This window comes from Photorhabdus viridis (assembly GCF_040256935.1).
In the GTDB taxonomy this organism is placed as follows: domain Bacteria; phylum Pseudomonadota; class Gammaproteobacteria; order Enterobacterales; family Enterobacteriaceae; genus Photorhabdus; species Photorhabdus viridis.
In genome coordinates this window covers 1-57,671 of the sequence record NZ_JBEJZY010000037.1, presented here as the reverse complement: position 1 = coordinate 57,671, position 57,671 = coordinate 1, and the positions used below count along the sequence as shown (strand labels likewise).

Genomic DNA, 57,671 nt, shown 5'->3' with positions numbered 1-57,671 from the left:
CGTCGTTTCTGCCCATGGAGGCCAGTGTAAATCCGTCACACAGACGGTTGCGGCCTAGGAAGTGGGAAGCCTCGCCCGACAGGGCGGGGAGCAGTCACGGTTAATCTTAGACGAAAGGCGCGGATCCGCGCCCTAAAAGGTAAAAACACCTGTTCAAATAAATATTAGTGCAACCGGCTCTTTTTTTCTGACCTGATTTCAGCGATATCACCAGCATCAAAAATATAGTGCGTACCGCAGTATTCACACTCCATATTGATGTTGCCATCTTTCTGCAAAATATGATTAACATCCTCATCGGAAAGTGTGACTAACGTGTCAGCACAACGTTGACGAGAGCAAGTACAGCGGAATTCAACGGGTTGCGGCTCATATAATACAACATCCTCTTCATGATAAAGACGATGCAAGATCTCTTTAACTTCCAGTGAAAATAGCTCTTCACCTTTAATGGTTGCAGTAAGCTGTACCAGATGATCAAATACGTCTGCACTACCTTGCTCCGCAGCGGGCAAAATCTGTAGCAACATACCGCCGGCAGCGATCTTTCCATCCTGAATACCGGTACGGATAAACAGACGGGTTGGTAACTGTTCAGACTGTCTGAAATAATCATCCAAACATTCCGCCAGCGTTTCACCTTCCAATGCAACGACACCCTGATAACGCTCACCATGAGTTGGTGTAATGGTAATGACCATATAGCCTGTGCCAATCATCTGCTTCAAGCTGCTATTTTCAGCAACTAATCCGTCAATACGGGCGACACCACGCATTTGTTGCTGATGATTACCGTTAATGACGGCCAGTTTTACCGGGCCATCTCCCTGAATTTGGACAGTAATATCACCATCAAACTTCAGTGTCGCCGTTAATAAACTGGTTGCTACCAATAGTTCTCCCAATAATTGCTGTACCGGCTGCGGGTAATCATGATTTTCCAGAATATGCTGGTAAGTTTCACTGGCTAAAACCAGCTCACCACGTACAGAATAATTCTCAAACAAAAAGCGGTGTAATTGGTCTTGTTTAAACATAAATATCTCTCACTGGAGCAGATTATTCCTACTCACTTAATTTGGTGTTTTTGAACTTAATCAGCGTGCGTCTTTCTTTTTTATCCGGCCGGCGATCAGGATGAGGCATAGTTAATGCGTTCATTTTACGGGCTATTGCTAGTTTTTCCCGGTTAACAATACTTTCTTCAGTCTCCCGGTAAAGTTGTTGAGCTTCCGGTGCACCGCGCCGATGGCTGCTTAACGAAAGAACGTTAACAGTACGTTCATCATTACCCTGACGCAGTTTAATTTTAGCTCCGAGTTCAACCACTTTACTCGGTTTACTTCGTTGACCATTATAATGAACTTTACCGCCATCTATCATTTCCCGTGCCATAGCCCGTGTTTTATAAAAGCGGGCAGCCCACAGCCATTTATCCAGACGGACAGCTTGATTGGAGTCTGAATTATCTTTCATTTTTTTCTCCCAATATCAGCTCCGGCGAAAAAGCCAAGCCTAACACACCATTGCTGATTATCGCCAATATGTAGGTGGGAAAGCCGTATCAAAACAGCTATCGTAATACTGCCTGATTTTGCTTAAACGTTGTTTGTTTTGCCGGTTTTTCTTAACAGCTAACACCAAATTAATGACCAAAATCGCCAAAAGCGCTAAGAGTAAAAGCGTTGTGCCAATGCAACGGATCAGCGTCATGGAATCCAGTGCACTATGTAATATAATCCGGCGGGTTCCATTAGTATCTACGGACAATTCTGTAATAATTCCTATTGTCTCAAATGGTGTTTGCAACACCGTATCCGATAACCGCTGTAACTCACGCCATTGTTCTAAAGCACTATGGTCATAAGAAACAATTGCCGGCGTGATATATTCAACCAGCTGTTTACCTTCCTCACTGATCAGCAGAACACCGCCCGGAGAAGGGCTATTAAGCAGGATTGCTATTTTATCTATTTCCCGGTAGATAAATGATGATGTAGTCGCATCAACCAGCTTTCCCAGCGCTTCAGCCCCCGCTGGACGCAATAAAACATGGATGTCATCAAACTTGCCATCTTCTGTATTCTTTAACAAAGTTGTCCAATCATTGGCGCTACCCAGGTTAACCAAAGCATTCTTCAATCGGAAACAGTCTACTTCTTTTCCACATAATTTATTAGTTTTCAAGATGATATCAGGGAAATCATCCAATAAAATCATACCAGATTTGGCAATCTCCTGAGCAAAACCTGAATTAATCACATCGCTATTTTCCTGTAGACGTAATTGCTTATTAACGGTTGCAATCAGTTTAGCCGCATTTTTTATAACTTCTGATTCTTGGATTGGCAGCGAATTAGTACTATTCCAATATATCCCTGAGCAATCGAATGGAGAAAAATAAGTGTTTCCTTTGCCGTTCATATTATTTGGCGGCATATAACACATACCAACCCCTTTTACTTTCAGGATATCCCCAACCCGCAACGCCATCTCTTTCATTGTATTAGCATCAGTGACAACTTTCGTGCTGCTACCACGCAACCAGGCCAAACTGAGTTTCATTGGTACACTAACCGGCTGATAAAAATAGAGCAGCAGCATAATAAGCAAGCTGCCGCCAATCATTATTAAATTTTTCCCATAACGGTGATAAGGGTAATTTTTCTCCTCATTGTGCAAAGAGAGATAATGCCCTTGCCTGACTACCTGGCCGTTAGTGTAAATATCGATATTGGTTTTCTGATCAAGATCACAGGTAACATAAGATTCCCAATGAGATGGGTAAATTAAATCAATTCCACCAAGAGAGATATTACTCATTTGCCCTTGTTCAAATTCTCCAAATAATCCCCACCGTTTTGGTATACCGGTAAAACAGTGAATATCTTGGCGCCTGCGTCTTGAAGACGGACAGAACAACGGCCAAACACTGACAGCCATTAAAGTACCAGCAATCAACATCAACCACGGCAAAAACAGTATCGGTGAGAGTAACGCAAGGAACCAAATAAAAAATCCGAGACACAAGAATCCTCCCTCCCAAATACCTGATGAGTGATTCAACCGGTATTCTTCCACTGTCTCTTTACGGATATTTTGTAATTTTATGCTGGTATCGCCATTTTTTTGGATCGATGCCTGCTGATGGGACATATCTGAAACTACTGGAGCAGAAGGAAAATCCCGTTGAAAATCTTTCAGGAAGTGACCATTAATCGAAATAACAAGTGGTATTCCCGCAGTGTGAACAACATCAATAATATTTTGTTGTTTAATAAAAGGCTCAAGGAAAAATGGCAAATGAACTTCTGCCATATCAATATAATAACGCCAGTTATGTGGTTCATCTGAGGCAACAGAAAACCGGGTAATGGAATTACAGATAGTATAAACCGTGTCATTTTTGTCCGTCAGAATTAACCCGCTTGTTTTATTGATACGGTCGGTTAAAACCAGTGGCAACACCTGCTTCAGATAACATTCAATAGCCTGATATTCATCAACATGAAGTTTACGATAGGTCGGGTCAGCAACAGAAGGCAGATAACGGGCGTTATCATGCGGCTTCCATCTGAAAATCAGAAAAGAAGCCATTATAATCAGGCTAATTATCAAGATAGCCAATATAACGGCTGTTGAGTTCATTTTTTCCCCATATCTATGACAATATTGCTATTGTTGCTTGCAAAATAGCAACCACTCGTTCAGTTCTGAATCAGGTTATTTCTATCTGTTTTTTTAATTTATTTTACAACAAGTTATATAGTCACCTGCTGAACTATCTATAACACAGATCTATTTCCAAAGAGGATAAAGATAACAGTAACAACGATGACAAGCGATAATCACTATCATTTATCAAAATAATCGGCCATATTTAGCCAATCTATGGAGTGTACCTAATTTCATCATAAAACCTAAGGTTAATGAAATAATTTATGACGTAATAATGCACAGACACTCAAATCAACCAAATATTAATGCCATCAGGGGCAACTATGAATGACCAGAAAAACCCTAAAATCCTGAACATAGAGAACATTGCCCATTCACGCTTATTTCATATTCAGTCAATCGATCTCGAATTCAGTAACGGTGTAAAACGCGTTTATGAACGGATGCGTCCAGCAACCCGGGAAGCGGTTTTAATCGTCCCGGTCATTGGAGATGAATTAATACTTATCCGTGAATACGCAGTAGGTATTGAGCAATACGAATTAGGCTTTCCCAAAGGCGCTATCGACTCTGGTGAAAGTATCCTTGAAGCGGCTAACCGTGAATTAAAGGAAGAAATCGGTTTTGGCGCCAGAAAAATAGAGCAATTAGCCAAACTCACTATGGCTCCGTCCTATTTTTCCAGCAAAATGAATATTGTTATTGCGGAAAATCTCTATCCGGAAAGCCTGGAAGGGGATGAGCCTGAACCATTATCACAAATACGTTGGCCAATAACCGATATGATGTCATTACTGGATCACGCTGACTTCAACGAAGCGCGAAATGTCTGCGCCCTGTTTTTAGCGCAAAAACACTTATACCGTCGTTGAAGTTAACAGGCACAACGGATTTCCCATTGTGCCTGATTTATTATCAGAATAGCTCCTGACTTTCACCATTCTCGATCAACGTTGTGCCAACTTCCTGCACCGCGCTCTCTGTAGGCTGAGTTCCGTCAATGAAGTATTCACTACGGGTATCACCACCACCGCCAGCAAGTTTACCTGTTTTACGATCTATCACGACGGAAACAACACCCGGAGGGGGGGCTACTTCTTTTTCAGGAACACCCTCCAGTGCAATTTTCATAAAGTCATCCCAAATTGGCTGCGCACTCTTAGCACCCGCCTCACCACCACTGGCTGCTGTACGACCAAGGCTTCTACGGTGATCGTCAAAACCAAGCCAGACAGTCGTCACAATATCCGGCCCATAACCTGAAAACCAAGCATCCTTTGAACTGTTGGTTGTCCCGGTTTTACCACCAATATCACGACGTTTCAGATCGCGCGAGGCGCGCCACCCCGTACCGCTCCAACCTGGCTCACCAAAAATATTGGTATTCAAAGCATCATGGATAAGAAATGCCAAAGGGGTACTGATAACGTGAGGAGCATATTTTTGCCCATCTTCACTACCATCAACTACCGGAACTTTCTCTAATTCAGGCAGCGGTAATATCTCCTGCTGCCCGACCTGAGATTGAGCCACATTTTCAATCGAGTTTTCAGAAAGTTCGATTGAACGCACAGTATCACCATAAATCACCGGAATATCACATTGCGGACACGCGATCTTAGGTTTCGCCTCAAACAGGATATTCCTATCTTCATTTTCAATTCTGGTAATGAAGTAAGGATCTATCAAATAGCCGCCATTGGACATGACCGAGTACCCACGCACTATTTGCATTGGTGTAAATGATGGGGATCCCAAAGCCAGAGATTCTGTACGAACAATATTTTGTGCCGGGAAGCCAAACCGTTGCAGGTAATCAGCGGCATAATCAACCCCCATCGCACGCATTGCCCGAACCATTACGGCGTTCTTCGATTGCCCTAATCCCTGACGCAAACGAATTGGCCCCGCATACGTTGGCGGGGAATTTTTCGGGCGCCAGTCAGTACCAGCGCCCGCATCCCAGCGGCTGATTGGCAGGTCATTAAGCAACGAAGCCAGCGTCAGCCCTTTATCCATCGCAGCGGTATAGAGAAACGGTTTAATATTGGAACCAATCTGACGTAATGACTGCGTAACACGGTTAAATTTACTTAAGCTGAAATCGAACCCACCCACCAGCGCTTTTACAGCGCCATCATTAGGATCAATAGAAACCAAAGCCGCATTAACTTCCGGCATTTGTGACAACCACCAGATATCTTTTACTTTCCGAACCCAAATCTGTTCACCAGCCTGAACCACTTCATTCACACTACGTGGAACCGCACCCTGCACACTATCAGATTTGAATTTTCTGGCCCAACGGACACCCGCCATCGGTAATTCTGCACTGCTGCCATCAACCAGCATCACCGTCGCTTGATCAGCGCCCGTGCTGGTCACAACCGCCGGCATTAACGGCCCATAATTTGGCTGAGCCTTAAGCTTCTTAACAATCTGTTCCCTATCCCAGACAGGTTCACCCACTTTCCACAACACTTCCTGCGCCCCGCGATAGCCATGACGCATATCGTAATCAATGATGTTATTACGCACCGAATCCGTAGCAGCCAACTGAAGATTGCGGGTAATCGTGGTGTAAACTTTATAGCCGTCGGTATAAGCATTCTCGCCATAACGCTCAATCATGTCCTGACGTACCATCTCAGCCAAATAGGGCGCAGAAAAAGCAATCTGAGGCGCATGATAATTAGCCGCCAGCTTTTCACTTCTGGCTTGATTATATTGCTGCTGAGTAATATAGCCCTGATCGAGCATACGGCTCAGAACCACATTCCGGCGGTTAATCGCCCGGCCATAAGAATAAAGCGGGTTAAAAGTAGAAGGGGCTTTTGGCAGACCGGCAATCATGGCCATTTCACTCAATGTCAATTCATTGACACTCTTACCAAAATAAACCTGAGCCGCAGCCCCAACACCATAAGCCCGGTAACCGAGATAAATTTTATTGAGATAGAGTTCAAGGATCTCATCTTTATTCAGTAACTGCTCAATCCTGATAGCCAGAAAAACTTCCTTGATTTTACGCATCAATGTCTTCTCAGGACTGAGAAAGAAATTTCTCGCCAATTGCTGAGTAATGGTACTGGCCCCTTGAGAAGCACGGCCTGAAGTCATCGCCACAGATGCCGCCCGGATAATTCCTATAGGATCAACGCCATGATGTTCATAAAAACGACTGTCCTCCGTTGCAATAAATGCCTTCACCATAACAGGTGGAATTTCGGACAGAGTAAGAGGCATACGACGCTTCTCACCATACTGAGCAATAAGCTCTCCATCCGCACTGAACACCTGCATTGGTGTCTGTAATCGAACATCTTTTAATGTCGCCACATCAGGTAACTGGGGCTCGATATATTTGTACATGCCAAAAATCGAGGCTGTTCCCAGAAAAATGCAACTCACGACAAAGATTAAAAAATACTTTACGAACTTCACCTGAAATTTCCCATGCCACGTTAGTTGGGTGGTTTATAAACAATCGGCGCGTAGTATAAAGGTTACACAGCACCTTGAATATGGTCTTTTATTAAAATTACTGATATGGAGATCGTCATATGTACTCACCAAAGTGGTATGTCGGACTGGACATCCAAAATGGAGCCATTCGTGCCGTCGCAGCCATAAAACGCCGTAGTGGCTGGCAGCTTCACCACTGCTGGCAATATCTTTTATCTGATGCGGTTATGCCAGAAGGTCGTTTACAGCGACCAGAGATATTATGCGATATATTAAATCAATGGCGCCAAAAATTACCCAAAAAAATCAGTTTCAGACTCGCCTTACCTGTACAACAAACATTGCAGCGGAATCTGACGTTACCTTCAGATATCACTCTTAAAGAACCGGAACAAGGCTGGTTTATCAACGCCAGCGCCGAAAAACAATTTCCCTTTAACACCCGAGAACTGGCTCTGGATTACCGTATTATCGAGCAAAACGCTTATATCAGCGCAGCCCGTCAGAAAGATCTGGATACCTGGCTACAATGCCTTGCACAAGCAGAAATTTTCCCGGACGCTATTGATATTGCCCCCTGTGCACTACGCTATATAGCGCAATATGCTGGCGTTCCGGCTGATAGCTGGCTGCTGCACCGGCAACAATCCAGTTGGTTATGGGTATCTCCTGCCAATGCACCCTTTGCTTATGATTTGGTATCAGCAAATACCGCAACTTCTCCACTACAGGTTATTAACCAATTACCGGCCTCATCCATAACTAAAAAGAATATTTATTACAGCAGCTACCAACAGGAAACTCTGCCTGAAGGAACTTACTCCTGGGATATGCTGGCAGCATTCCGTCACTATCAACCACCGCTGCCGGTTCAACTGATGGAATATGTGATAGCCGGCGGCTTGGCACTCAGACCGGATGATAAATGATGTATCAGGTTAATTTTCTACCCTGGCGACAAACCCGGCTGAAGTCCCGCTATCGTTGGTGGACGATTCTTCTCCTATTGCAATTTGCGTTGTGGCTGGCAGTGCTCGTCTGGATGTCGTTGAAACAACTGGAAACAATTAACAAGCATCAAAGACAATTGCAAAAACTCAACCAGCAACAATTACATTTACAACAACAGATAGTTCAGACAAAAGAGGCGTTCAATCTTCACAACAAACTGGCCTATAAATTAAAACAACAACAAACGCGGCTGAAACAGAATCAGCAACATTTGAGATTATTCAATGAATTACCTGAATTACTACCGGAAGGAAGTTGGCTAACCGCTTTCGATGATCATGCAGGTCAATTGAAATTGGTTGCTAACAGTCTGGATTATTCCAGTATGACATCGCTGCTGGATAATCTCGAAAATAACGGGCAACTATCTGAAATTCAATTGAAAAAAATGACCACCACTGAACAGCAAATCAGGCAGTTTATTATTGACGCGAACTGGCAGACGGAGATACCCGATGATAAAAAATGACTATTTATGGTGGTTTGCCAAACCCGCCTGGCTGCTCTTTATTTGGCAGCAAACTATCATCATCCTGGTCCTGATCTTGTTTTATCTTTTCTTCTGGCAAGAGAAAGCTGAACGGGAAATTAGACTGACACAGGAAATAATCGTCCAGCAAACTAATACAAAATCAGCCAATAACCAGCTAAATCAGTTACCTCCGTTGGAAGATATACGGCAACAGATAAACCAAATTGAAAATGAACTTAACCAGCCACCACAAAACACCGTAAAAATTACCGCAGTAAAACAACTACAACAACCGTTGATAAATTCTGGCGGGCAAGTTATTGAATGGCAACGTAAAAATGAAGGAGAAAAAACGCTCTGGCAAATAACGATTTATTTAAACTATGAACAAATGCTGGATTTTCTTGATGCATTACAGGCGTTATACCCGCCGCTGCTGATCAAACAGTTTTCTGTTTCTCCATCAGGTGAATCTCTAAATGTCAAAATGACCTTGTCAGAAACCTCATATGAGGAATTTTATGACTAAAATATTTATTCTGTTTATCATTTTCCTGCCTGCTATCTGCATTGCAGAAATAAGAAACCCTTTTGCTCCACCAATAACAGAGACAGAAGAGCAACCTATTGAGTTATTTGATCAATCAGTCAATGAAGCTGAGATTCAGCACCTCTCAACAGCATTACAATATGCAGACGCAGAAAAAATTGCCCTTAATCTCAGACAAAATATACCCGCACTGATGACCAAAGAGGGTAAGGCTGATTTTGATCCTGAAACTAACAGCCTGATTTTGCAGGATAGCCCCATTGCAATCGCTCAGATAAAAAGCTGGCTGAAAGAAATAGATACACCACAACAGCAGGTGCAGATTACCGCACATATCGTAACCAGCAGCAGGGAAGCATTGCATGAATTGGGAGTCTATTGGGGGATGCCGATAGGAGATCAACTTAATACATCAACAGGCATAAACCGCCTGAATATCAACCAAGCTGCCAACGACAACATGCACCGATTTGCGTTCAATATTGCCCGCATCCATACCCGTTTGTTGGAAATGGAACTCAGCGCCTTAGAACAGGAAAACCAACTGGATATTATCGCTAGCCCAAGACTAACCGCTTCACATCAACAGCTAGCCAGCATTAAACAAGGCTCTGATATCCCCTATGTCAGTCAGGAAAAAGAAAAAAGTACCGTGCAATTTAAAGAAGCTGTACTTGGAATGGAAGTCACACCTCATATACTGAGAAAAGATAAAATCAGACTCTCGCTGAAAATCAGTCAAAACATGCCGGGAATCTCAATCAGTCAAGGTGGAGGTGAGAATTTAACCATCGACAAACAAGAAATAGTGACTCAAGTTACTGTAAAAAATGGTGAAACACTTATTCTCGGTGGAATTTTTCAACAGAAAAAAAGTGAGAAAACCCAAAATGTGCCTTATCTATCAGACATCCCTTTGATCGGTTCATTATTTAGCCAAAAAGGTCATAAACACAGCCGACGTGAGTTGGTGATATTTATCACGCCTCAATTGATGGATATTTAATCGAATGAAAAAATATAACCACTATATCAGTGATGTCGGCAGTAAAAAATTCAGCAATTAGGTATGATTATGCGCAGATTTTTTCATCTAACCCTGTTTATAGATTTGACGCTGAGTCCGATTTAGCATACAAGAGTGAGCTAATTGAATAGTCGGCCTCCAGGAAACCTCGTTCTTCAGGACGGGAAGGAAAGGAAGTGGTTTTCCCACTAACGATTAATTTTTGCATTTTTACATTTTCCTATGTAGTGTGTGACCCTATGAAACACGCATATAAAGCGCGAAATATCAAAGCTGACAGTGTTAGCCTACGGAGAGAAGGTAAGCTTGGGCTCGCGTCACTGCGAGTCAGGTACGTCTCTGTGAAGTGGGAATCCTCTTCCTTTTAGGAAGAGGAGTAGTCAAGAGGGTTTCAGTTTAGGTCCCGCTGCTAATTTGATTGGCGGGGCGGGTTATCATTAACGAATAGTCTTAGTAATACCAAAAACATGGCAGAGAAACGTAATATCTTTCTGGTTGGGCCTATGGGTGCCGGCAAAAGCACTATTGGTCGTCAGTTAGCTCAGCAACTCAATATGGAGTTTTATGACTCCGATCAAGAAATTGAGCGACGTACCGGAGCTGACGTGGGCTGGGTATTCGATGTGGAAGGTGAAGAGGGCTTCCGCGAACGCGAAGAAAAAGTGATTAACGAACTCACTGAAAAACAAGGCATTGTACTGGCGACTGGCGGGGGCTCTGTTAAATCCAGAGAAACCCGTAATCGTCTGTCTGCCCGTGGTGTCGTGGTCTACTTGGAAACCACCATTGAAAAACAGTTAGCACGCACCCAGCGCGATAAAAAACGTCCTTTACTTCAAGTTGATGCACCAGCACGCGAAGTTTTAGAAAATTTAGCGAACGAACGTAATCCTCTGTATGAGGAAATAGCTGATGTCACTATCCGTACCGATGAACAAAGCGCTAAAGTTGTCGCTAACCAAATCATTGAGTTACTGGAAAAGAACTGATTCAAGCAAGTCTGTACAGCGATAAACAATAAAGGCGAAGGCTGCTATGGAAGAGATCACTGTCACTTTAGGGGAGCGTAGCTACCCAATTACTATCGCAAAAGGGTTATTTGATGATCCTTCTGCTTTTGCGCCCCTAAAAGCAGGTCAGCAGGTTATGCTGGTGACAAATCAAACCCTGGCTCCGTTGTATCTGGCAAAAGTAAAAGCCACTTTGCAGCTAGCCGGGATTCAAGTAGATGAAGTTATTCTACCCGATGGTGAACAGTACAAATCTCTTTCCGTATTAAATGACGTATTTTCTGCTTTACTGGAAAATAACCATAGCCGGGATACAACCCTTATCGCTCTCGGTGGCGGCGTAATCGGTGATTTAACTGGTTTTGCCGCTGCCTGTTATCAACGTGGCGTACGTTTTATTCAGGTTCCTACCACCCTTCTTGCTCAGGTTGATTCCTCTGTTGGAGGAAAAACCGCAGTAAACCATCCTTTTGGCAAAAATATGATAGGTGCATTCTATCAGCCGGCCTCTGTGATGGTCGATCTTAATTGCCTGCAAACACTTCCAGCCCGTGAGCTTTCTTCAGGTCTGGCTGAGGTAATTAAATACGGTATCATTCTCGACAGCGAATTCTTTAGCTGGCTTGAAAATAATATGGATAAACTACTCAATCTTGATGACCAGGCAATGGCTTACTGCATCCGTCGTTGCTGTGAATTGAAAGCAGAAGTTGTCGCAGCAGACGAAAAAGAATTGAGCGGCCTGCGTGCCTTGCTGAATCTTGGTCATACATTTGGTCACGCAATTGAAACAGAAATGGGATATGGCGTCTGGCTGCACGGAGAAGCTGTTGCCGCAGGAATGGTTATGGCAGCAAGAACCGCTCAACTGGCTGATAATTTCTCTGAGCAGGATACTCAACGTATTATCCGATTGCTGGAGCGGGCAAATCTGCCTATATACGGGCCAAAAAACATGCCGCCGGAAGCTTATCTCCCGCATATGATGCGGGATAAAAAAGTTATAGCAGGTAAATTACATCTGATTCTTCCAACAAAAATTGGCAAAGCTAATCTCCGTTCAGACATTCGACATGATTGTGTCCTTGAAGCTGTCCGCCAGTGTTTACCACCTGAAAATGTGTAATTATCAATAAATTAAATGTTTTTTTGCATACATCTGGTTGTTGTGTCATAAAATAGCTACTTTATCAGACAAATTTTCATTCATTGCTATTTAGGTCAGCCTATCGGACCGACTTTAATTGCAATTGGCAGTATTAGCTCTGTTTGGAGGGCATATGGACGAATTCAAATCAGAAAATGAACAAAGGGCAGATAACGAGTTTAGGCCAGATACCTCAGACCGCCGTCCTTCACGATCACGCCAACCATTAAACAAACCCAAGTTTGCGGTTTCACGCCAGCAACTGATGATCGGGATTGGAATTTTAGTACTGCTATTGCTGATTATGGCTATCAGTTCTGCTTTAAAAGCGCCAACTGAACATGAGAAACAGCAATCTCCAAATGTTGCAGAAAAAAATATTGATTTATCAGGTTCACCATCCAAAAACGATAACAACCAATCCGTCACATCGGAGAATACCACTGCAAATACAATTAACGGGCCACAGGAAATCAATATTCCGCCTGTCAGTGGTACCCCAACGCAACCTCAACAGCCCCAAGTTAACAATGGTGAAAGCCAGCGCATTGAATTACCTGGACATACTCCTGATGCGCTGACTCAACAACAAAGTAATATAAATCATGCAGTGCAGAATCTGAATCAGGCCCAGCAACCGCAGACAGTAACACCACCACCAGCGGTACAGCAGAAACCGGAAAATATCCATCCACTGAAACCCGAAACACCTGCTAAATCAAAACCATCTACAAATCATACCAGCAACAGCAAAAATAATGCGGCCGGCAGTAATCCGCTGAAAGCTCCGATAAATCACTACACTTTGCAATTAAGTAGCGCCAGCCGTTCAGATACACTGACTGCTTTTGCTAAAAAGAATAACCTCACTCATTACAAAGTTTATGAAACTAAACGTAATGGAAAAACCTGGTTTATTTTGATTCATGGTGATTACAGTTCTGTTTCTGAAGCCAAACGGGCCGTTTCATCTCTGCCAGCCGAAATTCAGGCGAAAAAACCTTGGGTTAGAACGATGCAGCAAGTGCAACAAGACCTGAGAAGTTAAAACAATATTTATTAGGCGCTGATATGCTGTCCTAAACAGAGTACAATCTGCGGCTCTGGAATGATTGAGTAATTAATTGACAGCATGAAAAAAAAACGCGCTTTCTTAAAATGGGCCGGTGGAAAATACCCGCTGGTAGATGATATCAAACGTCATCTACCAGCGGGTAATTGTCTGATAGAGCCATTTGTTGGCGCAGGTTCTGTTTTTCTGAACACAGACTATGATTCTTACATCCTCGCTGATATCAACAGTGACCTAATTAACTTGTACAACACAGTAAAATTCAGGGCTAATGAGTTTATTACTCATACACGCCCTCTGTTTACCCAGGAATACAACACCGCCGAACATTTTTATCAGCTACGGGAACAATTTAACCAAAGTACCAATCCGTTCCAGCGTAGCGTGTTATTCCTTTATCTCAATCGCCATTGTTACAACGGCCTCTGTCGTTATAATTCTCATGGTAAATTTAACGTACCGTTCGGCCGTTATAAAAAACCCTATTTTCCTGAAGACGAATTACACTGGTTTGCTGAAAAATCTCAAAATGCCACTTTTATCTGTGAGCACTATCAACACACTTTGAACAAAGCACGGGAAGGCTCGGTTATCTATTGCGACCCACCTTATGCCCCTCTGTCAGCAACAGCAAACTTTACGGCGTATCACACCAACAGTTTTAACATTGCAGATCAGGAAAATCTGGCACAGATTGCATTTAAGTTATCATCAGAACGTGCAATTCCTGTTTTGATATCCAATCACGATACGCCAATGACACGAAAATGGTACCATCAGGCTTCACTTCATATTGTCAAAGCACGTCGCACTATCAGCAGGAATATCCTTGCACGCAGTAAAGTAGACGAACTTTTGGCCTTATATCGCTAACTTATCCACCCCCTTTTGCCTCGCATTAAGGGAGATAGAAACGATTTGGAGAAGATAATGAAAGATTTTCTGATTGCCCCATCCATTTTATCTGCAAATTTTGCGCGGCTGGGTGAAGATACAGCAAAAGTACTGGCCGCAGGTGCAGACATTGTTCACTTTGATGTGATGGACAACCATTATGTTCCTAACCTGACTATCGGCCCTATGGTCTGTCAGGCTCTGCGGGATTATGGCATTACTGCGCCAATTGATGTTCATCTGATGGTAAAACCGGTTGACCGCATTATCCCAGATTTTGCCAAAGCAGGAGCGACTTACATTACCTTCCATCCAGAAACCAGTGAACATATTGACCGCAGCTTGCAGCTCATCAAAGAGCATGGTTGTAAAGCCGGCTTGGTATTCAATCCTGCAACTCCACTGAGTTATCTTGATTATGTTTTGGATAAACTGGATATCATTCTGTTGATGTCGGTCAATCCTGGGTTCGGCGGCCAATCTTTCATCCCTGGAACACTGGAGAAGCTGCGCCAGGTTCGTAAAATCATTGACGAAAGTGGTTATGATATTCGTCTTGAGGTAGATGGTGGTATTAAAGCCAGCAATATCGCAGAAGCGGCGGCCGCTGGTGCAGATATGTTCGTTGCTGGTTCTGCCATTTTCAGTCAGCCAGATTACAAAACCGTCATTGATAATATGCGTAGTGAATTGTTAAAGGTATCTCATGGCAAATAAGGTATTAAAAGGTATTCGTGCTATCGCCTTTGATCTGGACGGCACACTAGTAGACAGCGCAGGTGGTTTGGCTGATGCACTGGATCAGGCTCTGTTAGCTAAAGGTTTCCCTGCTCCGGGAAAAGAACGGGTTGCTGTCTGGGTGGGTAACGGCGCGGATATTATGGTCGAACGTGCGTTGACATGGGCCAGAGTCGAATTGACCACACAACTGCATCAAGAAACCCGTGAGCTGTTTGACCATTTCTATGAAACAACGGTAACAACAGGTAGCCAGTTGTTCCCGGAAGTCAAAGTCACATTGGCCGAACTGGCAAAACACAACCTGCCAATGGGTATCATCACCAATAAGCCAACACCTTTTATTGCTCCTTTGCTGGACTCTTTAGGTATCAGTGAATACTTTTCATTGGTGTTAGGCGGTGATGATGTTAAAAAGAAAAAGCCACACCCGGCACCTATTTATCTCACAATGGGCACATTCGGACTGCATAAGGAAGAATTGCTCTTTGTCGGTGATTCCCGTAATGATATTTTAGCGGCACAAGCGGCTGGTTGCCCTTGTGTTGGTTTGACCTATGGATATAACTACGGTGAATCTATTGAATTAAGCAATCCAGACTGCATATTAACGAATTTCTCGGATCTGCTATCCACAATTGGACTCCCATCTTTGAAACTTCAGGAAGCATAATAAAATGAATGAACCCACTGTATCTGAAAAACAAAACTCCCAAAAACCTATTGTATTCAGCGGCGCGCAGCCTTCCGGTGAATTAACCATCGGTAACTACATGGGGGCGTTACGTCAGTGGGTTAAAATGCAGGGTGATTATGACTGCATCTATTGCATCGTTGACCAACATGCAATCACTGTCCGTCAGGACCCAAAAGAATTGAGAAACCGCACTCTGGATACACTGGCGCTCTACCTGGCTTGTGGAATTGATCCAGAAAAAAGCACCATTTTCGTTCAATCCCATGTACCACAACACACTCAATTAAGCTGGGTCCTGAACTGCTATACCTATTTCGGTGAACTCAGCCGTATGACTCAGTTCAAAGACAAATCAGCACGCCATTCCGAAAACATCAACGCAGGTCTGTTTGACTACCCGGTACTAATGGCTGCGGATATTTTGGTATATCAAACAAACCAGGTCCCGGTAGGTATCGATCAGAAACAGCACCTTGAACTGAGCCGCGATATCGCTCAACGATTCAATGCTATCTACGGCGATATTTTCGCTGTGCCAGAACCGTTCATCCCAACTGGTGGCGCCCGTGTTATGGCCCTTCAAGACCCAGAAAAGAAAATGTCTAAGTCAGATGAGAACCGCAACAACGTTATCGCTCTGTTGGAAGACCCAAAATCAGCAGCTAAAAAGATTAAACGTGCAGTCACAGATTCAGAAGAGCCCCCCCGCGTTCGTTACGATCTCGAACAAAAACCAGGGGTTTCTAACTTATTGGATATCCTCGCTGGCGTTACCGGCAAAACTATTCCTGAACTGGAAACAGAATTTGCAGGCCAGATGTATGGCCATTTAAAAGGTGCTGTGGCTGATGCAGTTTCCAGTATGCTGACTGAGTTACAAGAGCGTTTCCATTATTTCCGTAATGATGAAGCCCTGCTGAACAAGATCATGGCAGAAGGTGCAGCGAAAGCAAAAGCCCGCGCTCAGATTACGCTGGATAAAGTGTACGAAGCTATTGGCTTTATTGCTCATCCTTAATAATTAACTCGAATTCTGTTTAAGCCGTCATTGGAAAATCTTCTTCTGAGTAGAAAACTTTCAGTGATGGTTTCTTCCATTTTAGGCAGTAAGCAATCACACCGCCTGAATTACGGCGAAATGTACCGATATGGTGAGCCGATTTCTTCTTCATTTGTTGAATCGACGATCAATGAAGTCATCGCTAAACGCATGGTGAAAAAGCAGCAGATGCAATGGAGCCAACAAGGTGTGCATTACTAACTCCAGACATGCGCAGCGGTACTCAATGATAATTTAAAAGCCCGATTCGAGCATTGGTATCCGGGCATAAAATTATGTGAAGAAACGGATCATAATTTGACAGAGGTGGTCGCTGCATAAGTGCCCCTGACTTTTTTATGCTCTCCTTAACAATAGCCAATTGCCATAATTTTTTGGTAGCGTTCCGCCAGTAATGTTTCAATATCGAGCTTTTTCAATGCTGACAAATCGGCGAGTAGCTGTTGTTTTAAATTTTCACCCGCGATCAAATAATCACGATGAGCACCACCAAGTGGCTCTGGGATAATAGTATCGATAATACCAAGCTCTTTGAGTCGTTTCGCCGTCATTCCCATCGCTTCAGCAGCAACCTGAGCTTTTTGTGCATCTTTCCAAAGGATAGATGCGCAACCTTCCGGTGAAATTGCCGCATAAGTACTGTATTCCAACATATTAATGCGATCACCAACCCCTATCGCTAACGCACCACCAGAGCAACCTTCTCCTGTGATCACACAGACGATTGGCGTTTTTAAGCAAGACATTTCCATAATGTTTCGCGCAATCGCTTCGGCTTGTCCCCGCTCCTCAGCACCAATACCTGGATAAGCGCCCGCAGAATCAATAAGAGTCACCACTGGTATATGGAAACGCTCGGCCATTTTCATTAAGCGTAATGCTTTGCGATAACCCTCAGGGGAAGGCATGCCAAAGTTGCGCATCACTTTTTCTTTCGTGGTACGGCCTTTTTGCTGCCCTATTACCATCACCGGTTGACCATCAAGACGAGCTAAACCGCCAACAAGGGCTTTATCATCTGCAAATGCTCGGTCACCCGCTAGCTCTTGAAACTCAGTAAAGATCAAAGAAACATAGTCGAGGGTGTAAGGTCTCATGGGGTGTCTGGCAAGTTGGACGATTTCCCAAGCGCCAAGTTGAGAAAAAATAGTTTTCGTTAATGAAAGACATTTCTTCTCAAGTAATTTGATTTCCTCGTCGATCTTAATATCCGACAGATGGCTATTTTCTTTAAAGGTCACTAAAGCGTCGATTTTTTCATTCAATTCGACGATTGGTTTTTCAAATGCGAGAAAATGAGTAGACATAGAATCCTTAACATGGTAACCATTCCATTTTTAATGGGGGTTATTAGCAGTAGAATTTTTGTTTTGTGACAGCGTCAATTTTTGAATAGGGGTTATTCCCCGCTAATCCCATGTTAGGGAGTTCGTGATTATAAGTCTATAACCATCGCGTTGTTTTATCTTGGTGACCATAGATTTTATGCTCTCGTATAGGTATACAGAGTGAAGTTTGTTATTTATTTCTGACCTTTTCATTCATCACATAAGCCCAGTCTTTCACCAACTCACTCCGATAGTAACTGACTCTGTCAAGGATAATATGAACCTTATGACTGACCGGATAGGTTTCACGGATGGCAATGAAGGATTCCGCGATGTAATTAACTATCGATACGGTCATACTCGCGTCCCCCGTTTTACTGATATCGGCCAGGTTCAGACGGGTACGGTTTCCCATTGTTTTCACTGCGGTTTTCTGGCCTTTGCACATCCAGCCATAAGCGAGTTTCGTCCCCTGCGTGGAATGGAGGCGTTCACGTTCGGCTTTTTGTTCATCGGCAATGAATATTTTCATGACTGATACCATGATCCTCATTTTGGGGAAAATCAAGCAGTTTCAATGAGCACGGGTATACTGCGATTTTGGATATTAACAGATAAAAAATAAAAAACACTAAAAAAATATAAAAACAAATGAAAACCATATTAAAAGATTGTAACTAAACGTAATGAATAATAAGTTAATTAACAAAATATAATAAAATTAACCACATATCATTTTATTAAAAATACAAATTAGATATTATATATGAAATATATTACATCAAATGAAATTATTTTTATAATAGGGATTTTGATGTAAATAATTTTACAGCCAGATTATATTCGCTTGAATTAATCACAGTGTGGAGTCTAATTTAATATTGTATATTATGGATACACATTAAGAAATAAAAGTATGGTATTTATCACAAAAAGGAATCTTAGATTCTCTTATAATAAGTTAAATTGCTAAGACAGCCGATCAGTTATTATGGTTGTCGCCTTTTTAGTCAAAGGAGAGTTCATTATTTACAATGATTAAAAAATTGTAGGCGCATTCTCAAAAGCAGCAACAAAATATTTATCTTTTCTAAAACTAAAAATTAGAACTATAACCATTGATAATGACCTAGGATTTACTGCTCATGATCGTACCTGTAAAAATTTAGGAAAAAATATTGTTCCCATCCTTATTATCTTTGAGATAAAGGGATAAAAGAGGATCTAATAGGTTATTTTCTAAAAACAAATTTTAATATCATTGATTGCTTGTAGGAGCCAAACCTAAGGGCGGTAGCGTACTCAAATAGGATAAAAGCTCACACCCAATCAGAGCGGTATTCTTTGCCGTTAATTTAATCAAATATAAGCTGGCTACGGAATTCACCTGCCCACGTTGCTATTTGACGTTTTAGCTTTATGGCTTCTTTAATACTGGTATCTTGATTAATCACATTTCGCCATTTGGGCGCTTACATCAACTATACCCTGAATCAATGGCCGAAGCTGCTGACCGATCTGGATAACGGGAATACCAGTATTGATAACAATGTCACTGAGCGGGATATTCACCCTTTACCACGGTGCGGAAAAACTGGTTATTTTCCACGTCAGCCAACTGTGCACTCACAAGTGCCAACTTGTACAGCCTGGTGATGACGTGTCGCGCGAATGACATCAATCCTTATTTTTACTTCCAGCACATATTTACCTAATTACCCAAACGCTATTCCGGTGAGTCTTTACTTGATCTTCTACCGTGGAATGTTAATCTCAGTGAGATTAAGTCTAATCGCACGGGTTAATTGGACGCTTACGAATCTCTTTGAAGCCGAATATATGTTTACGACTACTTTTGTCATAAAAATATATCATCCACTTGAATTGAGTCAGTGTCCATATAAGTTATATACTAAATTTAACATAAACTAAATAGGAAAATTATGGATAAGAAAGAAGTTATCGCTTATATAAAAGAAAAAATTATTTATGAAAATCTTGAACTCAGCGAATGGGGGCATGAACTATCAGATATTAAAGATGATACATCTTTAATATCTGACGATGGACTGGCTTTGGATTCTGTAGATTTACTTGATATTTTTGTGGGAGTTCAACAGAAATATGGTATTGAATTAGGTAACATAACTAAAGAAATGATGGAAGAACATTGTAGAACGCCATTAACCTTAACTGAGCTGGTTATTAATAATCTTGGTGGTAATTGAGATAAATAACATAAATGGTCATTAGATAGTACTTTATGGGTCATTTAAATTTATTTTTATATGGCCCGTCAATCCATTTGCGAATAGTTGTCAAACCTATAAGTATTTCTATAGAATATGAAAACACTAATTATAACCAACTATCAATCAAATCTCGTTGAACATATATTCAATAACCTTGACTCTGATGATATTCTTTTGCACTCAGTAGATATTAAATATAACACTAAAGAAAATTCAAAAGTTAAGTTGATTGAGAAAATTGAAAATCATAATGATATTTATGAAAATGTCATTGTTGATTTGAGATACAATGAGCAAGAAGACTTAGAAAAAATAGTTGACAGTCCTGATATCAACAATAGAGATAGTCTTTTTTCAAATACAGTAACTGACAATGTTCTATTTGTAATGCAAACGATAAAGGGTTTAATATTAGATAACATAAAATCAGGTAAGGGAAAATACTTCTTCCTGTTGCAAGATGATTCATTCGGTTATCTAGACAGCTGTTATAGCTCTCCAGTATACAATGAAACAATAACTGCAATGTCGAAATCCTTAGCAAAAGAGTACTCTCGTTACAATATATTTTTTAATACATTGGTAATTCAGCCCGAATTAAAGGAGCTGAAACTTGATCGAAATAGTAAAGAAGTTTTAAAAAACTATGCATTGAAATATAAAACAATCAACTATGAGGATGTAACTAAGTTTCTAATTTCAATGATTCAAAACGAGTTTCCCCTAAATGGGGCTACGATACGGCTAGGAAATGGAGTTGTAGACTATGTCTAAAAAAGTAGTACTCATTACCGGAGGCGGCAGAGGGATCGGTAAAGAAATTTGCATGAAACTATCATCCGAAAACACCCATGTAGCTCTAACATATACAAGAAATCCATATAAGGCACAAGAAGTTAAACATTACCTAGATGAAAGAAACATATCATCTTCTATCCATATGCTAGATATTAAAGACTTCCACATGTGCAAATCAATAGTTAAGGAAATTGAAAAAAAACAGGGTTCAATAAATATACTTGTAAACAATGCAGGTATAACTTTAAGTAAACAATTTGTCAGTTGTAATGATGCAGAAAATAAAGACGTTTTATATACTAACCTTCAAGGAGTTATAAACATGACTTTAGCTTCTGTGCCATCCTTGAAAAACTCCACATCTATCAACAATATGGGAAGAATTATAAACATATCCTCAAACACATCGCTTTGCGGCAATGCGGGTCAAGTAGCATATAGTAGCTCCAAAGGAGGCGTCAATGGATTCACAAGGCTCTGCGCAAGAGTTTTATCAAAATACAATATCATTGTGAATGCTATTGCCCCAGGATATATCGATACCGATATGACAAATGACATCCCAAAAAGTATCTATGAGCATGTATTACGTGCTTCAGCTATAAGTCGTGTAGGAAACGTAGAAGATGTCAGTTCAATAGTTAAATTACTATGTGATGAAAATTGTAATTACATGACTGGTCAAGTGCTCCATGTTGATGGTGGTAAGTTCTGTTAAGTATCTAATAAGGTCAGAGCGGGATTCTACTTTGCGTAAAAATTATCTATTTCGCAAATATTGATAATTTCTCACATTCAATATGTTTTATTAATAGGTTTTGACATCTCAGCTGAATATTTATTGATCTGCCAGAGAATTGTTTTCATACATAATAATCATATAAAAAATGTGAGATCCCGCCCTGCTAATAAGGTAAATTAATGAAAAATTCAATTATTATTGCTGGTATGGGATTGTATACCCCACCTGTTCCTAATTTAGACGAACTAAAATTATATATTGAAGACAAACACAAGCTAATAAATAACCATGAATACAACTCTATTGGAATAAAAAATGCGACTATATCTGTTCATGATATAGAATGTACAAATTCTTTTGGAAAAAATGGTTGGATTAATAATGCTTCTATTTTTGCTTTACGAGCAACTCAAGAAGCTATCAAAAATTCGGGATTAGATCTTGATGATTATGATAAGAGTAGGATTTCTGTTGTATTAGGCAGTTATAACTCTGGGACAGATAGTTACTCAAAGATGTTCTCTAATGTACTGAAAGGAAACGTAGAACAAGTAAAACTTAGTGAACTTATGTCATCAATGTTGTCTCATTGTAGTAACGCTATTGCATCCCGTTACAACATCGAAGGAAAAAACATTGTCGTTTCATCAGCATGCTCTTCTAGTTTAACCGCTGTGGGCATAGCTACTGATTTACTAAACTCTAATAAAGCTGACTTAGTAATTTGTGGAGGTTGTGACTGTGTTGATCTGCCGGTATTGGCTGGATTTAATAGTTTGAGTGCATTAAATGAAGGAAGATGTGCACCTTTTTCAGAACTTAAAGGGATAAATTTAGGTGAAGGTGCAGGTATTTTGATACTAGCAAGAAATAATGACGAAAATAGCAGTAAATGGTTAGTAACGGGATATGGCGCGTCAAGTGACGCTTATCATGAAACATCACCAGAGCCAAATGGGGCAGGAGCCATACAGGCCATTGATGCAGCTCTATTTGCCGCTGACCTTAGTAGAAAAGATATAGATTTAATTTCTGCCCATGCTACAGGCACAAGCGCAAACGATGTACCAGAATCGCAAGCTTACGAGAAGCTGTTTGGTAACGATATTCCAGTGAGCGTAATGAAACCTTTTTACGGTCATACATTAGGAGCTTCGGGAATCATAGAACTCATCAGTATATTATTTCTTCTAGACGCTGGTATTACACCAGAAAATAATCATGTATTAAAACTCAGAGAAGATTGTAGCCCTATAAATCTTAATTACAAAAACTACCCTAGCCAGAAAATTAAGACTATATTGGCAAACAGTTTTGGCTTTGGTGGAAGTAACAGTGCACTAATCGTAACCAAAAACAGTTGTAAGCGAGAGGTTAAATATGAAAAAACAGCTATACCTATAATAAAAGCGAGCTCTAATGATGGTGAATTTAAAAAAATAATAAAACCCGAAGGAAGTGTTTTTGGGGAAAAGTGTAGGATTAATCAACAAAATAAAAGATTTAAAAGGGATTCACCGGAGATAAAATTCTGCATAGAATCTGTAGGAGACGTGATTGATGGCTTCGAGGATGTAATACAAAGCAGTCCTAGAGCCGGATTAATTACTGGGAACTCACAAAGACCGCAAAAATGTTTAGAAACTTATCTAAAGTCTATCTATGAAGGTGATCCCAAGTTTGCGAGTGCTCGCCATTTTCCTGGGCATATCGTTAGCGCAATCTGTGGTCAGGTGTCTATCGCGCATAAAATTAGTGGCCATTGCACGGTATTATGCAGCCCAACAGCTGCTTTCGAATATAGTGTAGATCTTTTAAGGAGCAATACTCAAGATTATATGATTGCTTGTTCAAGTGATGAAGTAACGCCTGCACAAGAAAGTGTTATAAACCATTTGTTTAAAGATGCCGAATGTAACCTTTCTAATGGGAGTGCAGCTATTCTATTGTCCAATAGAGAAAATCTAAATAAAACTAATAGCAAGCCAATAGCGTGGGTGCGAAGTATACTTCATTCTTCTTATAACGGGCTAGTGTTAAGGAATGACATAAAGTTCCAGAGTATTTTAGAGCGTCTCATACTTAATTCTTGTGATGAAGCATGTATAAGCTATGAAGAAATTGACCATTGTATTTTATCTAGCTCATTGATTGATAATGATATATATGATGGCGCTCGAAGTGTGTTGACCAAATACAACTCAAATTTACTAGTTGAGATTAAAAATGAGAAAAGGCTTTCATCTGACTTTATGACCAATATTGTGGAAGCAACCGAGAAGATATCAAATAATTCTAAAAAAACCGTTTTAGTGATATCGATAGATTTATCTTCAAATATCGGTGCTTGTATTATCTCTAAAGAAGAAAAATTGTCTTTATTCTTTTAAAAATAATATATTATACTCCGGAGATAACTTATTTTGAATAAAAAAAACAGTCATGGAGCTATTGTTGAAACTATTTCGAGTGAATCTTTTTCCATACTATTTCCTCATAGTTGTTCATTTTTTAAGGGGCATTTCCCGAACAATCCTATTGTCCCTGGTGTGCTGCTATTGGATACAATATATGACAATCTTGTCAAAATAGGTGTGCTAAATATTAATGGCATAGATAACGCTCGTTTTTATAATACCGTTTCGCCAAATGAAAAAATAACAGTTAAGTTAAATAATTTATCGAATAAGGTTGTTTGCACAGCAAAAAATGAAAAAGGTAAAGTGTTAAAAGCTAGTTTTATGAAAAGGCTTTGATATGATAGATTATTCAACGCAATCATATAATACGACACTCGGTGATTCTTTCCTTAATATTAATACGATTAATAGTTCTCCTCTAAGTTTAGCGAGAAACTGTAGGAATATTATAGAGCATCAGAGTGGCGTCAACGCTCATAAGATACCCTTAGCTAGACATAAGGATTATGAGCTTCGTACAGCTTCAGAAGTTCTAAAAGAGGCATATAAACGAGGTCTTGACTTAAACTCTGAAAATCCTTTTGAAAAGAAAATAATTGGAAATTGTCAAACAATTTCACTGTTATGTATAGGAATTATGCGTGAATTGGGAATTCCTTCGAGATATCGATTTTGCTTGTGTACATATTTTGAACCAAGTTCATATGTTGAACACATCGTAATTGAGTATTGGTGTTTTTCAAGTAACACGTGGAAGGTTTTAGATCCAACAGTCACTCATGAGATTATTGAAAAAAACAAGACTTCTATTGATTTTGATTTTGATAATATACCTAAAGATAAATCTAATATATTTACAGATCTATGGAAGAATTACAGACGAGGCAATTTAGATATTGATGAGTTACATCATAAATCATACAAAAAAATTGTTGGATTCGAACGATTCGTGTGGAGAACATTACAGGATATCTTAGCTTTAAATAAAGTAGAGTTGTTTTATTGGGATTACTTCGACTTTAGAAAGTATATGAATGATCCCACGTTAATTGACGTGCTAATTGATAATATAGATGAAAACAAGAAAGAGATCTCTAATATTAATATTAACTTTGACGGCTTTACTAATTTACATCCTTACCAAAGAGATTATAAATAATGCAAGATTTTATTAAAGGCGCACATGCTGAGCCTTTTTCCTTTGTTCACTCAATTGAGTCTATCTCTAAAGATGAAGTAACTGCACGATCTAATTTTTCTACTGAGAGTACATATAGAGAGTGCTGTCAAAATTCTTGGCATTTAATTGTGGAATCCTTAGCTCAAGCAGCGGGGATACATATAAAAAACCAATTTGATATTAACTACAATGGATATTTAGTAGGCGTGGATGATTTAAATATTGAGAATGCCAATGTACTTATGGAAGATTATCTCTTGGTGGCTAGAATGATAAGTAATATTGATAATAAGTACTTATATCATTGTGAGGCTATTGGCGATATGCATCTCCCTATCTTAACCTGTAGGATTTTACTGTCCAACTCAGATTAAATTACAGAGTGAATCAAGTGTTCCTTATTTTTAATTGGTTTCTTTCTCCAGTGCCGTAAATTCAAAAAAGGAGAGGTTTTTTATGGAAAAGTCTATTTTGGCTCTAATCACCTCCCTCTCTGTCAGGGTTGTTTCTATCTGACGATTTACTCCTGCTTTTAACCATGTTCTGTTTTTAAACTGCCTTCGGTTATGAGCTATTTTATTATTCGATTAAGTTTCATGGGCATTATTTACTCTCAGTATAAATCATTAATGGATAAAAAAATGAAAACAAAAGATAGAGTTATTAACGAACCAGTAATTAATGATGAAGAAAACTTAGCTTCATTGAGCTTGAAAAGTTTCCATATAAAATTTAATAAAGAAACTTCCCTTGAAGATATTTCATACGCAGCTATAAATCATTTGCCAGTGACTTTAGATGATGAGGTGATCGCTAGAGTCGAAAAGTCACGTCACATTTTAGAAAGTATGGTAAAGGAAGACCGAGTTATTTATGGTGTCAATACAAGCATGGGGGGCTTTGTCAATTATATTGTTCCTATTGATAAAGCAAATGAGTTACAAAACAATTTAATTAACGCAGTTGCTACTAATGTAGGAGCATTTTTTGACGATACGACCGTCAGAGCAACAATGTTGGCGCGAATTGTGTCGTTGTCTCGTGGTAACTCCGCTATTTCTGTGACTAACCTCTGTAAGTTGATTGACGTTTATAACAAAGGGGTTGTCCCTTGCGTTCCTGAAAAGGGGTCTTTGGGTACCAGTGGTGATCTTGGGCCATTGGCAGCGATTGCTCTTGTTTGCACAGGCCAATGGAAAGCACGATATCAGGGGGAGCAAATGAGCGGTATCGAGGCGCTTGAAAAAGCAGGTATCTCCCCAATGGTACTGAGCTTTAAAGAAGGGCTAGCGCTGATCAATGGAACCTCAGCGATGGTAGGTTTGGGGTCGTTATTGTATGACGAAGTGAAGCAGGTGTTTGATACTTACCTTACCATCAGTGCGTTATCTATTGAAGGACTACATGGTAAAACCAAACCATTTGACCCAGCCGTACACAAACTTAAGCCACACAAAGGGCAACTCGAAGTCGCAACTGCCATATGGAATATATTAGCTGAGTCGTCTCTGGCGGTGAATGAACATGATATAGAAAAAATAATTTCTCAAGAAATGGATGGTTTGGTCAAACCAAGCTGCCATCAGATAGAGGATGCTTACTCTATTCGTTGTACGCCGCAAATTCTTGGACCTATTGCTGATAACCTCAAGAATATTAAACAAACTTTAAAGAATGAGCTGAATTCATCTAACGATAACCCGTTGATTGACCAAAACACTGAGGAAGTATTCCATAACGGTCACTTTCATGGTCAATATATCGCAATGGCGATGGATCATCTGAATATTGCACTTGTCACGATAATGAATTTATCAAACCGTCGGATTGATAGATTTATGAATAAATCCAACAGCAATGGTTTACCTGCATTTTTATGTGCAGAAAATGCTGGATTAAGATTAGGCTTAATGGGTGGACAATTTATGACTGCGTCAATAACAGCCGAATCCCGAGCATCGTGCATGCCTATGTCTATTCAGTCCCTTAGCAGCACCGGTGACTTTCAGGATATTGTTTCGTTAGGTTTGGTGTCGGCTAGACGAGTCAGAGAACAGTTGAAGAACTTAAAGTATGTTATGGCTTTTGAGTTATTATGTGCTTGTCAGGCAGTCGATATTCGTGGCAACGCTGGCTTAAGTAAAGCCACCCGAGCTCTCTATGAAAAAACGCGTAATCAAGTCCCCTACTTGGACGAAGATAAAACAATCACGGACTATATTGAATCTATTGTGAAAAACGTGCTAACAAAAAATTCTGACATTTAATTGATATATATAAAGTGTCAAACCCATAATTATCTATTAAATAGACCTATTCAGTTTTTATGAAATTCTCAAGCGAAGTAATGCTGAGTGATCTTGTAGAATTCTGGTTTAATAATAGGTTTATCTAATTTTGATATTTTCTATGTGTATTGTTTTACCACGCTAATTACCATATTATCTAATGGTATAAATCCGCATGATTATACAGTTATATCTATATAATAATATATTTTAAATCACTACAAATATATAGTTTGGAGATTGTAAAGTGGAAAAATCGACGATTGAAAAAGAGCTTAAAAATGAAATTGACAAAATATGCAATTATAATGTAAGCACTGAAATTTCAGGAGATACAAAACTAAAAAACCATCTAGATTCAGTTGATATTCTTCGATTTATACACAAAATTAACACGGATTACAATTTGAATTTTGGGAGTAAAATAGAAGATGAGAAATACTTAGATACATTTGATTCGATTGTTTCTTGGGTTCATAGTTCTATAAACAAATAAGATAAAAATGAAAAAAAACAATTTGATATTAATGATAAAACGCTTTGAAAATAATAATAACGTAGCTTATTACGATCATAGCAATGGAAAAACATTTTCAGAGATTTATTCGGAAATAAAATCCATATTAAATTACTTTGATTTTAAAGGAATTACCAAAGGAAAAAAAGTAATATCATTTATGGATAAGACGTTTTCAGAGTTTTCGCTTTTTTATGCATGTTTATTAAAAGGAGTAGCTTTTTGTCCTCTGGATAATAATATACCATCAAATAGGCTATCAATGATAATATCAGATGTTAATCCTGATTTGATTGTAGCTGATGATTTTTATATTGGTGATGAAAGTTCATTTCGAGAAGATCTGTTAATTCATAAAGATTGTATCGTATCTAATGGGGAATTTATTTCTCCACTAGAACATGATATATACTATGAAGATAGCTTAATCACGGATTACACTGATACTATCGCGTATATCATTTTTACATCTGGATCTACAGGTAAGCCAAAAGGCGTTCAAATTACTCATGACAACTTCAATTCATTCATAGACGCATTATATCCTCAATACGTAAGTGAAAAACCTGAGAAATATTTATCTATTGGTCCTTTGTATTTTGACATGACCATTTTGGATAGTGTTCTACCTCCACTATATGGGCATTCTGTATATTTATATAAACCACCATTTATACCCAGTATTTTCGCTAATATTATTGAAAGATATAATATAACTAGATTTAGTTGTGTCCCGTCTGTACTAAAAATTTTACTCCCACAACTCAGTGAGGGTGGGGTATTTAATCAATTCAAATCGTTAAATCTAATTTTACTTGGTGCTGAAAAACCCAATGAACAATCGATTAAAATTTTATTGGAAAACATTCCTCAGCTTAAAGTCATAAATGCATATGGTCCTACAGAGGGTACTATGTGCTGCTTCTCCTCCGAAATTACTAGCGATAATATGACTAGAGATATAAGTATTGGCAAGCCCTTTAGAGGGTTAGAGTATATTTTAGAAACAAGTTCTGGATATTCAAAATTTGGAGAAGGGAAGCTTTTAATCTCAGGGAATCAAATAATGAAGGGGTACATAAATCATTCGCAATGTGATGATCCATTTATTTTTCACAATGGTGTTAAATACTATGATACAAATGATATTGTTAAGGTCAGCGATGATGGCATCTTCTACTTTCTAGGTAGATCAGATGATGAAGTCAAACTAAATGGATTCAGGGTACACCTTCAAGACGTTGAAATGAACATAAAGCAATTACTTAATGTTGGTAATATATTTTTGCATAAATACAGCACCAATAGTAAAGATTACTTAGTTCTATCATACGAGGAAAATTCGATAGTAGACCCGAATGAATGTTTCATTAATTTAGAAAAATTGTTGCCAAAATATATGGTTCCTAATATTTTTTTAGTCTTCAAGTCATTGCCAAGGCTTCGAAATTCGAAATTGGATAGAAGTAAAATTCAATCAATAATAAATGAAAAAATTGAATCCTCAAATAAAACTTTACCCTCTAGTAGATTTATTACTCTAAAAATACAGTAGTTTTTATTATCTTAATGGTGTTGCTCTAATGCTTCGCCAATTATGTAGTGCCCGGCATAATTGGTGCTATCACATAGTAATCTAAAAATAATTTGGATCACTTTTACGTTTAAATATACCTTACAGAGTATTTAAAACTTAAGTCTGTTTGTGATTTTTCTGACTTATTATGCTTCGATATAATTTTTAATCAGGTGATTGATTTTAAATTTATTGTAAGTTAAATAAAGGGAAACTTAATGAAAGATGCTAACCTAAAGAATGCACTTCGCGCTGTAAGAGAGCGTTATGCAAGGAAAACTGCCATCGTATCGAATGGAGTTGCATATTCATATAGCGAATTGAATAAATTAATCAGAATTTGTAAGAAGGCTATAGCACGTAGTGATACGACAGTTTTGATAAATGTCGATAATAGGCTGAAAGCAATAATTCTTATTTTGTCAGCAATTGATTGTGACGTAACTTTTATTCCTATTGATAGTGATCGACCCGATTCATTTTTAAAAAATATCACGGGTAACTTTGCTAAGATTCGTATAATCAATGACGTATGTCTGGAAACTGGTGAACTCTTTTTGCAAACTATAGAGCACCATTATCACACGGATTCGCCTGGATGCTTAGGCGATGAGGGAGTGATGTCGATAATGTATACTTCAGGCTCCACTGGCAAACCAAAAGGTGTGTTGGTAAGGTCTAACTCCGTGTTTAATTTGTTTTATCGTCCTTCGTTCATCTCGCTCAGTGACGAAGATGTCGTTGCATCCTACTCCTCGTTATCATTCGATGCTTCAACGTTTGAAATCTTTAGCCCCTTATTAGCAGGTGGTACTCTAGTTTTGTTCGACAAGATGGCGGTGCTTGACGAAGAGATTCTTGTCCAATTCATTGAACGATATAAGATATCTTGCATGTGGATGACAGCTGGCTTGTTTAGGAATCACATGTTGTCAGGTTACTGCCGGGCGTTGACTAAGCTCAAACACCTGATTACTGGCGGGGATAGAGTCGACCACCAAGCCGCGGTTGCATTTCTTGAAAGTACATCTTTTACAAAGCTCTACCATGCTTATGGCCCCACCGAAAACACGGTGTTCACAACGATATCTCAGTTAGAACTCAGCAGTATAAGAGAAGAGAAACGCCTTCCAATTGGAAAACTTGTACAAGGTGTCGACTACTTACTGTACGACGAAGATACTGGGCATTATCTTAAAACTGGAGTGGGTCATCTGTATGTCTCTGGAAAGGGACTCTCTGCCGGCTATCATAATAATCCCACCGAAACAGATAAGGCGTTCTGTACCATCGACAACACCCGATATTACGATACGGGTGATGTCGTGGAATATACGGAGAATGGTGAATTTTACTTTTTAGGTCGGCAGGACCGCCAAGTTAAGTTAAATGGGCATCGAGTAGAACTCGATGATATTGAGAAAAATCTGGAGAATGATGAGCTGATAGTTAAAGCGTTATGCTTTATGTGGCAAGAGCACCTTGTTGCCTTGATAGAGAGCAAAAATAAAGAGTTTGAATTAGAGTCTCTGATATCACGAGCGCGTTCTCAACTGAGTGCCTATGCCATCCCCGACTTCTTTATCGAAAATAATGAATGGCCACTCAGTAAAAATAATAAAGTTGACACAAAGTATTTAATAAATAATACCATCAAAATGTTGGAAAATCGTCAAAATAAGTTTACCAGCAATTCGGTAAAAAGTATCGCCGAAGAGATACTAGGAAAATGTATTAATCATAGTAGCATCGGCTTATTTGATATTGGATTTGATTCTCTATCAATACTCACATTAAGTCATAACCTAAGTAAATCATTTGATATAAAAATTACCTTACTTGACCTTTACTCTTCAGGGACATTGGAAGAAGTAGAAAATTTGGTTATGTCTAAAAAATAAAAATTGACGCTACAAAAGATATTTCATCTATCAAACAAATAAATACCTATTTCTACACGTTCGAGACGAGTAAATAGCAAAAACCCGATAACGGGAAATCAACTGATAAAAGGAGCCACATTATGAACAACTATAGTGAAACTGAATTGAAAAACATTGAAATCGTGAAATCCCTGTACACGGATGTGTTTGATACTGGCAACTGTCCAGTGGTCAATAATTACTACCATGATGATGCAAAGTGTCATTTAAAAGGTAAAACACTGCTCGTTGAACAAATGAAAGGTGGGATGGCGGAGTTTGTCGAAAAACACACATCGATTTCAACCTCGATTGAGTCGCTCTTTGCCGTCGGGGACCGTACCTATGCGCGTTTGAATCGTCAGGCGAAATTGAAAGGTGAAGAACAGCTTCGTGACATTGAAATTATGGTGGAAAAACGATTTGTTGACGGAAAAGTTGCCGAATTGTGGTTTATGGTTGATGACGAAATATACAGCAATATTTGGCTAAATCAGCTCTCAGCATAACCCCCCAAAATCTGGGCATGGAGATCTCCCTTCATGCCTATTACATAGGTAAAAAGAAAATGGATATAGCAATTACTGGCTTCTCCTTTCGCCTTCCTGGTGCAGGTAACATTTTAGAATTAGAAGCGTTGTTGGAGTCAGGTCAAGATGCTCTTACCTTTCCTTCCTATACCCCTAACGACCGCGACGGTTGGGTCAGCCGGGCGGGCTATTTGACCGACGCTGATCAATTTGATTACGAGTTATTTGGCATTTCTCTTCGCGATAGCTACGTAATAGAGCCGCAGCAGCGGATGTTCATTCAATGTGCATGGCGGGCTTTAGAACAGGCAGGTTATAACCCGAAGCGCTGTGAGCAGACTGTTGGGGTCTATTCCTCATCTTCTGACAGTCATTACCCTTCCTATCTCGCTGGCAGCGAATTAGCGGTGGATAAATATGATCCCTTCGAGATAGAGATTGGCGCGAACAAAGAGCAGCAATCGTTGCGTTGTGCTTATTTATTTGATCTGAAAGGACCGGCAGTAGGCGTTCAATCAGCATGTTCGAGTGGTTTACTTTCTATCCATATGGCAATGCAAGGGATCGCAAGTGGTGACTGTGACATGGCTATCGCCGGTGGCGCCTGTCTCCCTTACCCACTCCATTCAGGTTATCAGTATCAGCCAGGTATGAACCTATCGCAAAGCGGCGTGCTGGCATCCTACTCTAGCAGTGCTGATGGCATGGTTCCGGGGTTTGGCTGCGTGGTGTTTGTCCTCAAGGCACTCGACAAAGCGCGCAATGATAAAGACACCATTTTCGGCGTGTTGTCGGCGAGTAGTATCAATAATGATGGGCGGGCTAAGTCTAGTTATATGGCGCCCTCCATTCAGGGTATAGCAAGAAACATTCAAAATGTGCTGGCGAAATCTGCATTGGATGTCCATGAAGTAGATTTTATCGAAGGGCATGGTTCGGGCACCAAAATCGGTGATGTGTTAGAAACCGCAGCGTTGAAAAAAGCCTTTGAAAATAGTGGACTAGAGATCAACAGAATTGCATTGTCTTCGGTTAAAGCCAATGTTGGGCATCTTGACGTCGCAGCAGGTCATGCGGGTCTGTTAAAGTCGGTGCTGCAAGTGTGGAACAGCAAGCTGTACCCTGCGGCCAATTTCTCAACGCTCAATCCGAACTTGAATTTGAAGCTATCCCCCTTCTATATTCCAACGAAAGTCCGTGAAAAAAATGGTTTAACGGGGATAGTTAACTCATTGGGTATCGGTGGGACGAATTGCGCCTTGGTGATTCGTAGTGAAAAGTTTCGTTTATCGGTGCTGCCGACAACATCGAAGCCAGTGGAAGTGTTGATTGGCGCAGAGAATGACAAGCGCCTGAGAACTTTGCTGCGCCAGTTGCAAGCGGAAATAAAAAGAGATCATCTGTCACTAGAAGATGTGGCCTACACCTTAGCGAGACGTTCGATGGGGAAAGCGTGTATGGTGAAGTTTTCTGTTGAATCTCTCTCCGAACTCCATGAGCAAATCGCAGCCTCAATTCGCTTAGGTATTGCCAGTCACCATTGGCCAATTTGTCTGAACGAGTACGTTGGAAAAGCTGTGTTAATTGAAGCAAGCGAAATCGATCCTGATTCTGTCGTGAGAGTCGAATCCCACGCAATGATGCAGGAGAACGCCAAACTTGAAAAAAGCGACAGCGCCCGATCTGAACCGGCTGTTCGTCATGAAATCTTACGCACCATTTGGCTTGATAACTTGATGTTGAACGATGTTGAAGAGGAAGACAGTTTTTCAGATCTTGGCGGTCATTCGATACTAGCACTTTCGTTGGTCACGGACATTAACGCTGCTTTTGACCTCACTTTGACTTTAGATTGGGTGGAAAAATTTGATGTCTTCTCTGCACAACTGCAAGAACTTCAAAGGCTAACAAACAGAACAAAGCAGTTTTCGTTAGTGAAACCTTTATTTTTTCCTAACTCCGCCAAGCGAGCCACGCTTATCTTGATCCACGCTTCTATTTCAGGAGTAGAAGTGTACAAAAATCTGTCGAAGAGTATTTCTGATGAAACCGAAGTAATAGGGATAGATTCATATAATTTATACAACAAAAACAAAGTGGTTTCGATAGATAAACTCGCTGCCATCTATGCGGACGACATTTTGGGGCACGTAACAGATAAGACGACTCCAATCTTTATTGGAGGCTGGTCATTGGGTGGGTTATTGGCCAGAAAAATCACCGCTCTCTTGACGGGAAAACTGCCAGTAAAGGGCAATATCTTATTAGACTCTGTCAAATATTCCCCTTGCAGCGCTCCACTGTTTTCAGATGAGAATCTGTCATATTTCATGGTCCTGGACTACTTTTCTAACACGCTTAGCTGTGACGACAGAGCGAGAGAAAATCTCAAAACAATATTTGAAATAGAAAGGCGTATGGTCAAGGACTTTCAAGATCCGGAGATCAATTTGCCAATACTCAATGTTGTCGCAACGCGTTCTCTAACAAAGATAGATAATGACAAGGTTTTGGCAACATTTGAGTCGTTGAAAAGGAACCACAATAACTGGCAAGTAAATGAATTGATGACGATTCGCAATATTCACACTGACCATGTCGAGCTGGTTGCAGATTCAAATATCAATGAAGTGTCAAACTGTATTCGAGGATTCTTATATCAATATGTATAAACATATCATTTTGTTCAAGTTTAGTGCGTCGCTGTCAACAACTGATGCACTGGACTTGCTTCGTCAGCTGGGTGAATTAAAAACCAAGATACCCGAGATCAAAAAGTACAGCTATGGTCTCAATGACTGTGACAACCTCAATAATCAGGGTTATCAGTACGCCTTTGTAATGGAATTTGACTCAAAACAAGATCGGGACGCTTATCAAATCAACACACATCATCAAGCGTTTATCAATGAGAAACTCAATTCAGTGATCTCAGAGGCAATTGTCTTCGATATGATTACAGCTTAGGGGGAATGATGGAACATAAAATTGCAGTTACAGGTATGTCAGGACTATTTCCAGAGGCCAGAGATTACAACGAATTTTGGGATAATCTTTGCAACGGTCGAGTGTCATACCATGCATATACCGATGAAGAAGGGCACGTGAGATCGAAAGGAAGATGTCCCGATCCGGAAACATTCGATGCTCATCGCTATCGGCTTTCAGAAAAGGAAGCGATGGTTATGGACCCCCAAATAAGAAAATTCATTGAGCTGATAGACTCGGCACTTATTGACGGTGATCACCTCGATCGTGACGCATTAGGTACTGTCGCGGTAATTGCTACGCAAGGCAGCAACCATACTTACCATGATCAATTGCAAATAAACGTAACCAAAGGGCTCACCGAGCCGCCCAATGACCTACTCCTGAATCTAAACAAAGGCACGGACTTCATGGCCACTCGCGCTGCCCATATATTTAACTTTCAGGGGCCGTGTTTCAATTTACAATCGGCGTGCTCGTCTTCACTGACAGCCATTGTTGAAGCCTGTTGGATGCTGCAAACAAAACGTTGTGATACCGTAATTTGTGGCGGAGTACATATCTCCTATCCTTTAGAAGTCGGATATAAGTATGAACCTGGATCGATCTATTCAAAAACGGGTGTGTGTCGACCATTTGATAACCATGCAGATGGTACTGTCTCTGCGGATGGGGGAGGTGTGGTTATCCTTAGGCGCCTTCAGGATGCCGAAAATAATGGGGATAATATCCACGCGGTTATCTCCAATGCGTTGAGCAACAATGATGGGTCCAAAAAAACCAGCTACGCCGCTCCCTCCGTGAATGGTCAACACCAACTGCTTGCTCAAGTGTATCGCTCTTCCGAGATAAACCCTCGCAACCTACAGTTCATCGAGTGTCACGCCACGGGGACGATAGTGGGCGATCCGCTGGAAGTTCAAGCCATCAGCCAATTAATGGACAGTTATGGGGTAGATCACGCTTTATCTCCGGTGGTTATTGGTTCTGTCAAAGGCAATATCGGGCATCTCTTTTGGACGTCGGGGATCGCTTCCATGATCAAGTCAGTACTGTCGCTTAAGCAAGGTATCTACCCAGGGACGTCAAATTTGACGCAGCTTAATGAACTGCTTAGCGATACGGTGCGACATAATCTGTTGTATACAGCGGACAATGTTCCCCTAGATCCAGATAAACCAGCCATCGCGGCAATCAGCTCTATGGGGGTTGGGGGCACGAATGCCCATCTTGTTATTGAAGGCTATAACACTGGACATTCTATGAAGCCTAAGAAAGCTGATAACAAGGGGGCTCAGAACAGCATCTACTCGTTCTTTACCCAGACCAAAAACCCGAACGACTCCTCCCATACCAGCAACCAAGTTAAGGAGAAAGACAGCATTCAACAGAACGTGTTGACCAAAGCGTCCTTATTGCCCTATGTACTGTCCTTCTATAAGCAGGTTCTCGGGGAAAGTGAGGTCAGCCCGGACAGTGACTACTTCGATCTTTACGGCGACTCTATTACTGCGGTTGAGCTCATCGCCTTGTTTAAATCTGAGCTTGGCATTGAAGTGACCTCAAAAAGCATCTATGACTATTCGACTCCCGAGGCATTAGCCAGTGCCATAGTCACAGCACAGTCGTCAAAGACAGGGCAAGAAACGGATAGCCAACAGGTGAATAATCGTACGCGTCAGGATGGCTTGCTTTCCCCATATCAGCAACGATTTTATTTGTTGGAAAAACTACAACGCAGTAAGGCGAGCCAATACAATGTACCTTTGTGCTTTGAGATCCCAAAGGACTTCCCGACAGAGCGGTTCACACAGACTTTACATGAGATACTTACGCAGTTACCTCAGTTCAGCCAGCAATACAAGATAACGAGAGAGGGGCTTACGTTGGCGACCAGACGAGCGCAGTTGATTGAAATGACTGCGGTCGAGCTGACGCTGGAAAGTTCGCTGGAAGCGTCTTTAAAGGCAGTGTTTGAACAACGATTTGATTTGGAAAGTGGGGCTTTGTGCCGTGTGACGACTCTGACGCACAACGGACAGATATTCCTTACCCTCAACTTTCACCATATTGCGATAGATGGGATGGGTCTGCATAATTTACTAAATGCATTATCCGCTGTTAGTGAGGGGAACTCAGCACTGAACAGGATATATATCCCCCAGCAAGCGGATCCGGAGATTTCGGATAGCAGTCGTTCATTCTGGCGAGATACGCTGAGTCATGTCCCACGCACGGTGTTATCGAGCGGCTCTGAAATTTCAGCAGGTTCAAAGGGATTGGCGCCTGGCCTTCTTATCTCCCAACTTTCTTCTGATCTGGTTGTTAGAGTTCAGAATGTGGCACGTAGTCATAGAGTCACGCCGTTCGTCGTCTATTACGCTTTATTCAATTCTACGCTGGCAAACTTCCTGGATACCTCTGTTGTATGTACGGGCACGACGCTCGCCAATAGAACAGAATCAGATAGAGAAACCATTGACTGTCGAATTAATAATATTCCTGTTGTAGTGAATTGTGGAGCGGGACAGATTCGCGCGATCCTAAGTGAGACTGACCGAGCATTAAAAAACTGTATGCCTCATGCCCATGTGCCGCTAGATGTGATTTCGTCATTAGCTGCAAGTCAAGGTCAAGGACTGTATGACATTCTCTTTATGTATCAGAACCAAAATAGAGGGAACCTCTTAAAATACCGAAAATTCTCTATTCCTGAGTATGCTACTCGATATCAACCAGTTTATTGCAATTTGACGGTCAACCTTGTGCCAGAACAGGAGGGGTTAGCCATCGAAATGATGTTCAACCAGACGAATTATCCCAAGGGGATTGTGGAGAGTTTTATGTCGATGTTTCTGGCCAATATAAACAATTATTTACTAAATCCAGAAAGCCAAAACTGAACGGAGGGATGATGAATTCTACATTTATTCAAAAATTTGAGTCCATTGCGGAAATGTTGCCTAACAACATTGCACTCATTACAGCAAACCATTCAATGACCTATTCTCAGCTGCATCAAATGGCAAAACGTATTGCTGTAGGTATTCACACTGCAATGAGTGACGATGTGGAGGGTATAGTGCTCTGTTTGCAGAGAAATGAGTCGCTCATAACAACAATTTTGGCGTGTCATTATCTTGGTATACCTTATATCCCCGTTGATCCCAGAACGGCCAAAGAGAAAATAGACCACATCCTCTCTCAATCTCGTTATTTGTACATCAGTAATGTGCAGAAGAGTGCATGTCAGAAAACATATTGTGTCACTGAGATCCTGAATGCCGACTCGCAATTTGATGGAGAAACGATGGCTCGTCCATCTAAAGAGGCCTACCGTATCTATACATCAGGCTCGACAGGAGAGCCCAAAGGAGTGATGGTCAGTCATGTTGGGTGTTCCAACTTAATTGAGCATTTTTGCTCGTTGCTGAAATCTAAGCCAGAACACACTTGGTTATCCTCAACCTCAATCTCATTTGATATTTTCTTCCTGGAATATACGGCCCCTCTGTCTAGCGGCGGGACGCTGATCTTACTGACGGATAACCAGATTGCTTCACCGCAGCAGGTGGCGAGTCAATTGATACACTGGTCTCCTTCGGTCTATCAAGCCACGCCTTCTATGTTTAAAGGGCTTCTGGCTTATCTGGATAAGAGTTGGCGCTTCCAAAACGTTCTAGTAGGGGGAGAAGCATTGTCGCAACAATTGTCCTCTTTATTATTTGAAAAAAGTGACTGGCTGTGCAACGTCTATGGTCCGACAGAAACAACGGTATGGTCCAGCGCGCACGTAATTAAACAAGCTGGGGATATGCGTATTGGGCAACCGATACGTCATACCCAGCTGTTAGTGTTGAATGAACAGCAACAAATGTGTAAATCAGGAGAGTTGGGACGCATTCATATTGGTGGAGACGGTCTGGCTATGGGCTATTTTAATAATCCTGAACTTACAGCGAGAAAATTCATTGAGGTGTGCATCGGCGGGAAGATCCAAACGCTATACGATACAGATGACATTGGGTATGTTGATGATGAGGGAATTGTCAATTTTCTTCATAGGGATGGGGGGTTCATTAAGAATAATGGATATCGAATTGAACCTAGTGAAATAACGGATGTTTTTGAATCGATAGAGGGTGTCACTGGCTCCGCTGTAATTCAAATTAATGACGAAAGTTCAGACTCTTCAAAATTGATCGGATGGGTTGAATGCTCTCATATAACAGAGACGATGCTAAGGTCAGAGCTAGAGTCTAAATTGAGCTACTACTTGATCCCTCATCATATTTTCACTACCCCAAAACTGCCTTACACACTGAGTGGTAAAGTGGACTCAAACACGCTTGAAGCGATGAGCTTAGTGCAACTGACAAAACCCGCAGTAGACATCGACACTGCTCCTGAGGGGCTGTGCTTCGAACTCTCTTCCCATCCGGCGGGTAAGATCTTGGGTCGATACTTGGATATCACTCTGATGTCAAAGGACGACAATTTTTTTGAACAAGGGCTAACGTCCATGCAAGCTATCTCTCTTCATGTCGATATGCTCGACCTTTATCCCAACTTAGAGTTACATGAACTCTTTGAACGACCGTCTTTCCAGACGCTTATCTCTGAGCTTGAATCAGCGTAATTTATTCTAATTCATTGAACACTATGCGGAAATGAGTCCTGTTACCTCCCTTGGTAATCTTTACCACTTTTATGGTGTTTACGACGACTCGAACCATTGCAACATCTTAATATATGAATCCAAGGCTACATTTTATTGTTTGTTAAGAAATTGTTTTATAAATAAGGTAATAATTTTGATATCTGAACATATTAAAAGATTATATACTAATCGATTGAAAACCAATTATGATTATTTTTATGAAGAAATTCCGGATTCTCTCGATGAGATATTTAAAACTGCAAGAAATATAGTAGAGCATTATAAAGGTATAAATAAATATCGGATAAGCCCTGAAAGATATCGAGATATTGATATAAGTCAACCTAATATTATACTTGAGAGATTGTATCAAGCTAATGTTACGTCACTAATGAGTCCGATTTCTTTTGAAAATAAGCTGATAGGTCACTGCTTGACCATATCAATTGTTGCACTTGATATTATGCGGTATAAAAAAATCCCATCGAGAATGAGGTATGCATATTGCACTTACTTTATCGAAGATATATTTCCTGAACAAATATTAATTGAATATTGGTGCTTTGATAGAAAAAAGTGGATTTTTGGTGATCCGTCCATAAACCAAGCAATACTTGACTATAATGGTATTTCTGAACGCTTTAATTTTTTTGATGTCGATAAAACACTCTCCCAACCTGTCTATTTAGTCTGGAATAGATTGAGAAAAGGAGAACTGGATTTTAATATGTACCGTGGCATTAATAACGTTGATGACTATAATGGTGTATTAAAGGAAGTAGCTCGAATTCTTATTAATGATTTAGCAATGATTAATAACTTAGTATTATCTGTTTATGACTATGTTATATCCCCTTATGAATCCGGCAACTTGAGTGATAGTTTATACTGTTTTTTGGATGAAGTTTCGGAAAAAATGCTGGATTCCCAGCATTGTATTATTAGTTATGATGACTCTAATCCCATAATGTGTAAACCGCGAGCGGTTATTCGAAAAAGTATATTTCAGAAAAATGAACAATGCTTCAACGTATAGTCTTTCGTGACAGGATGGCCGAGTTGTAATAAATGATCGCATTGGCGATCAATCGGCCGCACTGGTTGCTGATTTCGATTTCAACATCAGTTTTTCCGGTTAATTCCTTCTTTCTACCCACTCTGGCAACGGCTGAGTAACTGGTGATAAGACTCAACCCAATTCTAGGAACGGTGTACATTTCGCTTATTAGTCTAATCCGCTATTAAATAGTTACTTAACGGCGTGTACTATTCCGTTGTTTCTGAACCCTATTATTGCCTAAAATTAGTAAAGAATTTCAAGTTGAACAGGATCACTTATTATTTTAATAACCCCAGTGTCAGATTTTTCAAATTCAATTTGATATTTTTCATTGTCAATGCCTGTAATAATAGGAGAGCATAAAAATGTGTGGGGCACTTGAGTTGTTTGGCTGTAAAATAGGTAATTCAACCGGATTATGACCCATGAATACTTATACCGTTAAGTGCTCTCCTCCATGTCAACCCTCTGGTTTGGTGACGCTTTAGGTTACCAGGTGAAACTTCTTTAACTGTTTGGCCGCATAAGTGCCCCACACATTTTTATGCTCTCCTTTTAGAACGTTTCAATATGGGGTTCGTGGAGCAACGGAACAGTAAACGCCGTTAAGCGGTCATTTTAAATAGCTAAAAAACAACCAGCCAACATCCTTGAACGCACCAACGATGGCTGGGTTGCTGCTATGGAATCGGGCGTTAAATTTGGACGAAATTCCGATTAAAAAGGGGGCAATTAAGCCCCTGTGAAATGGAGTTTCAGCCCTAACGCTTTTGTTATTTTCATCATAGCGCTGAATGTTGGATTACCCTTTCCTGAAAGCGCATGATATAGCCCTTCTCTGGACATACCGACCTCTCTTGAAAGCTGGCTCATGTTTCTGGCTCTGGCAATGTCACCCAGCGCAGACAGTACCAATGCCGGATCACAATCTTCCATAATTTCATTAAGATACATTTGCATTTCTTCTTCACTGTTTAAGTGTTCTGCAATATCGTATTCTTTCAGTTTCATAGCTCCCCCTCAATCTCTTTGTAAATGTCTTTTGCTCTGGCGATATCTTTTTGCTGTGTACTTTTATCTCCTCCACACAACAAAACAACGATTACTTTTCCGTGATTTTTTAGATAAACCCTGTAGCCTTTACCTTCATGAATCCGCATTTCTGAAAACCCTTCCCCTACTGGCTCTATATCGCCAGAATTACCGTTTTTCAGTCTGCGAATTCGTACCTGAATTTCTGTTTTTGCCCTGATGTCTTTTAGGGCATCAATCCAGTTATCAAATGCTTCTGTACTTAATACAGTTATCATTCCTTTGCCCCTTATACTTCGATAATTAAAGTATACGCCATATTTTTTTATTGCCAAATATATCTGACACAATAAATTTAGTTTAAATACTAATGCTAATGTACGCATACATTAGCATTAGTATGAGGTAGGTCATTCCGACCCGGCATTTTTGGACGCCCTGATTGTCGCCTGATAACCGCGCTTGACTCTCTCAATATTCGCTAAGGTGGTTATCCAGTAGCATTGTGCGGCGGGGCAATATCTGGCGGCAACCTGTTCTATGTTTTCCCCGCCATCCTTCAAGTTGTCTCTTTGTTGGCTGCAATAGGCAAAAGATAGTTAAAGTAAGCGTTAAAGTATATTGGAGAGCATAAAAAACTGTGGGGCATTTATGTGGCAAAGCAGCTAAAGAAACCACTTTAACGTATAAGTATTCATGGGCCGATAATGGGTAATAGTCCGGTTGAATTACCCACTTTACCGCTAAATAACTAAGTGCCCCAGACTTTTTTATGCTCTCGCTATAAATTAAGCAATTAAGCGTGCTTATCAGATAACGGTGAGAACCATTCAATCGCCACAATTCCCCGTAACCTGAGTGGTTAAACTATTTTATCCAGCTCTCATCGAATCCATGCCCCACACTTTTTTACGCTCTCACGGGAAACTGAAGCAGGAAGCCGGAGACCATGAGCCCATCCTGTTCATTGATGGCATCCATCCCACGCAGGGGACGAAACTTGCTTATGGCTGGATGCGCAAAGGCCAGAAAACCGCAGTGAAAACAACGGGAAGTCGTACCCGTCTGAACCTGATGGGTGCCCTGAATCTGGCCGATATCAGTAAAACAGGGGTACACGAATATGACCGTATCGACAGTTATCACATCGCCGAGTTCTTCATTGCCCTGCGTGAAACCTATCCGGTCAGTCAGAAGGTTCATATTATCCTTGACGGAGCCGGTTACCACCGGAGTGGGCTGGTGAAAGACTGTGGAAGGTGATGAATGAACAGGTCAGAAATAACCATTATTTCGCCTCGACGGCCTTGTTCAGGCAGGCAATACATCGCTTTTTTACGGAAATATTACCGGAACTTGCCGGGAACCTGTCGTGCCGTATTAATGACAACTTCCAGGTTCTGAATCCTGCATCTTCAAGTTAAGCGTGTATATTGTTTTTTGGATGAAGTTTCGGAAAAAATGCTGGATTCCCAGCATTGTATTATTAGTTATGATGACTCTAATCCCATAATGTGTAAACCGCGAGCGGTTATTCGAAAAAGTATATTTCAGAAAAGTGAACAATGCTTCAACGTATAGTCTTTCGTGACAGGATGGCCGAGTTGTAATAAATGATCGCATTGGCGATCAATCGGCCGCACTGGTTGCTGATTTCGATTTCAATGTCAGTTTTTCCGGTTAATTCCTTCTTTCTACCCACTCTGGCAACGGCTGAGTAACTGGTGATAAGACTCAACCCAATTCTAGGAACGGTGTACATTCCGCTTATTAGTCGAATCCGCTATTAAATAGTTACTTAACGGCGTGTACTATTCCGTTGTTTCTGAACCCTATTATTGCCTAAAATTAGTAAAGAATTTCAAGTTGAACAGGATCACTTATTATTTTAATAACCCCAGTGTCAGATTTTTCAAATTCAATTTGATATTTTTCATTGTCAATGCCTGTAATAATATTATCTAAATAAGAATATGCGAATCTTATTGATTTGTTTTTAGCCCATTCAGGTAATAAGTGTACATAGTAGTTAAAAACTATAAATCCTCTTTTTTTATTTATGTAATTTATATTTAGAATGTCTTTTAACATCATTCTACCATAACAAAAATCACCATTTTTATTAAATTCTTTTTCCCCTAAATTGGTTAAATTCCATAATTTATTTTTTCCTCTTTTAAAATCCAATTTTACTAATCCAGCATCAACAAGAGATTCCATGTTCGCATTAGCCCATATAGAATCCTCATTAATTGATACTGGCCATTCAGTCTCACCTAGGCATAATAATATTTTATCGTCAATTTCTTTTTGTATTTTCTTTCTAAACAATTCATTTCCTTCTGAATGACAAAAAAAAGATAAAAACAATAAAAAAAAGAAAAAATAATTTTTCATAAACCACACTCTATATTGTATTCTGTTATGGCATCACTAGCATTTTTATATTTTTTCTTTGTAAGATAGGATTTAGTATAATCCCAATAATAATTTGAAATGCCAGGTACTTCATTGTTATACTTTATATCATATTTAATAAATTCCACTGGATATTCTCCAAATATGTCATCATCATTATTTTCTTTGTGAAAAAAAATAATATAATAAACCCCATTTTTTACTCTTAGCTCGTAATCTTGTATTTTTATTTCAGAAGCAGATAATTTAAAATCAAACCAAGTAAAACCAGTATCATTTGGGAGTGGAACTATATTAAACTTTCCACTTTCATTTTTCATAAAAACAGTTAATGTATTACTTGGATGAGATGTATTGTTTTCAAATTTAGCATAAAAAACTACATCTTTTTTTCCATCACCGTTCAAATCTATAAGATTGATTCCATCCTCTAGATTTACCTTATTTCCGCAATGAGAAAATGCCTTGAACGAGAAAAGGAAAATAAAAATAAGGTAAAATTTATGTTTCATTTACATAACTCCTAACTAATCTAAACCCAATATCTGGCATCATATATCCTGAACTATGGTTATCACAATTGGACAAGCTGTTTGAATGGGAAAGATAACTTCCACCACAAAAATAATACAACTTAACTTTACCAAGCTCATAACTATCATAGACCCATTCAGAAACATTTCCACTCATATCGTATAAACCTAAGTCGTTTGGAGATAATTTACCTACAACCTGTGTTCCAAAATTACTTGTATTAAACTCTGGATACCACGCCACCTTCTTAGAATCATTGCTCCCAGAGTGATAGTATCCATATCTTCCTAATCGTAAGGCAGGTTTTCCCCCCCTTGCTGCAACATGCCATTCGTTTAAGGTAGGTAAACGATAGCCATTAGCTTTTGTATTTATAAAAACCTCTAAGCTTTTGTCTTTTTTTCTAATAATTTTATTTCCTTTTTGAAAATATACTGGAGTGAGTTTTAATTTCTCACTTAATGCATTTGAAAAAAGAACGGTATCTAGCCATTTAATATTTGTCACAGGATGCCTGCCTTCATCCTGTTCAGGGGGAAGACAATCTTCATAATATGCCCCGTTACATCCATCATCAAAATCATAACCATTTAATATAGCCCATTCATATACCTCTTTATATTCTGAATAAGTAACTTCATTCTTCATGATATAAAAAGAATTTAATTTAACATTAGAATGAGATTCATAATCTTGAGTGCCAAATACACTACCAACGTAAAAATCACCACCTTCAACAACGCTAAGTTCCATGTCATCAAATGAATACGCTCTTAATGACATTATTATAGATAAAAACAAATAAATATACTTCATTTTTTTCCTATATTGCTTTTTTTGGTATGAGCAGCAAGTCAATATATATCCAGAAACGCAATGATATTTTAATTTAAAGACATCCATTTTTATCTCCCGTATTTTTTAATCTTAAAATAATCTCTTTCGCTATCTTTTTGTTTTTTGTAATAAAGGTGTCTGAAGCCACCGCCGCAAAATCCGTCTTGTTGAGCTCTACTGAACTAATATAACCCGAATTCTGTTTAAGCCGTCATTGAAAAATCTTCTTCTGAGTAGAAAACTTTCAGTGACGGCTTCTTCCATTTAAGGCAGTAAGCAAATTGCTTTTATCACTTTCAAGTGACTGATTTTTATTCAGTTTAATCGGAAGTTCTTTGGCATCCTGATACGGATGTATTATAGCGATCACAATCCAACTTTCATGCCTATTACGATGAACATACGGAAGACATTCTGAAAAAAGCCTATTTATTGTACAGTCCGATATTTGATTCAAAAAATAAGTCATTAAAAATCAGTTAACTATAAAAAAAATCATTTTTTTTCATACCCACCTGTAAGAAATTGATGTGCGGTGCGACTAATTGAGTGAAGCAAATGCTTGTTTCAGCGAAGCAGTAATTCACCTTCTACATAAATATAAAAGGAACATTCTATGACTAAACAAACGACAAAAGCATTACTGGCTATGGCCTTAGGTAGCGTATTAATTACGGCAGGCACTTCAGCAATAGCGGATTCCGGCAGCAAAATGGAGAAATGCTATGGCGTTTCTCTAAAAGGGAAAAACGACTGTAAAGCAGGTGCAGGCACCACCTGTGCTGGTACCTCCAAAATGGATTATCAGGGCAATGCCTGGAAAATGGTACCGGCGGGTTCCTGCGTAAAAATGAAGTCTCCGACCTCCCCAACCGGTTTTGGTCAACTAGACGCGTTTAAAGAAGTGTAATCCCAGCATCAGACAGGAGCTCATACGATGATAATTTCTCTACCCCCGCATAGCGTCTCTTGTGATGCTCCTGACCGCCTCATGCTCAATATGCTCCCGGCCAGAGCAGGGATAGGATTAAAACCGGAGCATTTTCGCGCTATCCTGCACGATAAACCCGATATCGGTTTTTTTGAAATTCACGCGGAAAATTATCTGGTTGCAGGTGGTCCGTTTCATCAGGCACTGACCGCCATTCGCCAGGATTATCCGCTTTCTATTCATGGTGTGGGCCTGTCCATCGGAGGCGAAAATCCTCTGAATCAGACCCATTTACAACGTGTTGCTGCGCTGGTTGAACGCTACCAGCCAGCCGTTTTTTCTGAACACCTTGCTTGGTCGACGCACAATGATCTCTTTCTCAATGATCTGTTGCCGCTGCCTTATACCGACGTCACGCTGACACGGGTCTGCAAACACATCGATCAGGTACAAAATGCGCTGCGTCGCCCCATTCTGCTGGAAAACCCGGCCACCTACGTCGAGTTCAGTACCTCAACCATAAGCGAGACTGACTTTATCTCCGAGGTGATACGCCGCACCGGATGCGGACTACTGCTGGATGTGAACAATCTCTATATCAGTGGCGTCAACCATAATCGCTGCCCACAGCAGATGCTATTCGAGCTGCCCCTTCACCGTGTCGGTGAAATTCATCTGGCGGGCTATACAGAAAGCCACGATGGGGCAGACAACCGGCTGCTGATTGATTCACACGATAGTCATGTGACTGGGCCTGTCTGGGATCTCTATAACAAGACTCTACGTGAAACAGGGCCGATCGCCACCCTGATCGAATGGGACAGCAATATTCCACCATTAGACGTATTGCTGAACGAAGCCAGCCATGCCCAGCGTTACATTACAGAGAGCACGAAAAATGCAACAACGACTGTATCAAGCACTTCTTGACCCCTACCTCACAGTACCAAAGGGACTGACAGCCTGGAACGGTAGCGATCCGGCGGTACGTTTTACGATCTATCGTAATAATGTCATAGCGTCGCTGATTGATGCACTGGCCGAAAACTGCCTCGCCCAGCTCAGAGAGTGTTTTTTCCGTGCGATGGCGGCAGAATTTATACGGCAGCAACTGCCTTCTTTTCCCGTTTTAGCGGGCTATGGTGCGCAATTACCGGACTGGATTGCGACGTTCCAGCCGTTGGCAGACTGGCCCTGGCTGAACGATCTCACCCGACTGGAAATGTTGTTTATCGAATCACTGCACGCGGCGGCCCTTGCCGTACAGACGACAGAAGCAGCCCTCGTTGACGACGGTGTTCGAATAATGTTGCTCAGCCGTGCGGAAATGCAGTGCACCTGATTCCCTCACCCTGCGTTATTATTTATTTTGATTCTCGTTTTCACCACGAGTGAATGCGGAAGTGATAGTGCGCAGGTCGGCAAGTTGTTGTCTGAAGTTTCGGCATCCGGCGCACATTCGCAAATGCAGCATTAGATTAACACGTTGAGAAAGCATGATTTTTTCATCCTGCGCCTGAGACATCAGGCGCGTAGCTTGGTAACAACTAAGCATATTTATCCTCCTGGGAAAACCAGCGTTGTGACAAACATTCGCGTAAACGCATACGCGCACGCCAGAGCATCACATTCAAGTTACTGACGGAGAGCGCCATTTCCTGGCAGATCTCCTGAGTCTCAAGACCAATAAATTCGCGCATCATAAATGCCCGCGCGTTTTGCGTTGGCAACTGTGTCAGACAAAGCTCGAAAACCACCCAGAATTGCTCCTGTTCGGCCGCCTTATCCGGTAAATGCCAGCACTGAGGATGCTCGTTTCGCGGCCAATGACCAGACTCATCAAACAGCGCTTCGAAATTTTGCTCATCAATATCATCAGTCAGTTTCACGCTGCTGTGCCGATAACGCATACGCAAGGCGTCCGAGATCTTATTACGCAGGATCGTAAACACCCAGCTCTTCCAGGCGGCTCGTCCGGCAAAGGAAGAGGCATTCTTCATCGCTCCTTCCAGAGCCTCTTGAACAACATCTTCCGCCTGATGAAAATCATTCAGCTGCAAGCTGGCAAACTGCAACATCTGTTTATGCAGCGTGGAAAAAAACTGCGGATCCCGCAGCAAATTATTGATATCGGACATTGTGGTTTCTATCTTAACAGGATTGTTCGGAATAACCGGGTATTATGAAACACCATTTTGGCGGAATTGCTTAAATTCACTCATATGACTTAGGGACCGTTTGAAGAACGGAGAGTAATTCTAAATTAAATCTGTTTTTTGTACAGCAAGGGAAGTAGTGTCAGTGATAATGTGCACGTTCACCACGTGCGCATTTTATTATTTCCCAAACAACTTACGGTTAAAATCCTCAATCTTTCCAAACATCACCCGCTTTTGCATCGTCAGGCTCCAACTAGCAGATAATCCAGCAGCACTCATCAGCCGACGATACTGCTCTTCATCAAATGGCATATTAAAAGCAATAGCTATCGCTTCTTTAACCAAAACATCACTATTACGGGAAACAAGAACAAAAGGCTCATCCGGGCTAACATTTCCCGCAGCAATAATTCTATAAAGCCAACCACAGCGGCCACTCTCCTGCATAATGGCAGAAAAATTACTGATACCGGAATGAGCATTGAGTTTGTAACAAGGCGAACGAGGCTGAGTTACCTGAAGCATAGCCTCTCCCCAACTGAAAATATCACCGATACAAACATTCTCTTCTGTCAGGCCAGTTGTGGAAATATTTTCGCCAAACGCGGGAGCAATAAAGAAATCTTCCTGATCAGGAAATTGATGTTTCCAGAAATCGTAGTGTTCACGGGGATAATGGCAAAGCGCACGATCGGGACCACCATGGAAACGGGTTTCGGCCTGTTCATCACCTTCTAATCCAAGAGAAGTCAGACGCAGGCTGCCATCAACCATCCGTTTGTTAATTGCACTGGCAGACAGTTTTTCTGATATTTCAATTTTGCCTGTATATACCTGCGGATAATACATAATTCACTTTCCTTATTGAAATCAGTCCGACGATATCATCATAAACCAATACCCAATCAATAAAAATGCCGGCAGTAATATCAGCCGGCATAGCAGAAAGAGAAAATGAGTTAGAAAATTATTTCACTTTTTCCTGATAACGTTTTGCAGCTTCATCCCAGTTAACAACGTTCCAGAATGCTTTAATGTAGTCAGGACGACGGTTTTGATACTGCAAGTAATAGGCATGTTCCCAAACATCCAGACCAGCAATTGGATAGCCAGAAGCACCGGAAATAGCTTCACCCATTAACGGGCTGTCCTGGTTAGCAGTAGATACAACCGCCAGTTTGCCATCATCTTTCAGTACCAGCCACGCCCAGCCGGAACCAAAACGAGTCGCCGCCGCCTGCTCAAATTTCTCTTTAAAAGAATCCACACTACCGAAATCACGCTCAATAGCTTCTTTTAATGGGCCTTGCAGAATTGTCCCTAATTTCAAGCCTTTCCAGAACAGACTATGGTTAGCATGTCCACCAGCATTGTTACGCACAAAAGTACGTTTATCAGCAGGTATCTTATCTAATTGCTGAATCAGATCATCAACATCCAGTTTTGCCAGCTCAGGGAAGGCTTCCAGAGCGCCATTGGCATTATTAATGTAAGTCTGATGATGCTTGGTATGGTGGATTTCCATCGTCTGCTTATCAAAATGAGGTTCCAGAGCGTCATAAGAGTAAGGAAGAGAAGGTAATGAATAGCTCATATCATGTACTCCAGTCATATAAAATGATTCAAAGTTCACACCTTGTGAACAACTTGACTGCTCCTCCCCCTATAAGGAAGAGGATTCCCACTTCACAGAGACGAGCCTGACCCACTGGGACGCGAGCCAAGGCTTACCTCTCTCCGTGGGCTAACACTGTCAGCCCGACAGCTTTGATATTTCGCGCTTTATATGCGCATTTCATGGAGTCACACACTACATAAATGCAAAAGCGAGAAAACCGCCTCCTTTTATCCCCGCCCCGAAGAACAAGGTTTCCCGGAGGCTAACCGATAATCATTATAGTTAATTAAATATTATTGGAAATGATTATCAATGCCATATTCTCACTATGGTTTTATCATACAACTGTGTTTCAGTGACTTATCAGTCAATTTATCTATACTTAAGATTATTATTGGATTAGGATTTTAAATTACTATTTTTGGTTAGCAATTAAATCCAATTATCCCCACCACACCAAATGACAATTACGTGAAAAATATTCTTTTTATTGCGTGATCTTCCGCGCAAAAAAAAAACAAAAATTCTCCTTACACTTTAGTTAACCTTGTTTTGACATATTATTAACATTCGCAAGGAGAATATGAATATGACTCAAATAATGAAGCACTCTATTCCTGCTGTCATTGCAGAACATGCCCTGATGAATAAACAACAATATCAACAAGACTATCAATTATCGCTGCAAGATCCCGAAAGATTTTGGGGTGAGAAAGGTAACATTGTTGACTGGATTAAGCCTTACACCAAGGTAAAGAATACCTCTTTTGATCCTGGACATGTCAATATCCGCTGGTTTGAAGACGGAACACTGAATCTAAGTGCAAACTGTCTCGATCGCCATTTAAAAGAACATGGCGATCAAACCGCTATTATCTGGGAAGGCGACGATCCAGCAGAGTCCAAAACAGTCACCTATCGTGAACTGCATCATGATGTATGCCAGTTTGCTAATGCATTGAAAAATCTGGGTATTAAAAAAGGCGATGTTGTTGCTATTTACATGCCGATGGTGCCGGAAGCGGCAGTTGCCATGTTAGCATGTGCCCGCATTGGTGCTATCCATTCTGTTATTTTCGCAGGTTTTTCTCCTGATGCCGTATCCGGTCGCATCATTGATTCGAATACTAAACTGGTTATCACTGCCGATGAGGGTTTGAGAGCCGGACGTACAATTCCCCTGAAAAAGAATGTTGATGACGCATTAAGTAACCCAGCCGTTATCAGTGTATCCAATGTTATTGTTTTTAAACGTACTGGAAATATCGGTAATTGGTACTCTGGTCGCGACCTTTGGTGGCATGAGTTGACAGCAGGCGTAAGTGCTGACTGCCCAGTTGAAGAGATGAACGCAGAAGATCCGCTGTTTATTCTCTATACTTCCGGCTCTACCGGTAAACCTAAAGGCGTGCTGCACACTACCGGTGGCTACCTTGTATATGCATCCTTATCATTTAAATATGTATTCGACTATCATCCAGGTGAAATCTATTGGTGTACAGCTGATGTGGGCTGGGTGACTGGACATAGTTATCTGCTCTACGGACCGCTTTCCTGCGGTGCTATCACTCTGATGTTCGAAGGCGTACCAAACTATCCCGCGGTTAACCGTCTAAGTCAGGTTGTTGATAAACATCAGGTAAATATCCTGTACACAGCACCAACAGCAATTCGTGCCCTGATGGCTGAAGGTGACAAAGCTATTAAAGGAACGAAACGTACTTCTCTGCGTATTCTGGGATCTGTTGGTGAGCCTATTAACCCGGAAGCATGGGAATGGTATTACCAAAAAATTGGTAACAGCCAATGTCCGATTGTTGATACCTGGTGGCAAACAGAAACCGGCGGCTTCATGATAACGCCACTGCCAGGAGCAACTGAACTGAAAGCCGGTTCCGCAACTCTGCCTTTCTTCGGTGTTCAACCAGCTCTGGTTGATAACCTTGGTGAGCAATTAGAAGGTGCTTGCGAAGGAAATCTGGTTATTACTGATTCCTGGCCAGGACAAGCACGCTCACTGTTTGGCGATCATGACCGTTTCGAACAAACCTACTTCTCTACCTTTAAGGGAATGTACTTTAGTGGTGATGGCGCACGCCGTGATGAAGATGGCTATTATTGGATAACTGGCCGTGTTGATGATGTATTGAATATCTCCGGTCATCGTCTGGGCACGGCTGAAATTGAATCCGCTTTGGTTTCCCACCCCAAAATTGCTGAAGCCGCTGTCGTCGGCGTTCCGCATAATATCAAAGGGCAGGCAATTTATGCCTATGTCACTTTGAATCACGGCGAAGAACCTTCCCCAGAATTATATACCGAAGTCCGTAATTGGGTGCGTAAAGAAATCGGCCCGATCGCGACACCGGATATCCTGCACTGGACAGATTCTTTACCAAAAACCCGCTCAGGAAAAATTATGCGCCGCATCCTGCGTAAAATTGCTTCCGGCGATACCAGTAATCTAGGAGATACCTCAACACTGGCAGATCCAGGAGTAGTGGAAAAACTATTGGAAGAAAAACAAACAATGAGTATTTCGTAATATACCATGCCGCCGCAAGGCGGCTTAATCAACGAATATAATAAAAATATAAGAGGACATTCTGATGAATGACGCCATTTACCAAGGGATTGAGAATAATCCTCGTTTCAAAGAATTAATTGAAAAACGAGGCCGTTTTGCATGGCTGCTATCAATAATCACGTTAGTTTTGTATGTCAGTTTTATTTTTCTCATTGCATTTGCACCTGAATGGTTGGGTACCCCTCTTTATGCTGGTTCATATATTACCCGTGGGATACCCGTTGGCATTGGCTTAATTGTTATTTCATTCATCTTAACTGGCCTGTATGTAATCAGAGCTAATGGCGAATTCGATCGTCTTACCTTACAAATTCTTGACGAGGTAAAGAAATGAAGAAATTTTTGCTGACAATAATACTGCTATTTCCTGATCTCATATGGGCCGACACAATCTCTGACTCCATAGAAAAGCAACCCGTCAACATTCAGGCCATTATTATGTTTGTCCTGTTTGTTGGTTTCACACTCTATATCACTTACTGGGCCTCAAAAAAGACGCGCTCCCGTACTGACTACTATACTGCGGGTGGGCGTATTACTGGTTTCCAAAATGGCATGGCGATTGCGGGAGATTTTATGTCCGCAGCATCATTCCTTGGCATTTCCGCTCTGGTCTATACATCTGGTTACGACGGGCTAATTTATTCTATCGGCTTTCTAATTGGCTGGCCCATTATCCTGTTTCTGATTGCCGAACGATTAAGAAATCTTGGGCGTTACACTTTTGCAGATGTTGCTTCTTACCGGTTACAGCAACGCCCAATTCGTATCTTATCTGCCATTGGCTCACTGGTTGTTGTTGCCCTCTATCTTATTGCACAGATGGTTGGAGCAGGTAAGCTTATCGAATTGCTTTTTGGCCTGAATTACCATATTGCGGTCGTATTAGTTGGTATTCTGATGGTACTTTATGTTCTGTTTGGCGGCATGCTGGCAACGACTTGGGTACAAATTATCAAAGCTATTCTATTGCTGGCTGGCGCCACCTTTATGGCTCTTATGGTCATGAAAGCGGTAAACTTCAATTTCAACACGTTGTTTAAAGAAGCTGTTACTGCTCACTCAAGAGGTGAAGCCATCATGAGCCCAGGAGGTTTAGTATCTGATCCGATTTCCGCACTTTCCCTTGGTCTTGCATTGATGTTCGGTACCGCTGGTTTACCTCATATCATTATGCGTTTCTTTACTGTAAGTGATGCGAAAGAAGCACGAAAAAGCGTTTTCTATGCAACTGGCTTCATCGGCTATTTTTACATTCTGACATTCATCATCGGTTTCGGCGCTATTTTACTGGTCAGCCCAAACCCGTCATTTAAAGATGCTACAGGTGCGTTAATCGGTGGTACTAACATGGCAGCCGTTCACCTTGCAAGTGCAGTTGGGGGGAATTTGTTCCTCGGTTTTATTTCCGCTGTAGCTTTTGCCACTATTCTGGCAGTAGTAGCAGGATTGACACTAGCTGGAGCATCAGCAGTATCACACGACCTGTACGCAAACGTCATTAAGCACGGCGAAGCCAACGAACGCGATGAATTGAAAGTATCAAAAATAACTGTTGTGATACTTGGGTTTGTCGCAATTGGATTAGGTATTTTATTTGAGAATCAGAACATAGCCTTTATGGTTGGATTGGCATTCTCTATTGCGGCAAGCTGTAACTTCCCAATCATTCTTTTGTCTATGTACTGGTGCAAACTCACTACCCGTGGCGCATTAACCGGAGGTTGGCTGGGGTTAATTACAGCTGTCGTTTTGATGATTCTAGGTCCAACAATTTGGGTCAGCATTCTCGGCCACGAAAAATCAATCTATCCTTATGAATATCCAGCATTATTCTCAATGATTGTCGCTTTTGCCGGTTCATGGCTATTTTCTCTTACCGATAATTCACTACAGGGAATGCGGGAAAGAGAACAATTCAGAACCCAATTTATTCGATCGCAAACAGGGCTTGGTATCGCACAAGGAAAATCACATTAGTTACGATTTTATACTCAACCTCTCCTTCAGGAGAGGTATTTTTATTAGGAAGCCACCTGAACTCAGAGCTATTTCGCAAGTTAAGCTCTTGTTTTATTCTTAGGTTAATGATTAACTTTATTATTTCAATTCGCTACTTAACATTATTAACCTATATGCGAAATAAATTACCCATTCTTATTATCTTGATTCTGGCTTTACTGCCAATAATTTTCATTGGTAATGTAGCTAATGAGTATAAGTTAAAGATAGTATTATTGAGTTTTTTACTGGCAAATACTAACGCATTTTTCTATCGTTTTAAATATTTCAAGCCTTTAATTTTACTTATATCTTTATTATGGTCACTTAATATATCCACATCATTTTTCTTCTCTAGCAAACACCAAATAAGCTTCTCTTCAACTATTGCTAATACTTTTATCAATACAAATAGCAGTGAAGCTGTAGGTATGTTGTCCTACAACAAATATTATGTATTTTTCTTTATTTTCATGACATTAACTTATTTACTGGCTATAAGATGGTTATCAAAAAATACAGATTCCCGATTTCTAAAAGCCAATATATGGGCTTTATTATTTATCTGCTTATTAGTACCGGTTGATTATTATATTTCAGGAAAAAAATATTCAGATAAGGTAATTTTGTCAGAGCATTTTTTAATGGGAACACCATTCTATAACTCATCAGCAATGGTAAGAGCAATATATGAAAATCAAAAAATCAGGAAAATTACGTCTGTTGAAGTAAATTTTAATTATATAAGAAAAGATAAAAATATTGATACTTATATATTACTAATAGGAGAATCAGCAAGAAGAGACCATATGTCTCTATACGGTTATAATAAAGTTACAACACCAACATTAGACATAATACAGAAAAATATTCTGATATTCAATCAAGCTATTTCTCCAGCACCAGTTACTATATTATCTGTACCTATTTCATTATCTAATATCACCTTATATCAACTCAGAGATAAAGCTCATTATGCTGACAATATTATATCCTTAGCTAAAGATGCAGGATTTAAGACAACCTGGATAAGTAATCAAGGCAAATCTGGCAAAAGTAACAGCTTAATTACCGTTATCGCTAACATGGCTGATAATCAGAAGTGGAATAAATATATTGGATATGATGAAGAGTTGTTACCTTATTTAGATAATGCCCTAGAACAAAAAGGTAAGAAACTTATTATCATGCATATCTACGGAAGTCATGAGCCATCCTGTAACCGCTTTCCAGAAAACAAATTGATCTCCTTTTCATCGAATGAAGATGATAACTGCTATGATAGTTCAATAGCTTATACAGACCAGCTAATAAGAAAAATCATCAATAAAATCAAAGAAGAAAAAGCCTCTATCCTCTATTTCTCAGATCACGGATTACAACGCTTAGATAAGAATGGTGACATCCGTTATCATCACGGTGTCAGTAACCCACGAAAAGATACTTATAATATCCCCTTATTTATCTGGTATAACGATAATGTTAATGCACAATATCGCCACACTGGTGTAGTAAACGCACCTTTTTCAACTTCAGATAATTATTATCTTATTAGTGACTGGTTGGGTATTCATCATAAATCTCAAAAACACTGCCGTTCCCCATTGAGTAATTGCTTTAAACCACCGAAAGAATTAATAGTGATAGATGGTAATAAAAATCTGATGAAATATAGCGAGCTTCCTGATGAGAAATATATGAACGATTTTAGTAAATGATGTAAATTCGAGATCTAGATATTTTAGCCTGTTACTATGAGCATCAACTAAAATGCGTGATTCATAAATATAAGAGAGGGGAAGGGAAATTGTTATTTTTGTTGTCGAGTTAAAGCCCGTAGAGTGTTTGTATATAGCAATCCTACAATCAAAACCGCTTACATGACATTATTTTTCCAAGGAAATATTAATAAAGTCGCGCGAATTATCCTCCATGAATAAAATTTTAATACTCTTAATACAAGAGTAAAAATAAAATAATATTCCCCATATAACTTAACTTGAGCTAAAAAGCGATTACTCACTAGCCATCAACTTTACAGTAAAACCATTCTAAACAAATCTAGCTGATGATCCCCACGAACTGAATCTTCTGCAAAAACTCAGTTCGTACCCTCAAAGCATTTTAATTTTCTTTCTAATATCACAGTCGCAAAAACCCAAAAGCCGTTTTTTTTCTGATAATTACAACGCAGAGAAACCGCATAACTTAAAAATTTTCGAGGGTACCTTCTATATGGCGGCCGTAGTACTAAGAAAATATCAGGCCATTATATGCTTTTTATTTAGAAAACCACATTGAAATTAATTATAAGAAAAGAATTTCTAAGCTCAGATTTCACTGTGTAATAAAGAAAACACTCCAAAACGCAAAAACCCCCAGCTTACGCTGAGGGTATTCACTTAATATAAAGCCTGGCAGTTCCCTACTCTCACATGGGGAGACCCCACACTACCATCGGCGCTACGGCGT

The 57,671-nt window shown here is 40.3% G+C and carries 51 protein-coding genes and 7 pseudogenes (1 of these 58 running past the window's edge); 40 read left to right on the top strand and 18 right to left on the bottom strand.

Going from position 1 to position 57,671, the window contains the following annotated elements; all coding sequences use genetic code 11:
- Nucleotides 1-58 (top strand): annotated as a pseudogene (locus ABR397_RS16195) (RNA-guided endonuclease InsQ/TnpB family protein) (its annotated part extends 12 nt beyond the left edge of the window); the annotation flags it as partial.
- A 106-nt stretch (nucleotides 59-164) separates the two neighbouring features.
- On the opposite strand, the gene hslO reads toward ABR397_RS16195, so the two are convergent.
- The 3 genes from hslO to ABR397_RS16180 are packed head-to-tail and all read right to left on the bottom strand — an operon-like array spanning nucleotide 165 to nucleotide 3,648.
- Nucleotides 165-1,037, bottom strand: a complete 873-nt coding sequence (gene hslO, locus ABR397_RS16190; RefSeq protein ID WP_350306659.1) for an Hsp33 family molecular chaperone HslO — start codon at nucleotides 1,035-1,037, stop codon at nucleotides 165-167.
- Nucleotides 1,038-1,065: 28 nt separating this feature from the next.
- A complete protein-coding gene (gene hslR, locus ABR397_RS16185; RefSeq protein ID WP_350306658.1) occupies nucleotides 1,066-1,476 on the bottom strand; it encodes a ribosome-associated heat shock protein Hsp15 in 411 nt (136 codons plus the stop codon).
- Between the two features lie 57 nt (nucleotides 1,477-1,533).
- Nucleotides 1,534-3,648, bottom strand: coding sequence for an IgaA/UmoB family intracellular growth attenuator (locus ABR397_RS16180; RefSeq protein WP_350306657.1), 2,115 nt, complete (start codon nucleotides 3,646-3,648; stop codon nucleotides 1,534-1,536).
- A 353-nt stretch (nucleotides 3,649-4,001) separates the two neighbouring features.
- Here ABR397_RS16180 and nudE point away from each other — a divergent pair, with 353 nt between their 5' ends.
- Entirely contained in the window at nucleotides 4,002-4,550 is a 549-nt protein-coding gene (gene nudE, locus ABR397_RS16175; RefSeq protein ID WP_350306656.1) for an ADP compounds hydrolase NudE, read from the top strand.
- 43 nt (nucleotides 4,551-4,593) lie between these two features.
- Here the strand turns inward: nudE and mrcA are convergent, their stop codons facing one another.
- The gene (mrcA, locus tag ABR397_RS16170; protein ID WP_350306655.1) at nucleotides 4,594-7,122 is read right to left on the bottom strand and encodes a peptidoglycan glycosyltransferase/peptidoglycan DD-transpeptidase MrcA; all 2,529 of its coding nucleotides are present in this window, start codon (nucleotides 7,120-7,122) and stop codon (nucleotides 4,594-4,596) included.
- Nucleotides 7,123-7,241: 119 nt separating this feature from the next.
- Here mrcA and pilM point away from each other — a divergent pair, with 119 nt between their 5' ends.
- The 12 genes and pseudogenes from pilM to ABR397_RS16110 all read left to right on the top strand — a co-directional run.
- Nucleotides 7,242-8,072, top strand: a complete 831-nt coding sequence (gene pilM / locus ABR397_RS16165; RefSeq protein ID WP_350306654.1) for a pilus assembly protein PilM — start codon at nucleotides 7,242-7,244, stop codon at nucleotides 8,070-8,072.
- Nucleotides 8,069-8,623, top strand: a complete 555-nt coding sequence (locus ABR397_RS16160) for a PilN domain-containing protein (protein WP_350306653.1) — start codon at nucleotides 8,069-8,071, stop codon at nucleotides 8,621-8,623. Before pilM ends, ABR397_RS16160 begins: the two co-directional genes overlap by 4 nt.
- Nucleotides 8,610-9,155, top strand: coding sequence for a hypothetical protein (locus tag ABR397_RS16155; RefSeq protein ID WP_350306652.1), 546 nt, complete (start codon nucleotides 8,610-8,612; stop codon nucleotides 9,153-9,155). The genes ABR397_RS16160 and ABR397_RS16155 overlap by 14 nt, the downstream gene beginning before the upstream one ends.
- The gene (gene pilQ, locus ABR397_RS16150) at nucleotides 9,148-10,182 is read left to right on the top strand and encodes a type IV pilus secretin PilQ (protein WP_350306651.1); all 1,035 of its coding nucleotides are present in this window, start codon (nucleotides 9,148-9,150) and stop codon (nucleotides 10,180-10,182) included. Before ABR397_RS16155 ends, pilQ begins: the two co-directional genes overlap by 8 nt.
- 488 nt (nucleotides 10,183-10,670) lie before the next feature.
- The gene (aroK, locus tag ABR397_RS16145; protein WP_011144496.1) at nucleotides 10,671-11,192 is read left to right on the top strand and encodes a shikimate kinase AroK; all 522 of its coding nucleotides are present in this window, start codon (nucleotides 10,671-10,673) and stop codon (nucleotides 11,190-11,192) included.
- Between the two features lie 46 nt (nucleotides 11,193-11,238).
- Complete coding sequence (gene aroB, locus ABR397_RS16140) at nucleotides 11,239-12,339, top strand: 3-dehydroquinate synthase (RefSeq protein WP_350306650.1); 1,101 nt, start codon at nucleotides 11,239-11,241, stop codon at nucleotides 12,337-12,339.
- Between the two features lie 154 nt (nucleotides 12,340-12,493).
- Nucleotides 12,494-13,408 (top strand): SPOR domain-containing protein, encoded by a 915-nt coding sequence (locus ABR397_RS16135; protein ID WP_350306649.1) that lies wholly within the window; start codon nucleotides 12,494-12,496, stop codon nucleotides 13,406-13,408.
- An 84-nt stretch (nucleotides 13,409-13,492) separates the two neighbouring features.
- A complete protein-coding gene (dam, locus tag ABR397_RS16130; RefSeq protein ID WP_046974610.1) occupies nucleotides 13,493-14,305 on the top strand; it encodes an adenine-specific DNA-methyltransferase in 813 nt (270 codons plus the stop codon).
- Between the two features lie 57 nt (nucleotides 14,306-14,362).
- On the top strand, nucleotides 14,363-15,043 hold the full coding sequence (rpe, locus tag ABR397_RS16125; RefSeq protein ID WP_350306648.1) for a ribulose-phosphate 3-epimerase: 681 nt from the start codon (nucleotides 14,363-14,365) through the stop codon (nucleotides 15,041-15,043).
- A complete protein-coding gene (locus tag ABR397_RS16120) occupies nucleotides 15,033-15,737 on the top strand; it encodes a phosphoglycolate phosphatase (protein ID WP_350306647.1) in 705 nt (234 codons plus the stop codon). The genes rpe and ABR397_RS16120 overlap by 11 nt, the downstream gene beginning before the upstream one ends.
- A 4-nt stretch (nucleotides 15,738-15,741) precedes the next feature.
- On the top strand, nucleotides 15,742-16,779 hold the full coding sequence (gene trpS / locus ABR397_RS16115) for a tryptophan--tRNA ligase (RefSeq protein WP_350306646.1): 1,038 nt from the start codon (nucleotides 15,742-15,744) through the stop codon (nucleotides 16,777-16,779).
- A gap of 108 nt (nucleotides 16,780-16,887) precedes the next feature.
- Nucleotides 16,888-17,142, top strand: a pseudogene (locus tag ABR397_RS16110) (ISKra4 family transposase); the annotation flags it as partial.
- Nucleotides 17,143-17,168: 26 nt separating this feature from the next.
- Here the strand turns inward: ABR397_RS16110 and accA are convergent.
- Nucleotides 17,169-18,128, bottom strand: a complete 960-nt coding sequence (accA, locus tag ABR397_RS16105; protein WP_350306645.1) for an acetyl-CoA carboxylase carboxyl transferase subunit alpha — start codon at nucleotides 18,126-18,128, stop codon at nucleotides 17,169-17,171.
- Nucleotides 18,129-18,339: 211 nt separating this feature from the next.
- Nucleotides 18,340-18,681, bottom strand: a complete 342-nt coding sequence (locus tag ABR397_RS16100; RefSeq protein WP_455430661.1) for a hypothetical protein — start codon at nucleotides 18,679-18,681, stop codon at nucleotides 18,340-18,342.
- A 929-nt stretch (nucleotides 18,682-19,610) separates the two neighbouring features.
- Between ABR397_RS16100 and ABR397_RS16095 the strand changes: the two are divergent.
- From ABR397_RS16095 to ABR397_RS16010, 18 genes and pseudogenes are all read left to right on the top strand, one after another.
- A pseudogene (locus ABR397_RS16095) lies at nucleotides 19,611-19,954 on the top strand (IS66 family transposase); the annotation flags it as partial.
- Nucleotides 19,955-20,092: 138 nt separating this feature from the next.
- Nucleotides 20,093-20,377 carry an acyl carrier protein gene (locus ABR397_RS16090; RefSeq protein WP_350306644.1) on the top strand — a complete coding sequence of 95 codons (285 nt, stop codon included), beginning with the start codon at nucleotides 20,093-20,095 and terminating at the stop codon, nucleotides 20,375-20,377.
- A 117-nt stretch (nucleotides 20,378-20,494) separates the two neighbouring features.
- On the top strand, nucleotides 20,495-21,175 hold the full coding sequence (locus ABR397_RS16085) for a hypothetical protein (protein WP_350306643.1): 681 nt from the start codon (nucleotides 20,495-20,497) through the stop codon (nucleotides 21,173-21,175).
- On the top strand, nucleotides 21,168-21,917 hold the full coding sequence (locus tag ABR397_RS16080) for an SDR family NAD(P)-dependent oxidoreductase (protein WP_350306642.1): 750 nt from the start codon (nucleotides 21,168-21,170) through the stop codon (nucleotides 21,915-21,917). Before ABR397_RS16085 ends, ABR397_RS16080 begins: the two co-directional genes overlap by 8 nt.
- Nucleotides 21,918-22,120: 203 nt before the next feature.
- Nucleotides 22,121-24,331 (top strand): beta-ketoacyl-[acyl-carrier-protein] synthase family protein, encoded by a 2,211-nt coding sequence (locus ABR397_RS16075; protein ID WP_350306641.1) that lies wholly within the window; start codon nucleotides 22,121-22,123, stop codon nucleotides 24,329-24,331.
- Nucleotides 24,332-24,364: 33 nt separating this feature from the next.
- The gene (locus ABR397_RS16070) at nucleotides 24,365-24,697 is read left to right on the top strand and encodes a hypothetical protein (RefSeq protein ID WP_350306640.1); all 333 of its coding nucleotides are present in this window, start codon (nucleotides 24,365-24,367) and stop codon (nucleotides 24,695-24,697) included.
- Between the two features lies 1 nt (nucleotide 24,698).
- The gene (locus ABR397_RS16065; RefSeq protein WP_350306639.1) at nucleotides 24,699-25,520 is read left to right on the top strand and encodes a transglutaminase domain-containing protein; all 822 of its coding nucleotides are present in this window, start codon (nucleotides 24,699-24,701) and stop codon (nucleotides 25,518-25,520) included.
- Nucleotides 25,520-25,915, top strand: a complete 396-nt coding sequence (locus tag ABR397_RS16060; RefSeq protein ID WP_350306638.1) for a hotdog family protein — start codon at nucleotides 25,520-25,522, stop codon at nucleotides 25,913-25,915. Before ABR397_RS16065 ends, ABR397_RS16060 begins: the two co-directional genes overlap by 1 nt.
- Before the next feature lie 267 nt (nucleotides 25,916-26,182).
- A complete protein-coding gene (locus ABR397_RS16055; RefSeq protein ID WP_350306637.1) occupies nucleotides 26,183-27,808 on the top strand; it encodes a phenylalanine aminomutase (D-beta-phenylalanine forming) in 1,626 nt (541 codons plus the stop codon).
- 268 nt (nucleotides 27,809-28,076) lie between these two features.
- Nucleotides 28,077-28,325 (top strand): hypothetical protein, encoded by a 249-nt coding sequence (locus tag ABR397_RS16050; RefSeq protein WP_350306636.1) that lies wholly within the window; start codon nucleotides 28,077-28,079, stop codon nucleotides 28,323-28,325.
- A 7-nt stretch (nucleotides 28,326-28,332) separates the two neighbouring features.
- Nucleotides 28,333-29,901, top strand: a complete 1,569-nt coding sequence (locus tag ABR397_RS16045; protein ID WP_350306635.1) for an AMP-binding protein — start codon at nucleotides 28,333-28,335, stop codon at nucleotides 29,899-29,901.
- A gap of 239 nt (nucleotides 29,902-30,140) precedes the next feature.
- Nucleotides 30,141-31,823: a non-ribosomal peptide synthetase gene (locus ABR397_RS16040; RefSeq protein WP_350306634.1), complete on the top strand. Its 1,683-nt coding sequence runs from the start codon at nucleotides 30,141-30,143 to the stop codon at nucleotides 31,821-31,823.
- A gap of 122 nt (nucleotides 31,824-31,945) precedes the next feature.
- On the top strand, nucleotides 31,946-32,353 hold the full coding sequence (locus tag ABR397_RS16035; protein WP_350306633.1) for an ester cyclase: 408 nt from the start codon (nucleotides 31,946-31,948) through the stop codon (nucleotides 32,351-32,353).
- A gap of 59 nt (nucleotides 32,354-32,412) precedes the next feature.
- The gene (locus ABR397_RS16030; protein WP_350306632.1) at nucleotides 32,413-35,046 is read left to right on the top strand and encodes a beta-ketoacyl synthase N-terminal-like domain-containing protein; all 2,634 of its coding nucleotides are present in this window, start codon (nucleotides 32,413-32,415) and stop codon (nucleotides 35,044-35,046) included.
- Entirely contained in the window at nucleotides 35,039-35,341 is a 303-nt protein-coding gene (locus tag ABR397_RS16025) for a Dabb family protein (protein ID WP_350306631.1), read from the top strand. The genes ABR397_RS16030 and ABR397_RS16025 overlap by 8 nt, the downstream gene beginning before the upstream one ends.
- 8 nt (nucleotides 35,342-35,349) lie before the next feature.
- Nucleotides 35,350-38,265, top strand: coding sequence for a beta-ketoacyl synthase N-terminal-like domain-containing protein (locus ABR397_RS16020; RefSeq protein ID WP_350306630.1), 2,916 nt, complete (start codon nucleotides 35,350-35,352; stop codon nucleotides 38,263-38,265).
- Nucleotides 38,266-38,276: 11 nt separating this feature from the next.
- Complete coding sequence (locus ABR397_RS16015) at nucleotides 38,277-40,001, top strand: AMP-binding protein (protein WP_350306629.1); 1,725 nt, start codon at nucleotides 38,277-38,279, stop codon at nucleotides 39,999-40,001.
- Between the two features lie 175 nt (nucleotides 40,002-40,176).
- Complete coding sequence (locus ABR397_RS16010; RefSeq protein WP_350306628.1) at nucleotides 40,177-41,058, top strand: hypothetical protein; 882 nt, start codon at nucleotides 40,177-40,179, stop codon at nucleotides 41,056-41,058.
- A gap of 7 nt (nucleotides 41,059-41,065) precedes the next feature.
- On the opposite strand, the pseudogene ABR397_RS16005 reads toward ABR397_RS16010, so the two are convergent.
- The 4 genes and pseudogenes from ABR397_RS16005 to ABR397_RS15995 form a co-directional block, all read right to left on the bottom strand.
- Nucleotides 41,066-41,246: pseudogene (locus ABR397_RS16005) on the bottom strand (Tn3 family transposase); the annotation flags it as partial.
- A gap of 79 nt (nucleotides 41,247-41,325) precedes the next feature.
- Nucleotides 41,326-41,433 (bottom strand): annotated as a pseudogene (locus ABR397_RS25065) (carbapenem biosynthesis protein CpmH); the annotation flags it as partial.
- A 381-nt stretch (nucleotides 41,434-41,814) separates the two neighbouring features.
- Complete coding sequence (locus tag ABR397_RS16000; RefSeq protein ID WP_350306627.1) at nucleotides 41,815-42,093, bottom strand: addiction module antidote protein; 279 nt, start codon at nucleotides 42,091-42,093, stop codon at nucleotides 41,815-41,817.
- Nucleotides 42,090-42,392 (bottom strand): type II toxin-antitoxin system RelE/ParE family toxin, encoded by a 303-nt coding sequence (locus tag ABR397_RS15995; RefSeq protein WP_350306626.1) that lies wholly within the window; start codon nucleotides 42,390-42,392, stop codon nucleotides 42,090-42,092. Before ABR397_RS15995 ends, ABR397_RS16000 begins: the two co-directional genes overlap by 4 nt.
- Nucleotides 42,393-43,020: 628 nt before the next feature.
- On the opposite strand from ABR397_RS15995, the pseudogene ABR397_RS15990 reads away from it, so the two are divergent.
- Nucleotides 43,021-43,538: pseudogene (locus ABR397_RS15990) on the top strand (transposase); the annotation flags it as partial.
- A gap of 164 nt (nucleotides 43,539-43,702) precedes the next feature.
- Here the strand turns inward: ABR397_RS15990 and ABR397_RS15985 are convergent.
- The 4 genes and pseudogenes from ABR397_RS15985 to ABR397_RS15970 form a co-directional block, all read right to left on the bottom strand.
- Nucleotides 43,703-43,886, bottom strand: a pseudogene (locus ABR397_RS15985) (Tn3 family transposase); the annotation flags it as partial.
- A 76-nt stretch (nucleotides 43,887-43,962) separates the two neighbouring features.
- A complete protein-coding gene (locus ABR397_RS15980; RefSeq protein WP_350306625.1) occupies nucleotides 43,963-44,511 on the bottom strand; it encodes a CpmK protein in 549 nt (182 codons plus the stop codon).
- Nucleotides 44,508-45,044, bottom strand: coding sequence for a carbapenem biosynthesis protein CpmG (cpmG, locus tag ABR397_RS15975; protein WP_350306624.1), 537 nt, complete (start codon nucleotides 45,042-45,044; stop codon nucleotides 44,508-44,510). The genes ABR397_RS15980 and cpmG overlap by 4 nt, the downstream gene beginning before the upstream one ends.
- Nucleotides 45,034-45,882 carry an SUMF1/EgtB/PvdO family nonheme iron enzyme gene (locus tag ABR397_RS15970; RefSeq protein ID WP_350306660.1) on the bottom strand — a complete coding sequence of 283 codons (849 nt, stop codon included), beginning with the start codon at nucleotides 45,880-45,882 and terminating at the stop codon, nucleotides 45,034-45,036. Before ABR397_RS15970 ends, cpmG begins: the two co-directional genes overlap by 11 nt.
- A gap of 637 nt (nucleotides 45,883-46,519) precedes the next feature.
- Between ABR397_RS15970 and ABR397_RS15965 the strand changes: the two genes are divergently transcribed.
- Genes ABR397_RS15965 through ABR397_RS15955 form a run of 3 tightly spaced genes read left to right on the top strand, consistent with a single transcriptional unit; the run spans nucleotide 46,520 to nucleotide 48,176 of the window.
- Nucleotides 46,520-46,813, top strand: a complete 294-nt coding sequence (locus ABR397_RS15965) for a BufA1 family periplasmic bufferin-type metallophore (RefSeq protein ID WP_350306623.1) — start codon at nucleotides 46,520-46,522, stop codon at nucleotides 46,811-46,813.
- Nucleotides 46,814-46,840: 27 nt separating this feature from the next.
- Nucleotides 46,841-47,764 carry an MNIO family bufferin maturase gene (bufB, locus tag ABR397_RS15960; RefSeq protein WP_350306622.1) on the top strand — a complete coding sequence of 308 codons (924 nt, stop codon included), beginning with the start codon at nucleotides 46,841-46,843 and terminating at the stop codon, nucleotides 47,762-47,764.
- Nucleotides 47,700-48,176, top strand: a complete 477-nt coding sequence (locus ABR397_RS15955; protein ID WP_350306621.1) for an HvfC/BufC N-terminal domain-containing protein — start codon at nucleotides 47,700-47,702, stop codon at nucleotides 48,174-48,176. The genes bufB and ABR397_RS15955 overlap by 65 nt, the downstream gene beginning before the upstream one ends.
- Nucleotides 48,177-48,194: 18 nt before the next feature.
- On the opposite strand, the gene ABR397_RS15950 is transcribed toward ABR397_RS15955, so the two are convergent.
- The 4 genes from ABR397_RS15950 to sodA form a co-directional block, all read right to left on the bottom strand.
- Nucleotides 48,195-48,389 carry an anti-sigma factor family protein gene (locus ABR397_RS15950; RefSeq protein WP_350306620.1) on the bottom strand — a complete coding sequence of 65 codons (195 nt, stop codon included), beginning with the start codon at nucleotides 48,387-48,389 and terminating at the stop codon, nucleotides 48,195-48,197.
- Nucleotides 48,382-48,972, bottom strand: coding sequence for an RNA polymerase factor sigma-70 (locus ABR397_RS15945; protein ID WP_350306619.1), 591 nt, complete (start codon nucleotides 48,970-48,972; stop codon nucleotides 48,382-48,384). Before ABR397_RS15945 ends, ABR397_RS15950 begins: the two co-directional genes overlap by 8 nt.
- A gap of 198 nt (nucleotides 48,973-49,170) precedes the next feature.
- On the bottom strand, nucleotides 49,171-49,842 hold the full coding sequence (gene yiiM / locus ABR397_RS15940; protein WP_350306618.1) for a 6-hydroxyaminopurine reductase: 672 nt from the start codon (nucleotides 49,840-49,842) through the stop codon (nucleotides 49,171-49,173).
- A 118-nt stretch (nucleotides 49,843-49,960) separates the two neighbouring features.
- Nucleotides 49,961-50,587: a superoxide dismutase [Mn] gene (gene sodA, locus ABR397_RS15935; protein WP_350306617.1), complete on the bottom strand. Its 627-nt coding sequence runs from the start codon at nucleotides 50,585-50,587 to the stop codon at nucleotides 49,961-49,963.
- Between the two features lie 613 nt (nucleotides 50,588-51,200).
- On the opposite strand from sodA, the gene acs reads away from it, so the two are divergent.
- The 4 genes from acs (at nucleotide 51,201) to ABR397_RS15915 (ending at nucleotide 56,917) form a co-directional block, all read left to right on the top strand.
- Nucleotides 51,201-53,156, top strand: coding sequence for an acetate--CoA ligase (gene acs / locus ABR397_RS15930; RefSeq protein WP_350306616.1), 1,956 nt, complete (start codon nucleotides 51,201-51,203; stop codon nucleotides 53,154-53,156).
- A 64-nt stretch (nucleotides 53,157-53,220) separates the two neighbouring features.
- Complete coding sequence (locus ABR397_RS15925) at nucleotides 53,221-53,532, top strand: DUF485 domain-containing protein (protein ID WP_350306615.1); 312 nt, start codon at nucleotides 53,221-53,223, stop codon at nucleotides 53,530-53,532.
- Nucleotides 53,529-55,178 carry a cation/acetate symporter ActP gene (actP, locus tag ABR397_RS15920; RefSeq protein WP_350306614.1) on the top strand — a complete coding sequence of 550 codons (1,650 nt, stop codon included), beginning with the start codon at nucleotides 53,529-53,531 and terminating at the stop codon, nucleotides 55,176-55,178. Before ABR397_RS15925 ends, actP begins: the two co-directional genes overlap by 4 nt.
- A gap of 257 nt (nucleotides 55,179-55,435) precedes the next feature.
- Entirely contained in the window at nucleotides 55,436-56,917 is a 1,482-nt protein-coding gene (locus ABR397_RS15915) for a phosphoethanolamine transferase (RefSeq protein WP_350306613.1), read from the top strand.
- Nucleotides 56,918-57,671: the final 754 nt, after the last annotated feature.

What these genes read in the sequence shown, in the direction of transcription:
- hslO (WP_350306659.1), bottom strand. Translation starts at nt 1,037, where the DNA reads ATGTTTAAACAAGACCAATTACACCGCTTTTTGTTTGAGAATTATTCT.
- hslR (WP_350306658.1), bottom strand. Translation starts at nt 1,476, where the DNA reads ATGAAAGATAATTCAGACTCCAATCAAGCTGTCCGTCTGGATAAATGG.
- ABR397_RS16180 (WP_350306657.1), bottom strand. Translation starts at nt 3,648, where the DNA reads ATGAACTCAACAGCCGTTATATTGGCTATCTTGATAATTAGCCTGATT.
- nudE (WP_350306656.1), top strand. Translation starts at nt 4,002, where the DNA reads ATGAATGACCAGAAAAACCCTAAAATCCTGAACATAGAGAACATTGCC.
- pilM (WP_350306654.1), top strand. Translation starts at nt 7,242, where the DNA reads ATGTACTCACCAAAGTGGTATGTCGGACTGGACATCCAAAATGGAGCC.
- ABR397_RS16160 (WP_350306653.1), top strand. Translation starts at nt 8,069, where the DNA reads ATGATGTATCAGGTTAATTTTCTACCCTGGCGACAAACCCGGCTGAAG.
- ABR397_RS16155 (WP_350306652.1), top strand. Translation starts at nt 8,610, where the DNA reads ATGATAAAAAATGACTATTTATGGTGGTTTGCCAAACCCGCCTGGCTG.
- pilQ (WP_350306651.1), top strand. Translation starts at nt 9,148, where the DNA reads ATGACTAAAATATTTATTCTGTTTATCATTTTCCTGCCTGCTATCTGC.
- aroK (WP_011144496.1), top strand. Translation starts at nt 10,671, where the DNA reads ATGGCAGAGAAACGTAATATCTTTCTGGTTGGGCCTATGGGTGCCGGC.
- aroB (WP_350306650.1), top strand. Translation starts at nt 11,239, where the DNA reads ATGGAAGAGATCACTGTCACTTTAGGGGAGCGTAGCTACCCAATTACT.
- ABR397_RS16135 (WP_350306649.1), top strand. Translation starts at nt 12,494, where the DNA reads ATGGACGAATTCAAATCAGAAAATGAACAAAGGGCAGATAACGAGTTT.
- dam (WP_046974610.1), top strand. Translation starts at nt 13,493, where the DNA reads ATGAAAAAAAAACGCGCTTTCTTAAAATGGGCCGGTGGAAAATACCCG.
- rpe (WP_350306648.1), top strand. Translation starts at nt 14,363, where the DNA reads ATGAAAGATTTTCTGATTGCCCCATCCATTTTATCTGCAAATTTTGCG.
- ABR397_RS16120 (WP_350306647.1), top strand. Translation starts at nt 15,033, where the DNA reads ATGGCAAATAAGGTATTAAAAGGTATTCGTGCTATCGCCTTTGATCTG.
- trpS (WP_350306646.1), top strand. Translation starts at nt 15,742, where the DNA reads ATGAATGAACCCACTGTATCTGAAAAACAAAACTCCCAAAAACCTATT.
- accA (WP_350306645.1), bottom strand. Translation starts at nt 18,128, where the DNA reads ATGTCTACTCATTTTCTCGCATTTGAAAAACCAATCGTCGAATTGAAT.
- ABR397_RS16100 (WP_455430661.1), bottom strand. Translation starts at nt 18,681, where the DNA reads ATGAAAATATTCATTGCCGATGAACAAAAAGCCGAACGTGAACGCCTC.
- ABR397_RS16090 (WP_350306644.1), top strand. Translation starts at nt 20,093, where the DNA reads ATGGATAAGAAAGAAGTTATCGCTTATATAAAAGAAAAAATTATTTAT.
- ABR397_RS16085 (WP_350306643.1), top strand. Translation starts at nt 20,495, where the DNA reads ATGAAAACACTAATTATAACCAACTATCAATCAAATCTCGTTGAACAT.
- ABR397_RS16080 (WP_350306642.1), top strand. Translation starts at nt 21,168, where the DNA reads ATGTCTAAAAAAGTAGTACTCATTACCGGAGGCGGCAGAGGGATCGGT.
- ABR397_RS16075 (WP_350306641.1), top strand. Translation starts at nt 22,121, where the DNA reads ATGAAAAATTCAATTATTATTGCTGGTATGGGATTGTATACCCCACCT.
- ABR397_RS16065 (WP_350306639.1), top strand. Translation starts at nt 24,699, where the DNA reads ATGATAGATTATTCAACGCAATCATATAATACGACACTCGGTGATTCT.
- ABR397_RS16060 (WP_350306638.1), top strand. Translation starts at nt 25,520, where the DNA reads ATGCAAGATTTTATTAAAGGCGCACATGCTGAGCCTTTTTCCTTTGTT.
- ABR397_RS16055 (WP_350306637.1), top strand. Translation starts at nt 26,183, where the DNA reads ATGAAAACAAAAGATAGAGTTATTAACGAACCAGTAATTAATGATGAA.
- ABR397_RS16045 (WP_350306635.1), top strand. Translation starts at nt 28,333, where the DNA reads ATGAAAAAAAACAATTTGATATTAATGATAAAACGCTTTGAAAATAAT.
- ABR397_RS16040 (WP_350306634.1), top strand. Translation starts at nt 30,141, where the DNA reads ATGAAAGATGCTAACCTAAAGAATGCACTTCGCGCTGTAAGAGAGCGT.
- ABR397_RS16035 (WP_350306633.1), top strand. Translation starts at nt 31,946, where the DNA reads ATGAACAACTATAGTGAAACTGAATTGAAAAACATTGAAATCGTGAAA.
- ABR397_RS16030 (WP_350306632.1), top strand. Translation starts at nt 32,413, where the DNA reads ATGGATATAGCAATTACTGGCTTCTCCTTTCGCCTTCCTGGTGCAGGT.
- ABR397_RS16025 (WP_350306631.1), top strand. Translation starts at nt 35,039, where the DNA reads ATGTATAAACATATCATTTTGTTCAAGTTTAGTGCGTCGCTGTCAACA.
- ABR397_RS16020 (WP_350306630.1), top strand. Translation starts at nt 35,350, where the DNA reads ATGGAACATAAAATTGCAGTTACAGGTATGTCAGGACTATTTCCAGAG.
- ABR397_RS16015 (WP_350306629.1), top strand. Translation starts at nt 38,277, where the DNA reads ATGAATTCTACATTTATTCAAAAATTTGAGTCCATTGCGGAAATGTTG.
- ABR397_RS16000 (WP_350306627.1), bottom strand. Translation starts at nt 42,093, where the DNA reads ATGAAACTGAAAGAATACGATATTGCAGAACACTTAAACAGTGAAGAA.
- ABR397_RS15995 (WP_350306626.1), bottom strand. Translation starts at nt 42,392, where the DNA reads ATGATAACTGTATTAAGTACAGAAGCATTTGATAACTGGATTGATGCC.
- ABR397_RS15980 (WP_350306625.1), bottom strand. Translation starts at nt 44,511, where the DNA reads ATGAAAAATTATTTTTTCTTTTTTTTATTGTTTTTATCTTTTTTTTGT.
- cpmG (WP_350306624.1), bottom strand. Translation starts at nt 45,044, where the DNA reads ATGAAACATAAATTTTACCTTATTTTTATTTTCCTTTTCTCGTTCAAG.
- ABR397_RS15970 (WP_350306660.1), bottom strand. Translation starts at nt 45,882, where the DNA reads ATGAAGTATATTTATTTGTTTTTATCTATAATAATGTCATTAAGAGCG.
- ABR397_RS15965 (WP_350306623.1), top strand. Translation starts at nt 46,520, where the DNA reads ATGACTAAACAAACGACAAAAGCATTACTGGCTATGGCCTTAGGTAGC.
- bufB (WP_350306622.1), top strand. Translation starts at nt 46,841, where the DNA reads ATGATAATTTCTCTACCCCCGCATAGCGTCTCTTGTGATGCTCCTGAC.
- ABR397_RS15955 (WP_350306621.1), top strand. Translation starts at nt 47,700, where the DNA reads ATGCCCAGCGTTACATTACAGAGAGCACGAAAAATGCAACAACGACTG.
- ABR397_RS15950 (WP_350306620.1), bottom strand. Translation starts at nt 48,389, where the DNA reads ATGCTTAGTTGTTACCAAGCTACGCGCCTGATGTCTCAGGCGCAGGAT.
- ABR397_RS15945 (WP_350306619.1), bottom strand. Translation starts at nt 48,972, where the DNA reads ATGTCCGATATCAATAATTTGCTGCGGGATCCGCAGTTTTTTTCCACG.
- yiiM (WP_350306618.1), bottom strand. Translation starts at nt 49,842, where the DNA reads ATGTATTATCCGCAGGTATATACAGGCAAAATTGAAATATCAGAAAAA.
- sodA (WP_350306617.1), bottom strand. Translation starts at nt 50,587, where the DNA reads ATGAGCTATTCATTACCTTCTCTTCCTTACTCTTATGACGCTCTGGAA.
- acs (WP_350306616.1), top strand. Translation starts at nt 51,201, where the DNA reads ATGACTCAAATAATGAAGCACTCTATTCCTGCTGTCATTGCAGAACAT.
- ABR397_RS15925 (WP_350306615.1), top strand. Translation starts at nt 53,221, where the DNA reads ATGAATGACGCCATTTACCAAGGGATTGAGAATAATCCTCGTTTCAAA.
- actP (WP_350306614.1), top strand. Translation starts at nt 53,529, where the DNA reads ATGAAGAAATTTTTGCTGACAATAATACTGCTATTTCCTGATCTCATA.